This window comes from Curtobacterium sp. MCBA15_013 (genome assembly GCF_001865095.1).
Classification (GTDB): domain Bacteria; phylum Actinomycetota; class Actinomycetes; order Actinomycetales; family Microbacteriaceae; genus Curtobacterium.
Map to the genome: position 1 here is coordinate 138714 of NZ_MJGQ01000008.1, position 57468 is coordinate 196181.

Genomic DNA, 57468 nt, shown 5'->3' on the forward strand with positions numbered 1-57468 from the left:
CCGAGGAGCTCTTCACGCGTGGCGTCGGGGTGCTCGAGCGCCCACTTGGCGCCCGCAGCGACCTCGCGCAGGTTGTGCGGCGGGATGTTCGTCGCCATGCCGACCGCGATGCCGACGGACCCGTTGACCAGCAGGTTCGGGAAGCGTGCCGGCAGGATCGCGGGCTCCTGCGTGCGACCGTCGTAGTTGTCCTGGAAGTCGACGGTGTCCTCGTCGATGTCCCGGACCATCTCCATGGCGAGCGGCGCCATCTTGGTCTCGGTGTACCGCGGGGCAGCGGCGCCGTCGTTGCCCGGGGAACCGAAGTTGCCCTGGCCGAGCGCGAGCGGGTACCGGAGCGACCACGGCTGCACCAGGCGGACGAGGGCGTCGTAGATCGCGCTGTCACCGTGCGGGTGGAACTGCCCCATGACGTCGCCGACGACGCGCGAGCACTTCGAGAAGGCCCGGTCGGGACGGTAGCCGCCGTCGAACATCGCGTAGATCACGCGGCGGTGCACCGGCTTCAGTCCGTCACGGACCTCGGGCAGGGCACGACCGACGATGACGCTCATCGCGTAGTCGAGGTACGAGCGCTGCATCTCGAGCTGCAGGTCGACCTGCGAGATGCGGTCACCGGAGACGACGATGTCCCCGCTGTCGCCGTGGACGATCTCGGGCTGCTCGTCGGCGCCGTTCTCGTTGTCGTCAGCCATGTGGCTTCGTTCCCTTTCTGGACAGCCTGGAGGCTGTGGTTCCGTCAGTCGCGCCGGGCGCGACCACAGGTGGTCAGGACTGGTCCGCGCGGCTCACGCCGCGCCTCCAGGCCAGGATCAGATGTCCAAGAACCGGACGTCCTTCGCGTTCTGCTGGATGAACTGGCGACGGGACTCGACGTCCTCACCCATCAGCGTCGCGAAGACGCTGTCCACCGCGGCGGCGTCCTCGAGCGTGACCTGCAGGAGCGTCCGGGTGTCCGGGTTCATCGTGGTGTCCCACAGCTCCTTGTAGTCCATCTCGCCGAGACCCTTGTAGCGCTGGATCCCGTTGTCCTTCGGGATGCGCTTGCCGGCGGCGAGGCCGGCCTGCATCAGGGCGTCGCGCTCCCGGTCGCTGAACACGTACTCGTGCGCCGAGTTCGACCACTTCAGGCGGTAGAGCGGCGGCTGCGCGAGGTACACGTAGCCGCGCTCGATGAGCGGCCGCATGTAGCGGAACAGCAGGGTGAGGAGCAGGGTCGTGATGTGCTGGCCGTCGACGTCGGCATCGGCCATCAGCACGATCTTGTGGTACCGGGCCTTGTCCGGGTCGAAGTCCTCGCCGATGCCGGCGCCGAACGCCGTGATCATCGACTGGATCTCCTGGTTGGCCAGGGCACGGTCGAGGCGGGCCTTCTCGACGTTGAGGATCTTGCCGCGCAGCGGCAGGATCGCCTGCGTCATCGGGTTGCGACCCTGCACGGCGGAACCACCGGCCGAGTCACCCTCGACCATGAAGATCTCGGAGACCGTCGGGTCCTTCGACTGGCAGTCCTTGAGCTTGCCGGGCATGCCGCCCGACTCGAGGAGGCCCTTGCGACGGGTGGTCTCGCGCGCCTTGCGTGCGGCGAGACGGGCCTGCGAGGCCTGGATCGCCTTGCGCACGACGTCGCGGGCCTGCGTCGGGTTGCTCTCGAACCAGTGGGTGAGCTCGGTGCCGACGACGCGCTGGACGAAGCCCTTCGCCTCGGTGTTGCCGAGCTTGGTCTTCGTCTGCCCCTCGAACTGCGGTTCGCCGAGCTTCACGGAGATGACGGCCGTCAGCCCTTCACGGATGTCGTCACCCGTGAGGTTGTCGTCCTTCTCCTTGATGATCTTCGCCTCGCGCGCGTACTTGTTGACCAGGTACGTCAGCGCCGCGCGGAAGCCCTCTTCGTGGGTGCCGCCCTCGTGCGTGTTGATCGTGTTCGCGAAGGTGTGGACGCTCTCCTGGTAGGAGGTGTTCCACTGCATCGCGACCTCGAGCGCGATCTTGCGCTCCGGGTCCTCGGCCTCGAAGCCGATGACGTCCGGGTGCACCAGGTCGGCCTTCTTCTGGGCGTTGAGGTACTCGACGTAGTCGGCGAGGCCACGCTCGTAGAGGAAGGAGTCGTGCCGTGCCTCTTCACCCTCGGCCGGGGTGCGCTCGTCGGTCAGGGTGATCCGCAGGCCCTTGTTCAGGAAGGCCATCTGCTGGAAGCGCGTGCGCAGGGTCTCGTAGTCGAAGACGACGGTCTCGAAGATGTCGGCGTTCGGCCAGAAGGTGATCGTGGTGCCGTGGCCGTCGTCTTCCTCGTCCTTCGACAGGGGCGCGACCGGGACGCCGTCGGTGTAGCTCTGGCGCCAGACGTGGCCCTGCTGGCGGACCTCGACGTCGAGCTCAGAGCTCAGCGCGTTGACGACCGACGAACCGACGCCGTGCAGACCACCGGACACCGCGTACGCGCCGCCGCCGAACTTGCCGCCGGCGTGCAGGACGGTGAGCACGACCTGGACGGTCGAGACGCCCTCGGCAGCGTGGATCCCGACGGGGATGCCACGGCCGTTGTCGACCACGCGGACGCCGCCGTCTTCGCGGATGGTGACGTTGATCGTGTCGCAGTAGCCCGCGAGCGCTTCGTCGACGGAGTTGTCGACGATCTCCTGCACGAGGTGGTGCAGACCGCGGGGACCCGTCGACCCGATGTACATGCCCGGACGCTTCCGGACGGCTTCGAGTCCCTCGAGCACCTGGATCTGGTCTGCGCCGTACGCTGGATCGCTCTGCGGGGTCGCCTCGCCGGACGAGTTCTGTCGGTCGTCGTCAGATCCGGATGTCATTCGAAGGTGCTCCTGCCTGCGCGCGGAACACCCGCGCACTGCACCTCTCAGTCTACCGCAGGACCCCCTCCTCCGAGGGCGGATTCCGGCCGTGGACGGCCTTTTTTCGTCCTCCCGGACGATTTCGTCGCCCTACCCGTAAGTGTCGCGGGGACCGCGCCCCTGAACCGTCCTGGGACCGCGTTTCCAGGTGGGGGCGTCGGGGCCCGAAACCCGGATCGACTGCACCCCCGCCTCGGGGTGCCGCTCGGCGATGGTCGTCGTGACGGTGCTGCGCATCAGTCGGAGCTGGGTCGCCCAGGCCGTCGAGTCGCACCGGATGACGAGTGCACCGTCGTCGATGGTCACGGGTCGGGAGTGCTTCGCGAGTTCCTCGCCCACCACGGCGGGCCAGTCCACGAACAGCTCGGACCGCGCGAGGGGCTCGGTCCAGCCCAGTTCCTGCGCGAGCGAACCGACGACGTCACCGAGTCCGGCGGGCTCGCGACCGCGACCGTAGGGCACGGAATCGGGGTCGAGTCCCTTCATACGGCGCCGGCGCGCGTCGACGCCGCGCTTCGAGGGGTCGCCGAAGACGGCGCGGAGGTGCCGGTAGACCCGCGAGGGCTCGGTGGGTCTCGACGGTTTCGGCATCAGACGTCGGCCTCCGCCGGGTGGGCTCCCGGGTTCTCGGTCGGACTGGAGGCGCGGCTCGGCTCCGCCTCGTCGGTCACGATCGTGCCCGCTTCGATCCGGACCGTTTGCGCGGCCAGCTGCTCGGGCACGTCACCGAACACCGCCGCGGTGATGAGCACCTGCTCGTAGTCGGCGACCGCCCCGGCCAGGCGTTCCCGGCGCGACTCGTCGAGTTCGGCGAACACGTCGTCGAGGATGATGATCGGATCCCCCAGGCTCGACTCGGCGCGGAGGATCGACGCACTGGCCAGCTGCACGGCGAGCGCGAACGACCACGATTCCCCGTGACTGGCGTAGCCGCGGGCAGGTAACCCGTTCAGCTGGAAGAGGACGTCGTCGCGGTGGGGACCGACGAGCGTCAGGCCGCGGTCGAGCTCGTCGCGTCGACGCCGTTCGAGTGCCGCGCGGAACGCATCGGCAGCCGCGGTGACGGTGACCGGCTCGTCGGGTGTCCCGAGGACGGGATCCGTCGCGGCCGCGTCCTCCGGGTCGCCGCCGCGGACGCTCAGGACGCCGGTAATCGACGCCTCGTGCCGTTCGCCGGCGACGGTCGCGTAGGCCTCGGCCACGAACGGGGCGAGCCGCCGGGTGAGGTGGTCACGGGCGGCGATGATCTCGGCGCCGAACGCCACGAGACGCTCGTCCCAGACGTCGAGCGTCGCGAGCGAACCCGCCTTCGCACCGGTCGCCCGGGCCGACTTCAACAGGGTGTTCCGCTGCCGGAGCGTCCGGTCGTAGTCGGCGAGGACGCCCTGCATGCGCGGGGCGATCTGCCCGAGGAGCTCGTCGAGCATCCGGCGTCGGCCGGCCGGTTCGCCGCGGACCAGCGCGAGGTCCTCGGGAGCGAAGAGGACGCTCGTGCAGTAGCGCGGGAGCTCGCGGGGCTTGATGGCCGAGCGGTTCACCTGCGCCCGGTTCGAGCCGGTGCGGTTGATCTGGACCTCGGCGAGGATGCTGCGGTCCTCGTGCGCGAGCCGCGCGCGGACGATCGCCGCGTCGCAGCCCTGCCGCACGAGTGCCGCGTCCGTCGGGACCCGGTGCGACCCCAGGGTGGAGAGGTAGCCGATCGCCTCGACGAGGTTGGTCTTGCCCTGTCCGTTCCGGCCGACGAACAGGTTCGGCCCGCGTGCGAGGTCGACCTCGGCCTCCCGGTAGTTCCGGAAGTCCGTGAGTTGCAGGTGGTCGACGTGCACGCGGGCCGTGGCCGGGTTGCCCCGGTTGGACTACGCCTTCTTGACGGCGTGGCCGCCGAACTGGTTGCGGAGCGCCGCGACGGCCTTCATCGTCGGGGACTCGCTGCCCTGACGCGAGACGAAGCGGGCGAACATCGCCGCGGAGAGCGCGGGCATCGGCACCGCGAGCTCGATCGCCTCTTCGAGGGTCCAGCGACCCTCGCCCGAGTCGTCGACGTAGCCCTCGAGCTCGTCGAGCTTCGGGTCCTCGTTGATCGCGAGGACGAGGAGGTCGAGCAGCCAGGAGCGGACGACCGTGCCGCGCTGCCATCCGGCGAAGACCGCCGGGACGTCGTGGACGATGTCCTTGGCCTCGAGGAGCTCGTAGCCCTCGCCGTAGGCCTGCATGATCGCGTACTCGATGCCGTTGTGGACCATCTTCGCGTAGTGACCAGCGCCGACGCCGCCGGCGTGCGAGAAGCCCTCTTCGCGCGGGCCCTCGGGACGGAGCGCGTCGAAGACCGGCATGGCGAACTCGACGTCCTCGGGGGCGCCGCCCACCATGAGGCCGTAGCCGTTGTCCTTGCCCCAGACGCCACCGGAGACGCCGGCGTCCATGTAGCGGATGCCCTTCGCGTCGAGCTGCTTGGCGTGCACCTCGTCGTCGAGCCACTTCGAGTTGCCGCCGTCGATCACGAGGTCGCCCTCGCTCAGGACGTTCGACAGGTCGGTGATCACGTCGTCGGTGATCTTGCCGTGCGGGACCATGACCCACACGAGCTTCTTGCCCTCGGGGAGCGCCGCGGCGAGTGCGCCGAGGTCGGCGACGTCCGAGACGGCGGGGTTCGCGTCGTAGCCGGTGACCTCGATGCCTGCGTTGCGGAGACGGGCACGCATGTTGTTGCCCATGCGACCGAGGCCGACAAGACCGATGTGCATGATTTCCTCTTCTGTTCGTCGTCGCGCTGATGCAGGGGTGGCGCGTCAGCGCAGTGTTCGGCTGTTGCGCTTACCGCAGCAGGAGATTGGGCTGCAGCAGGTACCGGTATCCGTCCGCGGCCGGGGCCTCTTGCGAGGTCTGCCCGGTGATGAGCACCGGGCCCGGCTTGTTGGGGTTCTCCGTCTTGGTGAAGGAGATCCGGACGAACTCGGAGTGCACCGCGTTCAACCCGTCCAGGAGGAAGGCGGGCTTCAGCGAGACCACCGTTTCCTCACCGGTCAGCAACGCACTGATCGACTCTGACGCCTGCGCTTGTTCGGAACCGATCGCTTCGAGCGTGAGCCCGTCGACCGTGAAGGAGAACCGGAGGGCGGCTTCGCGCTCCAGGACGAGGGAGACCCGTCGGACCGCCTCGACCAGTTCCGCGGTGTTGATCACCGCGTGGTCCTGGACGGTCTCGGGGAAGAGCCGGCGGACCGGCGGGTAGTTGCCCTTGATGAGCAGCGACGTGACGGTCTTGTCGTCCGCGTGGAACGCGATGAGCTCGCGGTCGGACGAGCCGCTGATCGACACCGAGACGGTGGATGCCGAGCCGAACGTGCGGCCCACCTCTTGCAGGGTGCGGGCCGGGACGAGCGCGTGCAGCGGGTCGGACCCGACGCGGCCGGAGTCCCACGCGATGGTGCGGACGGCGACGCGGTAGCGGTCCGTGGCGATGAGCGACAGGTCGTTGTCGCCGACCTCGAGCTGGACGCCGGTGATCACGGGGGTGACGTCGTCGCGGCTGGCGGCGACGGCGACCTGGGACACGGCTTCGGAGAAGGCGTCGCCGGGGATGACGCCGGTCTGCTCGCCGATCTCGGGGAGCGTCGGGTACTCCTCGACCGGCATGGACAGCAGCGTGAAGTGCGCCGAACCGCAGGTGACCGAGATCTTCGAGTCCTCGGTGGTGAAGGTGACCGGGGCGTTCGGCAGGCGGCTCGCGATGTCGTTGAGGAGCCGGCCGGAGACGAGCACCGTGCCGGGGTCGTCGATCTGCGCGGCGATGGACGTCTGCGCCGAGACCTCGTAGTCGAACGACGAGAGCGTGAGTCGATCGCCGTCGGCGTGGATGAGGACGCCCGAGAGGATCGGGAGGGTCGTGCGCTGTGGGAGGAGCTTCACCGCGAAGGAGACGGCTTCGGAGAAGACGTCCCGGTTGACCTCGAACTTCACAGCTGGAACCCCTGTCGATCGGTTGGACTGTCCGGCCGCCCCATTGTGGCACAGCCCGGCGAGGCCCGGATTTCTTGTCATCCCGCCGTCCACAAGGTTGGCCCGCTGAGATCAATCGTTAACCAGGAGTAATGGTGTTAACGCCTGTGCACACTGTGGATAACCCTGTTAACACCGCTTGTCCACAGGGAACTACACACGTGTGAGTTGTGAGTGGTGTGTGGGCGGCGTCTGGATGAATGAATCTCATCTATCCACATCCATCCCCAGTCTCCACAGGTGGCCCCTCCGCTGTGAACAACCGACCGGCGTGTCCTCCACAGTTATCCACAGGCTTTCCACACTGTGTGAAGTCCGGCGCATGGAACCGTCTCAGATGGTGGATGCGCGCGGAAGCAGGCCGATCTGACGGTCGTCAGCCGCGCCTCCAGGGCCGTACCAGATGTGCGCAGCGCGACGCAACGCGACGTGCGTCAGCGGTAGCGACGGTCCTGCTTGATGCGGCTGGTTAGCTCGGTGACCTGGTTGTAGATCGAGCGACGCTCCTTCATGAGCTCCGCGATCTTCTTGTTGGCGTACATGACCGTGGTGTGGTCCCGGTTGCCGAAGAGCTGTCCGATCTTCGGCAGCGACAGGCTCGTCATCTCACGGCAGAGGTACATCGCGATCTGCCGTGCCGTGGCGATCGCCTGCGAGCGGGAGGACCCGTAGAGGTCGTCGACGGAGAGCTTGAAGTACTCCGCGGTGTGGTTGATGATGTCCGTCGGCGCGATCACGTTGTCGTCGTCGAGCGTGATGAGGTCCTTGAGGACCGTCTGCACCAGGGCCATGTCGACGGCCGTCCGGTTCAGGCTCGCGAACGCCGTGACGCGGATCAGGGTGCCCTCGAGCTCCCGGATGTTGCTCGACACCTTCGACGCGATGAACTCGAGGATGTCGTCGGGCACCTGCAGGTGGTCGGACTGCGCCTTCTTGCGGAGGATCGCGATGCGGGTCTCGAGGTCCGGCGCCTGGACGTCGGTGATGAGGCCCCACTCGAAGCGGGAGCGCATCCGGTCCTCGAACCCGGTCAGGTGCTTCGGCGCGACGTCCGACGTGATGACGACCTGCTTGTTGTGGTCGTGCAGCGTGTTGAAGGTGTGGAAGAACGCCTCTTGCGTGGAGTCCTTGCCCTGCAGGAACTGGATGTCGTCGATCAGCAGGATGTCGATGTCGCGGTACCGCTGCTGGAACTGGTTCGACCGGTTGTTCGCGATCGAGTTAATGAAGTCGTTCGTGAACTCCTCGCTGGACACGTACCGCACCCGGATCCCCGGGTAGAGGCTCTCGGCGTAGTGGCCGATCGCGTGCAGGAGGTGGGTCTTGCCGAGGCCCGAGTCGCCGTAGATGAAGAGCGGGTTGTAGGCCTTCGCCGGCGCCTCGGCCACCGCGACCGCCGCCGCGTGGGCGAAGCGGTTCGACGAGCCGATGACGAAGTTGTCGAAGTTGTACTTGGGGTTGAGCCGGGACTCGGGGCGACCGCTGGTCCCCGGGGAGTCGATCTGGCTCGGGACGAACGGCGCCTCGATGTACTGGCGGGGGGCCGCACTCTGCTCGACGGCTTCCTGCACCGGCTCGGCGTACTCGGGGACGTTGCTCGTGACCTGCGTGTCGACCCGCGGCTCGGACGCCATGTCCGGGTTCACCGTGATGGCGAAGTTCGCGACGGTGTCGTCACCGATGCGGGAGACGGCCTCGGTGATCGGGATGCGGATCCGCTGCTCGAGCATGCCGCGGGTGAGGTCGTTCGGCACCTCGAGGTAGAGGGTGCCGGCGAGCACGCCCTTCGGCTCGACCAGGTTGAGGAAGCCGTGCAGCTGCGGGGTGATGCGGTCGTCCTCCGAGAGGAGTCCGAGGACGGATGACCAGAGGTCCTCGACGGGGTCGGCCGGCATCGTCATGTCGCGCTCGTCTCCTGATGTCGTGTCGTGCTCGTCGCTGGTGCTCGTCTGCACTGGGTGTCCACCGCCGCCGGACGGACCGGCGCAGCGTCGACCGCCGGATCGTTCCTGGCGGGTCGTCGTGAGTCCGGGTGGCATCGTCGACGTCCCGGACACGTGTCGTCCCGCATGGTGGTCCACAGGGTTGTCCACAGTCTTGTCCACGACCGGCGCGAGCCGCACGACGAGGGGAATCCCCCGTCGTACCGGGCCGCTGGCCGGTCGATCACCCCACTGTAAAGGACTCGAGCGCGTCGTACCGAACGCACGTTTTCCCCAATGTGGATAATGAACGTGCGCACCGCTCCCGCGGTCGGGTCGACGACGGCGTTTGACCTGCTCGCCCCTGTCACGTACCGTTAACCAGTTGACTGCGGCCGTTCGGTCGCGCCCATCTGCGTCGTTCGGCACCGAGCGACTACACATACGTGACGGCTCGCCGCGAGCAGCCGTGTGGAGAACATCATGAGCAAGCGCACCTTCCAGCCGAACAACCGCCGCCGCGCCAAGAAGCACGGCTTCCGCGCCCGCATGCGCACCCGTGCCGGCCGCGCCATCCTGGCCGCACGTCGCGCCAAGGGCCGCACCGAGCTCAGCGCCTGATCAGGCTCCCCGCCTGATCTCGTCCTCCGGTACCGACTCGTGTTGGCCCGCGCCAACCGGATCGTCCGAGGTGACGACTACCGGTCCGTCGTGCGTCGTGGTCGCAGAAGCGCCACGGCGCACGCCGTCGTATCGGTGGTTCGTCGCACCTCGGACGACCCGTCGAGCGGTACCGGTCCGACCCGGTTCGGGTTCATCGTCGCGAAGACGGTGGGCAACGCCGTGACCCGGAACCTGGTCAGGCGTCGCCTCAAGGCGATCGCGCACGGACTGCTCGCCGACATCCCCGTCGGCTACGACGTGGTGGTCCGCGCACTGCCAGCCGCTGCGCAGGCCGGATGGCCTACCCTGCTCGAAGACGTCTCGCGCTCCTGTGCGCGTGGTGTGGAGAAGGCAGCATGAACCGCAACCTGTGGACCCGGCTCGCCTGGGCCGTCGCGTTGCTCCCGCGCAACGTGTGCGTCATCGTGCTGCGCGCCTACCGTGCCGTGATCTCACCGCTCTACGGCAACGTCTGTCGGTACCACCCCTCGTGCTCCCGGTACGCGCTCGAGGCGATCCAGCAGTACGGCGTCGTCCGCGGATCCGCCATGGGTGCATGGCGCATCGCACGGTGCAACCCCTGGGCAGCCGGGGGCATCGACGACGTCCGTGCACGGCGTCGCCCCTACGACGTCAACCGGTTCGGGTTCGTGCTCGCACCGACCCAGCCGCAGCCGCAGCCCACGGGTGGTTCCACCCTGCCGGTCCTGCTCCCCCAGCGCACTCGAAAGGCGTGACAGTCCCCATGGACCTCGGATTCATCGGAACGATCCTCTGGCCGCTCAAGTGGGTGGTCTCGGCCATCCTCGTGGGCTTCCACTGGATCTTCGAGAGCATCGGCATGGACCCCGGAGCCGGCATCACCTGGGTGCTCTCCATCATCTTCCTGACCTTCGTGGTGCGCGCCGCGCTCATCCCGATCTTCGTGCGCCAGATCAAGTCGCAGCGCCGCATGCTCGAGGTGGCGCCGCAGCTCAAGAAGATCCAAGAGAAGTACAAGGGCAAGAAGGACCAGTTCTCGCGTGAGGCCATGAGCCGCGAGACCATGGCGCTGTACAAGGAGACCGGGACGAACCCGCTGAGCTCCTGCCTGCCGCTGCTGATCCAGATGCCGATCTTCTTCTCGCTGTACTCGGTGCTGCACGAGGCGCAGATCAACAAGACGGGCATCGGCCTGCTCACGAACGACCTCGCCGCGTCGTTCGGCAACGCATCGCTCTTCGGCGCTCCCCTGCACGAGACGTTCACGAACGCCTCCGGCTGGGAGGTCCGGGTCATCGCCGGCGTCATGATCGTCGTGATGACCGCCTCGCAGTTCATCACCCAGCTGCAGCTCGTCGCGAAGAACATGTCGCCGGAGACCAAGGAGTCTCCGATGTACCGCCAGCAGAAGATGATGCTGTACATCCTCCCGCTGGTCTTCGTCATCTCCGGTCTGTCGTTCCCCCTCGGCGTCATGTTCTACTGGCTCGCCTCGAACGTCTGGACGATGGCGCAGCAGTACTTCGTCATCCGCAGCATGCCGACCCCCGGCTCCGAGGCTGCACTCGCTCGTGAGGCACGTCTCGCGAAGAAGGCGCAGCGTCGCGGTGCCGCCACCCCGGTCCTCGCCGAGGCCGGTGCCGGTGCCGGTGCCGCCGAGATCGAGGCCGTCCGCGTGACGACCCAGCGGCAGCAGCCGGTCGGCAAGAACCGTGCCAAGAAGAACGGGAAGAAGTAAGTGACCGAGCAGGACACCGCGGACGCCGTGGACACCACCGTCGACACCTCGACCGCGACCGTCGACGACGACGCCCGCGACGAAGCCGACATCGCGGCGGACTACATCGAGGAACTCCTCGACATCTGCGACCTCGACGGTGACATCGAGATCGAGGAGCGTGCGGGCCGCGTGTACCTGTCCGTCACGGACGAGGGCGACGCGCTCCGCGTGCTGTCGAAGCCGGACACCGTCTCGGCCCTGCAGGAGCTCACGCGCATCGCCGTCCAGGCCGAGACCGGCGAGTTCAGCAGGCTGATCCTCGACGTCGGCGGCTCGCGCGATGCTCGTGCGTCCGAACTGCAGCGCCTCGTCGACACCGCCATCGAGCGCATCGAGGCGGGTTCGACCACGGCTGCACTCCCCGCGATGTCGTCGTACGAGCGCAAGCTGGTCCACGACCTGGTTGCCGAGAAGGGCTTCCACTCGGAGTCCGAGGGTGAGGGTCGGGACCGCCACACGGTCGTCACCCGATGACCGAGACCGCGCCTCCCGTCCTCGAGACGGAGCCGGCGGCTGCTGCGACGCTCTTCGGCGATCGCATCGACCTGGCGCGTTCCTTCACGAACGAGCTTGCTCGACGCGGTGAGGAGCTCGGCCTGATCGGCCCGCTCGAACTGCCGCGCTTGTGGACGCGACACATCCTCAATTCTGCGGTGCTCGCTCCACTCCTGGAGGAACGGGGCCGGGTCGCGGACGTCGGTTCCGGTGCTGGACTCCCCGGCTTGGTGCTCGCGATCGCCCGGCCGGACGTGCACCTCACGCTCATCGAACCGATGGAACGGCGAGTGGATTGGCTGACGTCGGAGGCCTCGCGCCTCGGCCTCGACAACGTCGAGGTCGTCCGTGCCCGTGCTGAGGACGTCGCCGACGACATCGTGGTCGACCAGGTGACTGCGCGAGCGGTCAGCGCGTTGTCGAAGCTGATCCCCCTGACCGTGCCCCTGGTTCGATCCGGTGGCCAGCTCATCCTCATGAAGGGCGCCCGCGTCGAGGACGAGATGGAGAAGGCTCGGAAGGTCATCCTCCGGAAGCGTCTCGCCGATGTCGAGGTGCTCGAGCTCGGAGTCGGTGTGGTCGAGGAGACCACGCGCGTCTTCCGGGCTACAGTTGACTGACGCCGCGGCTCGGGCCGGTTCGACCGGCCACCAGTGGCTCCGCGTTCCACGTGAAACACCGAACCGGGGAAGAGGCACTCGTTGAGTTCATCGACCGATTACGACGCGTCGACACCGCTCGCCCGTGAGATCGCTGATCTGAACCGTCGTCGCCGTGCGATCGCGACGCAGCAGTTCCCGCTGCCGCCGAAGACGCGCGTCTTCACGGTGTCGAACCAGAAGGGTGGCGTCGGCAAGACCACCACCACGGTCAACCTCGCCGCTGCGTTGGCGCACGGCGGAGCCCGCGTGCTGGTGATCGACCTCGACCCGCAGGGCAACGCGTCCACGGCGCTCGGTGTCGACCACCAGGCCGAGGTCCCGAGCATCTACGACGTGATCGTCGACGAGGCACCGATCGCCGACACGGTCCAGCGCTCCCCCGAGTCGGACACGCTCTGGTGCGTACCGGCCACGATCCACCTCGCCGGCGCCGAGATCGAACTGGTGTCGCTCGTCGCCCGCGAACAGCGCCTGCGGACCGCGCTGGACCAGTACCTCGAGTCGCTGGACGAGCCGTACCACTACGTCTTCATCGACTGCCCCCCGTCGCTCGGGCTGCTCACGATCAACGCCTTCGTCGCAGCGCGCGAAGTCCTGATCCCGATCCAGTGCGAGTACTACGCGCTCGAAGGGTTGAGTCAGCTGCTCCGGAACATCGAGCTCATCGAGCGGCACCTGAACCCGAACCTCGCCGTGTCGACCATCCTCCTGACGATGTACGACAGCCGGACGAACCTCTCCAACCAGGTCGCAGCAGACGTGCGGGAGCACTTCGGCGAGCAGGTGCTCGAGGCCGTGATCCCCCGATCCGTCCGCGTCAGCGAAGCCCCGAGCTACGGGCAGAGCGTCGTTGCGTACGACGTCAACTCAACCGGCTCGCTCTCCTACCTGGAGGCGGCAGCCGAGATCGCAGCACGAGGAGCGCAGCACTGATGGCACCGAAGCGAACTGGACTCGGACGGGGCATCGGAGCCCTCATCCCGACGGCGTCGGAGCAGCAAGACCGCCCTGTCGACGTGTTCTTCCCGACCGGTGGATCGCCGGCGTCCGCGCCGCTCGTCGACGGTGGGACCGCAGAGGAGCTCGTCGCGGTTCCCGGCGCGCGTCTGGCGAACCTGAACCCCCTCGACGTCGTGCCGAACGCGCAGCAGCCGCGCAAGGAGTTCCGCGAAGAGGAACTGCAGGAACTCGTCCACTCGATCCGCGAGATCGGTGTCCTGCAGCCGATCGTCGTGCGCCCGATCGCCGGCGCCGCTGGGACGGAGCCGCAGTACGAGCTGATCATGGGTGAGCGCCGACTTCGCGCCACCAAGGAGCTCGGGCTGAGCACCATTCCGGCCATCGTCAAGGACACTCCCGACGATGCGATGCTCCGTGATGCCCTGCTCGAGAATCTCCATCGCGCGAACCTCAACCCGCTCGAAGAGGCTTCGGCGTACCAGCAGCTCCTTGCGGACTTCGGGATCACGCAGGAACAGCTCGCCCAGCGGATCGGCCGTTCGCGTCCGCAGATCACCAACACGATCCGTCTCCTGCGACTCCCCTCCCCCGTCCAGCGGCGTGTGGCAGCTGGTGTGCTCTCGGCCGGACACGCACGTGCGATCCTCGCTGCGCCCGACGCCGAGGCCATGGAGTACCTCGCAGAGAAGATCGTCAACGAGGACCTGTCCGTCCGGGCCGCCGAGTCGATCGCGCAGCAGCTCGCGGCGAAGACGCCGGTGAAGCCCAAGGCGGAGCCGTCCAAGCGGCAGGTGCACTTCAACGACCTGGCGGAGCGGCTCGGGGATCGGTTGAACACGCGGGTCAAGATCGCTGTCGGGGCGCGGAAGAGCTCGGTGACGATCGACTTCGCGAACGGGGATGACCTCAACCGGATCCTCGGGGAGCTCGGTATCGAGGACGTCGCGGGCTGACGTTCCGCCGTCGCCTGGCGCGGAGGTCTCTGTGCGGCGCTGTGCGGCCGCCTGCCGGCTCGACGGCGTCGCCGGGTCCGTGGGTCTGACGGCAGGTCTACTGGGCCCTGAGTGAGCCTGCTGTGGCCTCTCGGGTATCCCGTTGTTCGGGGGCCTGATCGTACAGCAGCGTTTCACGTGGAACATCGAGTCGAAGCGCCGAGGGTGGCTCGTTCGGCCAGCAGGCGCCGTTCTCTCCGATCGTGGCACCGTGCCCGCCCCCGCCGGAGCCGTCGTACCGAGCGATCTCGCCCCTGCACGGAGCAACCAGATGCGGCCAGGCGTCGAAGTCAGTGGCTCGCGTGTTCCCGCCGTGACGGTCATCCGGGCCGCGCATTCGCGGTGGGGTGATCGAGCGGTTTCGGCGCGTCTCGAATCCCGCCTCGAGCCCGGCTGCACGTTCGCACGCGCGTGGGTGGCGGGAGACGTTGAGGCGGAATGTAGGAAGACCCGCACGATACGAGGAGGAGTTGGCCCCCGGGGTTCCTTCGCGGCAACGGCGCGATCCGTGATGGGCGGGGCGCTCGGGCCGGGCCGCTCCCCCGTTGGTCGATGAGCTGCGAATGATCTCCTCGGCGCTTGGCACGGAGCCCTCGGTCTGCGAGCCGCTGCGAAGAGCTCCTGCTCGAGTGCGATGAGATGGGCGCGGGCCAGCTGAAGGCTCCGTCTCCCTCATGCGTGACGGCCGCACGCAGGGATCCCGCACCCGTCCCTGCATGCATGGAAGTGAGGGCTGTGGCTCCGGGCCGACTCGCTCTGTGTGCGGCCCTCCGGCGGCGAGTGTGGACCGCGGACAGGTCGAGGCCGGCGTCTTGCGCGCGGGCTTGGGGGAATGTTCCACGTGGAACGGGTGGATCAGGCTGGAGGTTTCACGTGGAACACGGCACGAAGCTTGCACAGCCCGACGGCAGCGAACACGGGCTTCAGCAGGCTCATCTCTCCGAACCGGTAGTCATCGGCAGCAACGAGCCGCTCAACGAGCTCCGGTCGCTGACACCCGAGGTAGATGCGCGCCTTCTCAGCGTGCAACCCGTTCGATGCGAAGGCGACCCATTCCGCCGACTCAATCCACGGGAATGCGTTCCGGACGTTCTCCCACGTCGAACGACTCTCCGACTCGATCGATACCGGGCCATCCCACCCGATGCAGTTCTCGATGTAGTCGCGGAGGAGCACGGCCTCCGCGACCGTCCCAAGCACCGCTCCCCCACTGCAGAGGATCTGAGCGGAAGCGCCGGCAGCGCGAGCCGAGCGTGCTGTGCGGACAGCGATCCGGGCCCGCCATCGATTCACGACGTTGACGCGATGGCTCCGATTGCCGAACCCCAGGACGACGACGAGCCCAGTGGAGCCCTTCGTTGGTCGTGGAAGCCGTCCTGCCCGAAGAGCGGCCCGCCAGTGCACGGCTTCGCCCACGGCCAGTGTCCCGAGGCCCACGGCCGCCAGGACGGCGGCGAGGGATGTTCCACGTGGAACGTGTCGGCATCCCACGATCGCAGCGTCAGGCCCGGTGGTCGCGAATCGCCTGCTCCGCGAGCTCGGCGTAGGTCCACCCCAGGTCGAAGCCCGACGCGGAGAGGGCCTGCGGCACGAGAGAGGTCTCGGTGAGCCCGGGGAGGACGTTCGCCTCGAGGAACCAGGGCGTCCCAGCGGCGTCAACGATGAGGTCGATGCGCGAGATGTGTCGCAGACCGAGGGCCTCGTGGGCTGCCACGGCGGCGGCGGACGCAGCAGCCGCGAACTCCTCGGACAGGCGTGCCGGCGTGTAGAAGGTGGTCTCGCCGGCGTTGTACCGCGCCTCGAACCCGTAGATGCCGTTGCGGGGGACGATCTCGACGGCGGAGAGCGCCACCGGACCGTCGCCGGTGTCGATGATGCCGACCGCGACCTCGGTCCCACGGATGAGCTGCTCGACCACGACATCGTCGCAGTACGTGTACGCGGTGACCATCGCGCGCGGCAGGTCGTTCACGTCGTCGACGAGGGTGACGCCCTGGGCGCTCCCACCTCGGGCAGGCTTGACGGCGAGTGGGACCGGGTGCTCGACAGCGATGCTCTCGAGGACGCCGACCGCGCCGAGCTCCCGGAAGACGTCGTGCGAGAGCGTGACCGAGCGCGGGGTCCGGACGCCCGCCCGCGCGACCAGCGCCGACGCGGTGGGCTTGTCCCATGCCAGCCGGGCCGACGTCGAACGTGAGCCGACGAACGGGATGTCCAGCGCCTCCAGGATGCCCCGCAGGGCGCCGTCCTCACCGGAGGCGCCGTGCAGAGCCGGCCACACGACGTCCGGGCGGCTCTCCCGCAGGGTCGGGAGCAACGATGCGTCTGCGTCGCGGAGGTCTACCTGCCAGCCGTACCCGGTCAGCGAGTCGGCCACCCGGCGTCCGGACCGCAGGGAGACGTCACGCTCGTGCGAGATCCCTCCCGCGACGACGACGACGTGACGGCGGGTGAGCTCGGCCATGCGGATGGACCTCCGGTACTGCGGGTGGAACGGTGAAAAGTGCTGATCAGGAGATGTTCGGCGGCGGAGCGCTCACCGACGATGCCGGTCGGACGACAGCGTTGGGCCGCGTCGCGGACCCGAAGGTCTCGACCAGCTCGAGCTCGTCGTTGACGACGTTCGCGAGCCGCTTCACGCCGACGCGGATCTGCTCCGGCGTCGGGTAGCAGAACGACAGGCGGATGTGACCGCCGCCGCGTCCGTCGGCGTAGAAGGCCGTCCCCGGGGTGTAGGCGACGAGCTCCTTGACTGCCCGCGGCAGCATCCCCTTGGAGTCGAGCGACTCGGGCAGGGTCAGCCACACGAAGAAGCCACCGTTCGGCTTCGTCCAGGACAGGTCCGGCAGGAACTCCCCCAGCGCGGACAGCATGGCGTCACGACGCTCGGCGTAGAGGCCCCGGAAGGTGTCGACCTGACCCTTCCAGTCCGCGGCGTCGAGGTAGGCGTTCACCACGTACTGGCCGAAGGAGTTCGGCGCGAGGACGGCCGACTCGTTGGCGAGGACGAGCTTCTCGCGGATGGCGTGGGGTGCGAGGGCCCAGCCGACGCGGAAGCCCGGCGCGAGCGTCTTGGAGAACGAGCCGAGGTAGACCACGCCCTCCTCGTCGATCGATCGGATCGCCTGCGGCGCCGGCTCGTCGAACCAGAGGAGGCCGTACGGGTTGTCCTCGAGCACGAGGATGTTGTTCGAACGGCAGATGTCGAGGATCTCGATGCGACGCTCGCGGCTGAGGGTCACACCGGCGGGGTTGTGGAAGTTCGGGATCGTGTAGAGGAACTTGATCCGCTTGCCCTGGGTCCGCAGGTTCGCGATCGCTTCGCGCAGCGCTTCGGGGACGAGACCGTTCTCGTCGGTGGAGACGTGCACGGTCTCGGCCTGGTACGACCGGAAGACCCCGATCGCGCCGACGTAGGACGGCGATTCGGCGAGCACGACGTCACCCGGGTCGATGAAGAGTCGGGTGACGAGGTCCAGCGCGTGCTGCGACCCGGTGGTGACGACGACGTCCTCGGCACTGGCACGGATGCCCTCGAGGCTCATCACGTCGACGATGTGCTCGCGCAGGGACCGCAGGCCCTGTCCCCCGCCGTACTGGAGCGCCATGGCGGCGTCCTCGGCCATCACACGGTCGAGGGAGCCCGTGACGAGCTCACGCGGCAGCGCGGAGACGTACGGCATGCCGCCGGCGAGCGAGACCACCTCGGGCCGCGACGCGACGGCGAACAGGGCTCGGACCTCGGAGGCGCTCAGCCCGGCGGTGCGCTGGGCGTAGGAGTCGTACCAGGGGTCGAGGCTGTTGCCGTTCGTCATCTTGGCTCCGTTCCAGCGGGACCTGCCCGCCACTCACATTCCCGCCACACTACGACATCGACCCCGGGAACCCGGGCCCCACGACAGAGCCGATCCTGAACCGGTGGCCCGGAACCGCGAGCGGCCCCGCACCCGGTGGGGTGCGGGGCCGCTCGGTGGGGCAGGTGCCTACGCGAGGAACTCTGCGAGGTCGGCCTCGAGCGCCGGCTTCGGCTTCGCGCCGATGACGGTCTTGACGACCTCGCCGCCCTTGAAGACCTTCATCGCCGGGATCGACGTGATCTGGTAGTTCATGGCCGACTGGGGGTTGTCGTCCACGTTGAGCTTCACGATCTCGATCTTGCCGGCGTGCTCTTCGGCGATCTGGTCGAGGATCGGCGAGACCGCGCGACACGGGCCGCACCACTCGGCCCAGAAGTCGACGAGGATCGTCTTGTCGGACTTGAGGACCTCGTCCGAGAAGGTGGCGTCGGTGACTGCCTTGGCGTTGGACATGTGTGCTCCTTCGAGAAGTCGATCAGTGGGTGCAACGCCCGGGGCGCTGCGGTATTCCGTGGATCAGGCGTGGGCGGCTTCGACGTCGACCGTGACGGGCGACTCGGGGGTCACGCCCTCGGCCGGGCCGGTCAGCGCGTCGTCGAGCTCGGCGAGGTACTTCTCCGCGTCGAGCGCCGCGACGGTGCCGGAGCCGGCGGCCGTGATCGCCTGGCGGTAGGTCGGGTCGATGACGTCACCGGCGGCGAACACGCCGGGCAGGTTCGTCTTCGAGGAGCGACCCTGGACCGCGATCGTGCCCTCGGGGGCGATGTCGATCTGGCCGTGGATCAGGTGCGTGCGCGGGTCGTTGCCGATCGCGATGAAGAGGCCGTCGAGGGCCAGTTCGCTCTCGGTGCCGTCCACCGTGTCGCGCAGCGTGACGCCGGTCACCGCGGAGTCACCCGTGATGCCGGTGACCTCCTTGTTCCACGCGAACTCGATCTTCGGGTCGTTCATCGCCCGGTCCTGCATGATCTTCGACGCGCGCAGGGTGTCCTTGCGGTGGATGACCGTCACCTTGTCGGCGAAGCGGGTGAGGAACGTGGCCTCTTCCATCGCAGAGTCGCCACCGCCGACGACGGCGATGTTCTTCTGGCGGAAGAAGAAGCCGTCGCAGGTCGCGCACCAGCTGACGCCGTGGCCGGACAGCCGCTCTTCGTCGGCGAGGCCGAGGTGGCGGTACGCCGAGCCGGTCGCGTAGATGACTGCGAGGGCCTCGTACGTCTCGCCGGAGCCGACCGTGACCTTCTTGACGTCACCGGTGAGGTCGACCGACACGGCGTCGTCGTACAGGACCTCGGCGCCGAACTTCTCGGCCTGTTCCTGCATCTTGATCATGAGGTCCGGGCCTTGGATCCCCTCGGGGAAGCCCGGGAAGTTCTCGACCTCGGTCGTCTTCGTGAGCTCGCCGCCGGTCTCGACGCTGGAGGCGACGATCAGGGGCTTGAGCTCCGCGCGTGCCGCGTAGATGCCGGCGGTGAACCCGGCCGGGCCGGAACCGATGATGATGAGCTGGCGCATGCCTCGCTGCCCTTCCGTAGATAGCTGACCGGGTCAACACATGCTACCGGCGTGGCATTCCGCATCACCCGGGAGCGCGTCAGCGACCGAGCCGCTTCCGCAGGATGTCGACGGCGCCCCTGATCTCGCCGTTCTTCGCGACGACGAGCGCCCCGAAGTAGACGAGCACCATCACGGCGCCGGTGAGGGCGATGGTGATCAGTGCGCCGGAGACGTCGGACATCGCGAACCCGTCGGCCGAGAAGCCGCCGAAGAAGTTGACGACGACGAGCCCCACGACGCCGGAGATGAGCGCGGCGATGACGAACTGCACGTGCGACCGCGTGACGATCGGCCCCTCGATGCCGTTCAGACGCTTGCGGACGAGGACGAGCGCGATGATCGTCTGCACGGTGCCCGCGACGGTCGTGCACACCGCGATCGAGACGCCGATCACGTTGCCGGGGAAGGTCGCGACGGCGAGGGCGCCGATGACGAACAGCACCGACTGGACGCACTGCATCAGGAACGGCGTGCGGTGGTCGTGCAGGGCCCAGAACACCCGCTGGATGATGAAGAGCATGCTGAACAGCACGAGACCCGGCATGTAGGCCCACAGGACCTCGGCCATCGCCTGGGTGTGGTCGAACCGGTTCTCCCAGATCCGGGCGAACGGCATCGCGAGCACGATGAGCGCGACGCTCGCGAACACGGTGAACAGGCCGACGATCCGCAGCGAGAGCGAGAGGTTCCGGCGCACTGCTCCGAGGTCGCCGCGTTCGGCGTCGTGGCTCATCCGCGTGAAGTACGCCGTCGCGATGGAGACCGCGATGATCGAGTGCGGGAGCATGAACAGCAGCCACGTCGTGCCGAGGGTGGCGATGCCGGCGCCCCCGGCGAGCGACGCGACGCGGGACTGCACGATGCCGGCGAGCTGCGTCACGAGGATCATCGCGAAGAGCCACCCGGCGGCCGTCCCGGTGGAGCGCAGCCCCACGCCGCGCCAGCGGAAGTCCGGTCGGAAGGTCAGTCCGGCACGCCGCCAGAAGAACGGCAGGAAGGCGGCCTGCGCGAACACGCCCAGCGACGCGCTGCCGGCGAGGACGGCGATCTTGATCGCCGTCCACCCCTCGGTGGAGGAGTTGACGTCGCGACCGCCGAACAGCGCGATGAAGACGATCAGTCCAGCGATCGCGATGACGTTGTTGAGCAGCGGCGCCCAGGTGAAGGGCCCGAACACCTGCTTCGCGTTGAGGACCTCGCCGAGGAGCGAGTACATCGCGTAGAAGAGGATCTGCGGCAGGCACCAGAACGCGAAGGCGACGGCCAGGTCCGTCTGCGCGTCGGTGAAGCCCTTGCTGTCGCCGGACGCCTGCTGGCTGTACACGGAGACGAGGAACGGTGCGAGGAGCGTCGCGACGATCGCGATGACGACGAACACCGACCCGCCGAGCGTCACGATCTTGTTGACGTAGGCCACGCCGCCGTCGGTGTGCTGCTTCATCGAGCGGACGATCTGCGGGATGAGCACGGCGGACAGCAGGCCGCCGGCGATGAGCGCGTAGATGTTGTTCGGCAGCTGGTTCGAGATGCCGAAGGCGTTCGCGGCGTCGGAGCCGGTGTTGCCGATCGCGAAGGCGAGGACGAAGGTCTTCGCGAAGCCGAGGATGCGCGACAGCATGGTGCCGGCGGCGAGCATCGCGCTGGCACGGCCGAGACTGCGCTCGGCGGCCGGCTCCGCGTCGACGGACGGCTCGGGCTGGGTGGCGCTGATGGTCGGCTCCTCGGGGTCGGCTGTCGGTGCGTCGCGCACCGCGGTGTCGGACTGGAGGAACGGTGCCCGCCGGTCGTGCGGCGATGCGGCGGGCACGGGGTCCCCACCGACCACCGGCTGGACCTCGAGCAGCCGGTTCGGGTCCTCGTCGTCGTCCTCGTCGACGTCGCCGTTCCGGCGACGGCGACGCTTCCGGATGCTCCGGAAGATGCCGAACCCGAAGATCGCGACGAGCGCCACCGCCGCGGCCGCGGTGATCACGGTCTCCCACTGCGCCTGGACGTTCAGCTCGACGGTGGCCGGGGTCGCGATCTTCACCCCGGTCGGACTCGTGAGGGAGAGGGTCAGGTTGACCTTGCCGTTCGCGACCGACTGGACCGGCACCGTCGTGCGGGTGGAGGAGTCCGGCTGGATCTTCACCTCGATGTCGTTCCGCACCACCCGCAGCGCGGAGTTGGACGGCTGCACGGACAACAGCACCGTGACCGGGAAGTCGGAGCGGTTCCGGATCGAGATCGGCAGCGAGGAGCGGTCGCCGAGCAGGGTGAGGCTGCTCGAGTCGGGGATGCTGATCTGCGAGGTCTTGCCCGCCCAGTTCGCGACCTGGGCGTCGACGGCGGTCGCGAGCCCGTCCGTGTCGGTGCGCCAGGCGTTCGAGGCCAGGGCGAGCAGCCGGAGTCGGGCGGGCGCGGTCAGGTCGGTCGGGGTGTCCAGCGCGGACGCGAACCCGGCGAGGTCCTGTTCGCCGTCCACCAGTCGCTGCAGCTGGTCGATGCGGGCGTCGCCGTTCGTCCCGGCGGACAGCGTGAGGGAGCCGGCCGTCGCGGAGGCCGCGGTGGAGAGGTCCGCCGGGGCGACCCAGGCGGTGTCCTCGAGTGCGTCGAGGGCCTGGCTCAGCCGCGCGGAGTTCGTCGGCCAGTCGCGACCGAGGGTGAGCAGGATCGGTGCCTCGGCCGTGCCCGCCCGGGCGGAGGTCGCGAGCGTCGCGGTGAGCTCGGACATGGCCGTCGACCACTCCTGCTGGCTCGACGCGGTCGCCGCGGTGCGGAGCAGGGCGGACATCGACTGGTCGGACACGAGGACGTGTTGCCCGGCGATCTGCTCGGACGCGGCGATCGTCGTGTCCGCGTCGGCCGACGTGTTGCCGCTCGACACGATCGTCGTCTTCGAGCCGGCCTTCGCGAGCGCCGGCAGGTCCGCCGCGGTGACGGTGCCGTCGGACGGCCAGGCGATCCCGTCCATCGAGTAGGGGAAGTCGAGCAGGGAATCGGTGGTGGGCAGCGTCGCGGGTGCCTCGTCGTCCGTCCCTGGGTCCGCGGTGGCGTCGTCGGTCGGTGACGTCGAGGCGGAGGGGTCGGCCGTCGGGCTCTGCGGATCCGACGTCGGGGTCGGGGTCGGGGTGGACGCGCCGGGGAAGTTCTGCTGCTTGATCTCCTGGTCGAGGGAGATCGGCGAGAGGACCCCGTCGGCTCCCGCCTGCCGGAGGCCGGTGACGTCGGCGTCGGCGTACGGGAGCGCGAAGGTCTCGTTGCGGAGTGACTCGAGCCGGTCCAGCCACGCGGTCGCCGACGACGGAGCGTTCTCACCGAGGATCCGGATGGACGCGATGATCCGCGGGTCGATCGCGACGGCGACGTTGTGGTCCTCGGCGGCGTCGAGCTGCTGGGTGAGCGTGCCGTCGACGGCGGTCGCTGAGGCCAGGACGCCGGCCGTCAGGACGCCCTGGTTCGTCGCCGGGACGGTGATGGGCATCGCGACCGAGACGCTCACCGGCGTCTGGTCCGTCTCGGGGTACCAGGTGATCGCGGACCGCGCCACGGCGTAGGTGTCACCGGCCGTGTACTCGGCGGCGATGCGTCGCGCGCCGAACGACGAGTACCCGCCGAGGGCGACGTTGCCCGAGACGATCTTCACCGAGCCGAGCGTGACGGATCGGTGTGCAGGGACCGCCGGGACGTCCACGGAGTCCATCGGGGCGCCGAGGTAACCGGTCGTGCTGGTGTCGGCGAGCCAGTCGGAGAGGACGTCGCGCGTGCTCACGGAGCGGAAGATGTCGAGCTCCGCGGTGCCGGCGGGGACGTCCGCGTCGGTGTCGTTCGTGACCGTGACGGAGAGCTCGAGGTCCTCGTCGCGCTGGACGATCCCGCGGTTCGCCGGCGCGATCGTGATCGTCGTCCGGCCCTGCTCGGCAGCCGCCGGGTGTGCGGCGTGCGTCGTGGTCGTGGAGGCCGTCGTGGCGAGTGCACCGTCGGCCGCAGCGGGCGCGACGACGAGGCCGAGCGCGACGAGGGCCGACGCGGCGGCGGCGAGCGTGGTGCGGAAGATCTGCATGCGGGAGGGGCCACGGGGTCGGTTCGGGCCGTCCACGAGTGTATGAGGCCCGACCATGAACGCTCCCGTGCGCGCGCACGTTGTGGAGAACTCAGGCCTGCGATCTGGGAGGATGAGGACCGTCATGCAGTCCGTTGCCCAGGCCGTCGAGCGACTCGACGCACTCGCCGCCACCGAGCCCGTCGCCATCCTCGCTCGGGCCTTCGCCGACGCCGGACACGAACTGGCCCTCGTCGGTGGGCCCGTCCGCGACGCCTTCCTCGGGCGTGCGGTCACCGACCTCGACTTCACCACCGACGCCCGTCCGGACGACATCCTGCGGATCGTCGGACCGATCGCGAGCAACACCTGGGACGTCGGTCGGCAGTTCGGCACCATCGCCGCGCGGGTGGCCGGCGAGCAGGTCGAGATCACCACGTACCGCAGCGACGTCTACGACGGCGAGACCCGCAAGCCCGAGGTCGCGTTCGGCGACACCATCGAGGACGACCTGCTCCGCCGCGACTTCACCGTCAACGCGATGGCGCTCCGTCTGCCCGCGCGGGAGCTCGTCGACGTGCACGGCGGCGTCGAGGACCTCCTCGCCGAGCGCCTGCACACGCCTCAGGCCGCCCGGGTCTCCTTCCGCGACGACCCCCTGCGGATGATGCGCGCCGCCCGGTTCACCGCGCAGCTCGGCTTCACGGTCTCGGACGAGGTGCGCGAGGCCATGACGGACCTGGTCGACTCGATCGACATCGTCTCCGCCGAGCGGGTCCGCGACGAACTGGTCAAGCTCCTGAACACGGACGAACCGGTGGACGGCGTGCGACTGCTCGTCGACACCGGGCTCGCCGAGCGCTTCCTCCCCGAACTGCCGGCGATGCGGCTCGAGATCGACGAGCACCACCACCACAAGGACGTCTACGAGCACTCCCTCACGGTCCTGACGCAGGCGATCGGCTACGAGGCCGAGCGGCACCCCGGCGAGGCCCCCGACACGGTGCTCCGACTCGCCGCGCTCCTGCACGACATCGGGAAGCCGGCGACCCGCAAGCTCGAGCCCGGCGGCGCCGTGAGCTTCCACCACCACGACCTCGTCGGCTCGAAGCTCGCGAAGAAGCGGCTCCGTGCCCTGCGCTTCGACAACGACACCATCGCCGCCGTCAGCCGCCTGATCGAGCTGCACCTCCGCTTCTTCGGCTACACGGACGGCGCGTGGACCGACTCCGCCGTCCGTCGCTACGTCCGGGACGCCGGCGACCAGCTCGAACGCCTGCACGAGCTCACCCGCTCCGACGTCACCACCCGGAACCGCCGCAAGGCCGACCGGCTCGCCTTCGCGTACGACGACCTCGAGGACCGGATCCGGGAACTCTCCGAGCAGGAGAAGCTCGACTCGATCCGTCCCGACCTCTCCGGCGACGACATCATGCGCATCCTCGACATCCCGCCGGGGCGTGCCGTGGGCGAGGCCTACCGCTTCCTCCTCGAGGTGCGGATGGACGAGGGCCCCCTCGGGTCCGACGATGCCGAAGCGCGCCTGCGGGACTGGTGGGCCGCCCGCGACGCGACCGCCTGACGGACGCGATCGGTTCTGCACCGCCGGTGGCGCGCCTCCAGGCCGTCCGCTAAGCTTGCCGGGTTGTCCGCACGCACTTTGCGTGGCGGGACACATGCATCAAACCCTCCTGCCCCGAGAACTGCTCGGGGCCGCTGAGACCAGAGGAGGTGGGTTCCGCATGCACCAGTACGAACTGATGGCGATCCTCGACCCCGAGATCGACGAGCGCACCGTCGCTCCCAGCCTGGACAAGTTCCTCGCTGTGATCCGCAACGACGGTGGCACCGTCGACAACGTGGACGTCTGGGGCCGTCGTCGTCTCGCCTACGAGATCGCGAAGAAGTCCGAGGGCATCTACGCCGTCGTGGACTTCACGTCCACCCCCGAGGCCGCCAAGGAGCTGGACCGTCAGCTCGGCCTCTCCGAGGCCGTGCTCCGCACGAAGGTCCTCCGCGCCGAAGAGGGCATCGCGCAGGTCGCCGCCCAGAAGCAGCGCGACGAGGCCCGCGCGGCCCGCAAGGCCGCCAACGCAACCGCGACCGCGAGCGCCGAGTAACCCGTGGCCGGCGAAACCGTCATCACGGTGGTGGGCAACCTCACCGCGGACCCGGAGCTGCGGTACACGCAGAACGGGCTCGCCGTGGCGAACTTCACCATCGCGTCGACTCCTCGCACGTTCGACCGTCAGGCGAACGAGTGGAAGGACGGCGACGCGCTGTTCCTCCGTGCGAGCGTCTGGCGCGAGTTCGCCGAGCACGTGGCGGGCTCGCTGACGAAGGGCTCGCGCGTCATCGCGCAGGGTCGTCTCCGTCAGCGCTCGTACCAGGACCGTGAGGGCCAGCAGCGCACGAGCATCGAGCTCGAGGTCGACGAGATCGGCCCGTCGCTCCGCTACGCGACCGCGCAGATCACCCGTGCTGCGGGTGGCTCCGGCGGCGGTCGTGGCCAGGTCGGTGGCGGCAACGCCCCGGCGGGCAACGGCGGCAACGGCGGCGGCTGGAACAACAACGGCGGCGGTCAGTCGGACGCGCCCTGGTCAACCCAGGGTGGCCAGCAGGGCGGCAACGCACAGTCGAACGACGTGTGGAGCACCCCGGGCGGCACGTACGACGACGAGACCCCGTTCTGATCCTCCGCGGTTCAACGGACACAACTTCCACTTCTTAAGGACAAACAATGGCTGGAAAGAGCACCGGCGATCGCCGGAAGCCTCGCGGTAAGGGCGGCAAGAACGCCGCTCCCGCGAAGTCGATCAAGGTCGGCGTCATCGACTACAAGGACGTCGCGACCCTTCGCAAGTTCATCTCGGAGCGTGGCAAGATCCGCGCCCGTCGCATCACCGGCGTCTCCGTCCAGGAGCAGCGCCTCATCGCCCGTGCCGTGAAGAACGCCCGTGAGATGGCGCTCCTCCCCTACGCCGGCTCCGGCCGCTGATCGGAGGTCGACACATGTCGAAGCTCATCCTCACCCACGAGGTCTCCGGCCTCGGTTCCGCCGGTGACGTCGTCGACGTCAAGAACGGCTACGCCCGCAACTACCTGATCCCGCAGGGCTTCGCTGTCGCGTGGTCCAAGGGCGGCGAGAAGCAGGTCGAGTCGATCCGTGCGGCACGTGCCGCTCGCGAGCTCGCCACCATCGAAGAGGCACAGGACCTCAAGATGAAGCTCGAGAACGCGACCATCAAGCTGACCGTCAAGGCCGGCAAGGACGGTCGTCTGTTCGGCTCCGTCCGTCCGGGCGACGTCGCTGACGCCGTCCAGGCGCAGGGCGTCGGCTCGCTCGACAAGCGCAAGGTCGAGGTCCCCGCGACCATCAAGACCGTCGGTGACCACGAGGCCACCGTGCGTCTGCGCGAGGACATCACTGCCGTGATCTCGCTCCAGGTCGTCGCCGCCAAGTAACACTGGCTGCGGTCTTCCGCTCACGACGGGCGGGTCTCCTCCGGGAGGCCCGCCCGTCGTCGCGTTCCGGGGTCGTCGGTGGCGGTTCCGACCCAGGAGGCGCGGCTCGTCCCGCGCTGACCGGTTACTTCTCAGACAGGCTCGCGCTTGCTGGGAACGGCTTGGGAAAGTTGTCCTCAGGTTTCCGTTTGTCAACTGTTTTTACACAGGCGAAACGGTCGGATCGGTAACCTTCAATGCGTACTTGAACCCCACTTCTCCACACATGGTGTGGAACACGAAACCCCAGGTCAAGCGGTCGAAAGTGTGTTCCCCGGGCCACTTGTCCACACCGCTGTCCACAGTTGTCCACACAGCATCCCGGCGTGTTCCGCAGGCTCTCCACAGAGTTATCCACAGGGCTGTTTGCTGGGGATAACTCTGTCCCCGTAGCTTGGCCCAGCGACTCGGCGATGTCGGTCGCCCGGGGTAGAACAGGGACGGTCGGTTCGTGACGGCCGCCGTCGGGCGGACCCGTCGCAGCCACTGGACGAGCCGCCACTGAACAAAGAGGAGCAAGTGTGTCGATCGCGCATCTCGAACCCGCGCCGCAGGACTACGCGGATCGTGGTGGCGCGGAACGCACTCCCCCGCACGACATGCTCGCCGAGCAGTCGACGATCGGCGGCATGCTCCTGTCGAAGGACGCCGTGGCCGACGTCATCGAGACCGCACGTGGCGTGGACTTCTACATCCCCAAGCACGAGGTCATCTTCGACGCGATCCTGTCCCTGTACTCGCACGGTGAACCGACCGACGTCATCGCCGTCACCGACGAGCTGACGAAGACCGGCCTGCTGTCCCGCGCCGGCGGCGCCGAGTACCTGCACAGCGTGACGAGCATGGTGCCCACCGCAGCGAACGCCGGGTACTACGCGGCGATCGTGGCAGAGAAGGCCGTGCTGCGCCGCCTGGTCGACGCGGGCACCCGCATCGTGCAGATGGGCTACGCGTCCGAGGGTGAGGTCACCGACCTCGTCAACAGCGCCCAGGCCGAGGTCTACAACGTCGCCGGTGGTGTCCAGACCGAGGACTACGTCCCCCTCACCGACGCCATCTCCGCCGCCCTCGACGAGATCGAGGCCGCGAAGGGGCGCGACGGGCAGATGACCGGTGTCCCGACCGGGTTCGCCCAGCTCGACGGCCTCACGAACGGCTTCCACCCCGGGCAGCTCATCATCATCGCCGCCCGACCAGCCCTCGGGAAGTCGACGCTCGCGCTCGACCTCTGCCGCGCGGCGGCGATCAAGCACAACGAGACCGCCGCCTTCTTCTCGCTCGAGATGGGTCGCGCCGAGATCGCGATGCGTCTGCTCTCCGCCGAGTCCAGTGTGCCGCTGCAGAACATGCGCAAGGGCACCGTCGACTCCCGCGACTGGACGACGATCGCGCAGACCCGTGGGCGCATCAACGACGCCCCGTTCTTCATCGACGACTCCCCCAACATGACGCTCGTGGAGATCCGGGCGAAGTGCCGGCGCCTCAAGCAGCAGCACAACCTCCGCATGGTCGTCATCGACTACCTGCAGCTCATGACCTCGGGCAAGAAGGTCGAGTCCCGCCAGCAAGAGGTCTCCGAGTTCTCGCGTGCGCTGAAGCTCATGGCGAAGGAGCTCCAGGTCCCCGTCGTCGCGCTGTCGCAGCTGAACCGTGGTCCCGAGCAGCGTGCCGACAAGAAGCCCCAGATCTCCGACCTGCGTGAGTCCGGGTCGATCGAGCAGGACGCCGACATGGTCATCCTGCTGCACCGCGAGTCGGCGTACGAGAAGGACAACCCGCGGCAGGGTGAGGCGGACCTCATCGTGGCGAAGCACCGCAACGGGCCGACGGACACGATCACGGTGGCGTTCCACGGGATGTTCTCGAGGTTCGTGGACATGCCGCAGTAGGCGCGCTTCTCGTTGTGGGTTCCAAGCGAAAGTGTCCGATTCCAGACTTTTGTGTCCACTGATCAGCACCACGTCCTAGAGCAACAGGTCGTCCCGGTCCTCACTGACGATGTCCGGTGCCAACAGCCGCGATCTTGACCCCTGGCCGCCGCAAGGGCGTTGTCGGTAGTGCGAGAATCTCGCGACAGGTGGTCGTTACCGAACTAGCTGAGACCATCACGGTGGCATCTTGGGGCATGTTCTCGTGGACCGCGGAGGGTTGTCCCCTCCCGCCGTTGTCGTCCGCCAACCAACCTGTCCAACTGCCACACAACGTGTCCTGAAATACGGAGTTGGACAGGTTGTTTGGCAGCGCGGACAGCCACGTCGACTAGTGCCAGGCTCAGCCCTCGTGCGCCGGGAGGCGTCCGTATAGCGCGCGTGAACTGAGATAGCCCGCGTACCACCTATGTGAGACAGGGTTAACTGCGGAGCAGGGCCGTAGGAGTCCGAAGCCCCCGCAGGCATCTCGTGGCTCAATGGCGAACCGCCGAAGGGACGCTGCGTTCAGCGTCCATTCACGCCTAGCGGTGACTTGGCTCTGGCGGTCTAGTAGACGTCGCTCGCCTGCTCGGGCGTGAGATGACGGATGTCGGCGAAGAGCTGAGTCGCAAGGCCTGCTCGGCCGCGGAGCGCGACACTCAGGTCTGGTGCGCGGCTATGTCGGGGCCAACTTCTAAACTTGAGCAGACGTGCAGCTTCTTCTACGCGCTGTGCCAAGAGGGAGGGTGGCGGATGGCGATTGGGTACAGGGCCGTACTGCGCCTAACGAGGGGTCAGAGCGCGGTCGCGGCGGCGGAGGAGCAGGTACGCACCTGGCTGAAGGGCAAGGTCGGCAAGCGACCTGCCCAGCAGGCCCGTGTCGACTGGGACGGCCCCGGGCACTACGCCATCGGCCGAGGTCTCGAGCTGCTTGTCGTGCACGCCGATCACGACGAGCAGACGCCCCGCAGGTTGTACAGGATCATCGAAGCGAACCCGTCTGGCCGGTGGATCGTGTCCGTGTACGCGGGCACCCTCGTGTCGAAGCGCGGCGGCGAGCAGACCATCGTCGTCGAGGTCGACCTCTCCGGGGCCGACCGGGAGGCAGCACTAGCGAAGGTGGCGCCACCGAAGATCGTGCGCACGCTGCTGGACACGTACGACGCCAGCGACGGGTCCGTGCAACTTACCGGAACACCAAATGTTGTTCGCTCCGCTCAGATCGAGGATCTGCTTGCTGCGATTGCCGACCCGAATCGCACGGCATCAGTTGTCGTCGCGCTCTCGCCCGCACGTGATCTTGATGACGCATGGCGGAAAGTCGTCGGGAGCCTCACCCGGCAAAGCGTGGGCGTTACAGCGGCGTACGTCGTGTATCACGATGCCGCCGAAGCATTCGCCGAAGCGCTGCCGGTAAGCCACCGCTTCCACCCCGGCCAGATTCGCACGTTCCTTCCTGACGTTGAATTCGACAGTCCCAGTGACGCCATTCGCCACCGATGGTTGGCACTGCCCACTCTGACCCGTTCGTTGCAGCGAGGCCGGGTTGCAGAGCCGCTGCAACGTCGCCATGGAGAAGACGCTCGCCGCCGCTTCGTCGAGGCCCAGCTGCCTGCGGACGTGCAGCGCATGATCGAGCTGTTGCGACGCAGCGAGACCGGCATCGAGCGCGCGGCTCGGGTGCAGGCAATCGTTGCCAAGGCTCGAGCAGTCACCCCGCTCCCGGCGCAGCAGCCAGTTGCGACCGAATCGGCGAGTGATATAGCTCAGAGTGCTCCCGAGGCACCCGCAGCCTCGTCGCCATGGCGTGAACGCATCACGGCGATGCTTCGCCGTTGGCTAGGACGCGATCCCGCGCTGCCGAAGGAGCTGGACGACCTTGATACGTTCATTGAGGCCAAAGTCGCTGAAGTGCAGGTCGCAACCGACCAGCTAGCGGAAGCAGCGGGCTCCGTTGAGAACTTGCAAGCGGAAGTGGTGCGGCTACGCCGCGAACGCGAGGACATGGAACTCGAGTGGGCCGTCGCGCTCGAGGCGCGCCAAAACGCCGATCGAGATAACACGGTGTTGCGCCGCCGTCTCGCTGCAAGCCGGCAACCTGGCGATGCCTACGTCGAGCCGGACACCGAAGACTGGGCTGCGCCAAGCACCGTCGAGGAACTGGTTCGTCGGCTCACTGCGGGCGACGATGAACACCACGTGACGGCTCGGGTTGTCTTTACCGGCGACGACGACGGGGCGATCGAGATCGACCGCCGCTACCCATCCGGGGTTTACGCCACCGCGTTCTGGTTGCACGTCCGCGTCCTCCATGACTACGCCGAAGCCCGGCTCAACGGCTTCAACGGGGGTCTGCACATGTATCTCGGTGCAGATGCCGTCGCTGGCACCAAGTGCCCGCCCGGACAGCACGCCGCAAAGGAAAGCCAGACCGTGCTCAATAACACGAGGTGGTCGGCAGAGCGCGTGTTCTCCGTCCCCACAACCGTTCGTGAGGGCGCCACGGTCCTCATGGAAGCGCATTTCAAGCCGACTTGGCGCGACACCTTCGCACCGCGCTTGTACTACTACGACGACGTTGCAGGGACCGGGAAGGTCTATATCGGCTACATCGGCCGGCACCTGACGAACACCCAGACCTGAGCACCTCGAGCTCACATTCGGCGCGCCGCTTCGACGCGAGTGCGAGCCCAGTGTGGTTCGACCTAGCAGGACGTACGCGCGACCGACGTACTGCTGCCCGATAGCGGATCGCCTACTGGGATGGGCCTCCCGTTCCTTCCCCTTGCACGTGTTGCGGCCTGCGGAGCGTTCTGGGAAGCTGGTCGGCTTTGCTCATTCACTAGGGGGTTGCCGTGTCCACTCATGACCAGATCGAGACCAACCGGGCGAACTGGGACGAACGAGTTTCAGATCACCTCGTCGCCTACAAGGCGGCTGAGTTCGCCGACGACCCCTCCGCCAACCGGGTCATGTTCGAAGCCAAGGTCATGGCTCCCCACCTCCCCGATGGGTCTCTCACCGGGCTCGACGTCGTGCACCTTCAATGCCACATCGGGGTTGACTCGATCAGCCTCGCCAGGCTTGGGGCACGAGTCGTCGGCACCGACTTCTCCGGTGACGCGATCGCAGCAGCCACCTCGCTTGCTGCTCGGGCCGGCGTCGATGCGTCCTTCGTCCAAACATCCAACGAAGACGCCCCCGATCAGCTCGGCCGGCAATTCGATGTTGTCTACACAACCGTCGGCGTCCTCGCGTGGCTCCCGGACCTCACCACGTGGGCGCGCGCCGTCGAACGGCTCCTGAAACCGGGCGGGCTGTTCTTCCTCTACGAAGCACACCCCATGGTCATGACCCTCCAATACGACCGACAAGACACCGCCCTCGTCGTCACCGAGCCGTACTTCGGAGCGGGCGAAGCCCAACGATTCGACTCCGGGACCACGTACGCGAGCGACACCCTTCTCACGAACCGAACCACGTACGAGTGGCCCCACTCCCTGGACGAAATCTTCACCTCGATTTTGGCTGCGGGGCTTCAAATCGAAGCCTTCCACGAATACACCGCCATGCCATGGGAGCCCATTCCGAATCTCGTCAAGACGCCGGCTGGTTACGCGCTTGCTGACGGCAACGAACGCGTGCCAATGATGTTCTCTATCGCTGCGCGGAAGCATCACCACCCGTCTCGTTAGCCGATCGTCCAGCGGTGCCTGGCGAACTCAGCCTCCTCGTGGGAGCTTGGGACGATGCAGCACAACGACGTGACGCTCACCTGGCGTTCGATAATCAGTGACGACGAGCTAGCAGGCCTCACCGCGGCTCAGGGAGGGTCACCCGAACCCGGCTGGTGGGACCGGATAAGTCCGCACTCCCTGGGCTGGGTCGCGGGCAGAGCCCCCGGTGGTGAGCTGGTCGGCTTCGTCAACGTCGCCTGGGATGGTGCAGACCATGCGTTTCTCATCGACGCCAAGACGCATCCGACATACCAACATCGGGGCCTTGGAACAGCGGTGGTCCGCTACGCCGTCGACGCGGTCCGATCCGCCGGCTGCGAGTGGTTGTTCGTCGACTACGGCGAGGACATGGTGCCCTTCTACGAGGGGGCCTGCGGCTTCCGACCCACCCACGCCGGCCTCGTGCGTCTGCGCTGATCCCGCGTCTCGATAGCCCATGGACTTTCGAGGCTCAGATCCTTCGTCCAACAACCGGCCGGGCAACAGCTGATCGTTCGTATCCGTCACAGCGGTCGTGCCAGCGCGGCGAGCTGGAGTGCTTGCACGGAACGGAGGTGTTGTTCCGAGCGGTGGCGGCCGTTGGCGGGAGACGGATGTGGTGCTGCGATGACCGGAAGGAGTCGGGGGTGCTCGTCCAGGGTGAGGTGTCGCATGATGCCGTCGAGGGCGACGGCCCCGTACGTGACGATCGCAGTGAGCGCGGGGAGGGCCGCGAGCAGTGCGGCGAGGGCATGCCGCCCCTCGTCGATGTCCGCGAGCCGCACGCGGCCGGGGACTTCCCATGGGATGAGATTCCAGCGGAGGTACTCGTTGCGTGCGAGTCCGGACTCGATGCGGGCTGCGCGGAACGCGGCCGCGGTCGGGCCCGGGTTGTCCTCGCTGCAGATCGCTGCGTGCGCTGCGGCGATGGTCTGGGGGCCGGGCGACTGCATCAGGACCAGGACGCGGCTGGATGTACCGCCGGATCGTGGGTCGAAGCTCGGGACGAACCGTCGCGAGCCGTCCGGTGCGGTGCGCCATGTCTCGGCGAGAGCGTTCAGCGATCGAACGTCCGCGAGCTCCTCGGCGGTGCTCACGCCGGCTGTGGCGGTGCCAGGAGGGTGCCACGGATGACGGATCCGTGGAAGGTGCGGACGGCAACGGTGATCCACGCGACGACGAGGCCGACGTAGTAGACAACTGCGAGGACGGCGACGACGGTCAGTCCTGAGTGCAGGGCGAGCCCGTTCAGGCCGGTGACGCAGGTCCCGACGGGGAACGTGAAGGACCACCAGGTCAGGCTGAACGGCAAGTGTTCGCGGGCAGTGCGGATGGTGATCGCGAGGGCGATGACGGTCCACAGCAGCGCGAAGCCGAGCATCGCGAACCCGTACACCAGCGCCACGACCAGCAGGGCATGCGCGGTACTCGCATCGACAACGGTGGGGGCGTTCGATGCGAGGAGGTTCACCGCGGTGATCGACTGTCCGACCGGCCCGAGGACGATCCACAGAGTCGGGACCATGCCCGCGGCACCGACCTTGTGCTGCGCGAGACGGTTCCAGATCAGCGTGATCACGACCAGCGACGTGATGAGGCTGAGGCCGAAGAAGCCGTAGCAGGACCACAGCAGCGTCTCCCGCGCCTGCCCGGCGGGGGCGTACGGCAGCAGGAGCGCACCGGTGGAGGCAGACACCATCGGCGGGACGATCGGCATCAACCAACCGCCGAACGCGGAGTCGGGCTTGTTCTCGTGGCGGGTGAACGCCAGGTACGGCACGAGCACTGCCGTGAGCAGTCCTCCGATGGTGCCGATGGTCCACAGGACCCAGTCGACGGTGACGGCGGCGGGCAGGCCGACCCAGTCCTTGCCGAGCAGGAGTGTCCCGGCGCCGACGGTGAGGAACGCCATCGGCGGTGCCCCGTAGAAGTGCGAGATCACCGGGTTGAGCTGGTGCCCGGCTGCAGTGCTCCGGTAGCGCATCCAGTGCAGCACCGTCGCGATCGTGAGGGCGACGAGGAGCACCGCGGCGATCGCCCACACGACCGTCGCCGCGAGGCGCAGCCCGGGGAACTGCAGCGGCAGTGACGCAGCTGCGACAGCGACGATCCCCGTGCCCATGATCGACGCGAACCAGTTCGGTGTGAGATTCGACACGATCAGGCCTGGCCGCTCCAGGTCACGGAACAACGCCGTCTGCGGCCGTTGGGGCAGCTGGCTACCGTTCGCGGGTGCAGGGTCCGTGCGGAGCGTTGTCATGGGCCAAGCCTGCGCGAATCCTGCCCCTGGCGGTACCCGGAACCTCTTGGCAGGGCACAATCAATGATTGTGGCACTACGGCGACTCACGGACCGAACCCTCGACCTCGACACACTCGACGTGCTCGCACGCGTCGCCGAGACCGGCTCCCTCTCCGCTGCCGCTGGAGCGCTCGGCGTCACGCAACAGGCAGTGTCTGCTCGGATCCGGGTCGCCGAGCGCATGGTCGGTCACTTGTTGGTGCACCGCTCGACCACGGGGTCGGTGCTGACCGAGACCGGCCGGCTCGTCGTCGGGCTGGCCGGACCGGTCCTCGACGCGTCTCGCCACCTCGAGGCAGGAGTGGCTGCGCTGCGGACTCCCACGGGTTCGCTCGTCGTCGCAGCGTCACAGACGATCGCGGAGCTGCTGCTGCCGGGCTGGCTGCTCGAATTCCGCCGCCGCGAACCCGACGTGCGGGTGCGCCTGATCGCGGGCAACTCCGCCGCGGTGACGGACCTCGTGCAGTCGGGTGGCGCGAACCTCGGGTTCACGGAGACCCCGGTGACGGCGGCAGGTGTGTCCGCGCAGGTGATCGCGGACGATGAGCTCGCGGTCGTCGTTGCGCCGGAACATCCCTGGGCTCGGTCGACCGGGATCACTGCGGAGGTCCTGGCGGCGACGGCTCTGCTCCTGCGGGAAGAAGGTTCCGGAACTCGCGCGACCCTCGCCGCATGGCTCAGGGAGGCCGGTTTGAGCATGTCGGTTCCGGCCGCGGTGCTGGAGACCACGAGCATCATCCGGGCGAACGCGCAGGCTGGAATTGCACCGGCGGTGATGAGCCTTCGCACGGTCGCCGCCGACATCAACGACGGGTCGCTGGTGCGGGTCCCGCTCGCTGGGCCGCCACTTGCCCGGCCGTTGCGGGCGATCTGGTCGGGAGAGCCTCAGCCAGCTGGTTCTGCTTTCCTGCGCGTCGCCCACGAGGTGACCGGTCGGGGTCAGCGCAGCCCGTAGGGCAGCTCCGGATTGTTCTCCGCGATCTCGGTGAGCCGGTTGTACTTGGCGACGCGTTCTCCGCGGGCGGGTGCGCCGGACTTGATCTGTCCGGTTCCGGTGCCGACGACGAGGTCCGCGATGAACGTGTCGGTGGTCTCGCCGGACCGGTGCGACACCATGCTCCGCATCCCGAGCGAGCGTGCGACGCCGATCGCGTCCAGGGTCTGGGAGACGGTGCCGATCTGGTTCGGCTTGATGAGCGCCGCGTTCGAGAGCCCGTCCTTCCCACCGTCGCGGATGCGCTGCGGATCGGTGACGTAGAGATCATCGCCGACGATCTGGAGCATGTCGCCGAGCGCGAACGACATCGCCTTCCAGCCGCCGTGGTCATCTTCGGAGAAGCCGTCTTCGATGCTCCGGATCGGATACCGGCTGATGAGGTCGCGGTAGTAGTCGACCATGCCTGCGCGGTCGAGCCGGCGGTCCACGACCCGGTAGCTACCGTCACCGAGCGCGAACTCGTTCGCCGCCGGGTCGAGTGCGATCGCGACGGTGTCCACGCCGGGCTCGTAACCGGCGGTACTGATCGCGGCGACGAGGAGGTCGAGGGCCTCCTCGGGCGCGGCGATCGACGGGGCGAAGCCGCCTTCGTCCCCGAGACCGAGACTGCCGAACCGTTCCCGGACCAGTGCCGCCAGCGCGTGGTAGACGTCCGATCCGATCCGAACCGCGTCGGTCATGGTCTCGGCGTTCACCGGGGCGATCATGAACTCCTGGAAGTCGAGCGCGTTCGCTGCGTGCGCTCCGCCGTTGAGCACGTTGAAGTGCGGGACGGGCAGGCGGGGCGTGCTGCCGGTGACGTCTGCGATCCAACGCCAGAGCGGCAGCTCCGCTGCGGCGGCGAGAGCGCGTGCCATCGCGATCGAGGTCGCGACGACACTGTTCGCGCCGAGCCGGCGGTGGTTCGGGGTGCCGTCGAGGGCAGCGAGGGCGGCGTCGGCCTGCCCGATCGAGGTCCACGACTGGCCGGTGATCATCGGTGCGACGTCCGTCGTGATGAGGTGCAGTGCCTGGCTCACGTCGCGGCCGCCGTAGCTGCTGCCGCCGTCGCGAAGCTCGACAGCCTCATGCGCGCCAGTGGATGCGCCTGCGGGGGCGTCACCGGTGACGACGGTGCCGTCCTCGAGCTCGAGACGCACCTGGATCGTCGGGTAGCCGCGGGAGTCGAGGATCCGGGAGCCGTGCAGGCTGCTGATGGTGACGGGGCGGCTGGTGTGGGTCACGTACTCGCCCTGATGGTGGGTGGTGTGGTGGACGTTGCTGATGTAGTCGTTCACGGCGGTTGTCGCCTTTCGGGTTGGTCGTGCGGGTGTGGGCCGCGGGGAGGCGGAGGGACGACCTCCTGGCGATCACTGGGCGCCAGTTGCCTCCCCACGGCGGTTCAGGGCGCGCACTGGATGGTGTCGGGTGCGCGGGTGCCGGTCAGGGGTGCGGGGTGAACCGTTCCTGTGCGGCGCGGATGATGGCTTCGGCGTCGACACGGTTCGCCCACCCGTTGGTGGTGACGTGCTTGCCGTGCTCGATCTCCTTGTAGTGGGCGAAGAAGTGCTCGATCTCCGCCAGGACCGGCTCGGCGACGTCGGAGATGTCCTGGACGTGGTCGAAGCGGACGTCTCCGGCGGGGACGGTGAGGATCTTGTCATCGCCGCCGTTCTCGTCGACCATGCGGAGCATCCCGACCGGGCGGACGTCGATGACGACGCCGGGGAACGTGGGCCGGGGCAGCAGCACGAGCGCGTCGAGGGGGTCGCCGTCATCGCCGAGAGTGTCGTCGATCGAGCCGTAGTCCTGCGGGAACACCATGCTGGTGAACACCGCCCGGTCCAGGCGGATCCGTCCGGTGGCGTGGTCGACCTCGTACTTGTTGCCGCTGCCGCGGGGGATCTCGATCGTGATGTCGAAGTGCATGAGCTGTTCTTCTCCCAGTCGGATGGTCAAGTGAGGGTGCCGAGGGTGACGCCCCCGGCGGCTGCGGCGACGGAGACGACGAGCATCCCGAGCCCGTTCACGGCAGCCGCGGTGGTGCGGCCAGTGCGTGCGAGGCGGACGGTCTCGAAGCTGGCGGTGCTGAACGTGGTGTAGCCACCCATGAGCCCTGTTCCGAGCACCGCGACGGGGGTGGCGCCGAGGTGACCGGCGGCGCCGGTGATCAAGCCCAGCAGGAACGAGCCGGTGATGTTGATCGTCAGCGTCCCGACCGGGAGCCGGAACTGCCGACCCCGGTTGATCGCACCATCCACGAAGAACCGTGCGGCCGCGCCGACACCGCCAGCGACAGCGACGCTGAGGAAGGCCAGGGCGCTCATGATGTGGCCCCGTTCGGTCGGACCAAACCCGCGATCGCGAGGCCGCTACCGGTGGCGAACGCGCCGGCGAGGACCGTCAGGAGCCCGTACCCGGTGCCGGCCAACCCGCGGCCAGCGAGGAACAACACCGCGGTGCTGGTCGCGAGGGTGCTGTAGGTGGTGAACCCGCCGAGGACACCGGTTCCCAGAAGCAGGCGCAGTGTCCGGCGGCGACCCTCGTCAGGTCCGCGATGCGCGAGGTGTTCCAGCAGCACACCGAGGAGGAGCGCGCCGGCGATGTTGATCCAGAAGATCGCCCAGGACACTCCGTGCTGAGCGGAGAACGCGGTGCTGAGTCCGTCGCGTGCGGCGGTACCGATGGCGCCGCCGAGTGCGACGACACCGAGGTACCGCCACCGCAGATGCACTGGCCGGTCGATACGCTCCGGGTCATTGGCGTCGATGTCCGGGTCGGGAGGGAGCTGCCCATCGGGCAGGTCCGTGTCCGTTCGGGAGGTCATGTTCCACCTTCCGCAGCGACCGCTGCCGCTGCTGCTCGTGCTGCCGGATGCAGGTACTCCCCACCCCGCGGACAGAACCCACCGTCGCCGTCGAACCGGTAGATCAGGGGTTCGCCCGTGGGGAGGTTCAGGTCCGCGAGCTCACCGTCAGTCAGGCCGTCCATGCAGGCACACAGTGCCCGCAGTGAGTTGCCGTGCGCGACGACGAGCACTGTCTGCCCGTCGCGGAGTGCCGGGGTGATGCGGTCCGACAGGACGGGTCGGACCCGGCGGATGACGTCGGAGAGTGTCTCGGTTCGACGAACTGCCGCCCACGGCAGTCCACGAAGCGCCGGCGTCCGCCGGAGCGCCAGCCACGCGCGGATCGACATGCGTGGCGGCCGACCCGTGCGGGTCCGACGAACAGCGACGGACTGCTCCGCCCCCAACGCCGCTTGCGCATTCTGCTTGGACATGCCGGTGAGGGCGCCGTAGTTCCGCTCGTTCAACCGCCACGTCGACTCGATCGGCGCATCACGTCCGACGACGTCGGTGACGAGCTCCGCCGTGTGGAGCGCCCGCTCGAGCGTCGACGTGAGCACGAGGTCCGGTCGGATGCCGGCATGCAGAAGGAGCAACCCAGCCCGATTCGCTTCGGCGCTGCCCTGTTCGGTCAGCGCGACGTCTCGCAAGCCGGTGAAGGTACCGGCAGCGTTCGCAGTGCTCTGTCCGTGGCGGAGCAGAACAAGCTGGCCGGTCACGGGGTGTCCCACGGCAGTGGGGCATCGAACCCGACCGGATCAACGGGCACTACGAGCACTGAACGGTGCTGCTGATGGGTCAGCCGTGCCGCGACCGACCCCGTGAAGAACTCCGCGATTCGACCCGCTCCCGTCCTGGCCCCGACGACCAGCATCGCCGCGTCGCGGTCTTCGGCCACCTGCGACAGTGCCCGGCTCGGGTCCCCGACCCCCGGGACGAACGTGACGTCGACGCCGTAGGTCGTTGCGGCAGCACGTACTGCCGCCTTGTCACTGTCCGACAAGCCCTGCGGTGTCGTGTCAGCGGTGTCAGGGTCGATCGGTTCCACCATCACCGACCCGTCCGAGCGCGTACCGGCATCGATGAGCGATGCATCCACGCTGACGCACACCAGCGTCGTACCGAAGCGCCGCGCGATGGACGCCGCAACCTCGATCACCCCCGGCGCGAGGCCGGGTAGGACACCGACAACGACCGGTCCGGTACCGATTGGTGCTGTCATGACACTCCCTACCTCAGGCGCGCAGAAACGCGACCAGCTGAGATAGGGACTGTTGTCGACAACTGTCGAGGTTGGGTCCGGCAAGCCCCACTACCGGGTCCGAAGACACCACCAGTATGCACCCGAACGCCCAAGTCACGCGAGCCGTCTCGCGCACCCGTGACGTCCCGACACCGAAGGAAGCGATTCCGACGACACGGATCGAAGCTGCCCACACCCTTCCGCAGGACATTCATCCGTCTCGACGGCCGATCGGCTATCGAGACAGACTCGGAACGGTCGGGAGGACCGTTGAGCGTGGCCTTCCCTGCGTAGTTCAGATCGCCCGGTCGTAGTCGGCTGTTGGGTACCGGATGAAGCCGAGGGAGTCATACAGTCCTCGTGCCGGCGCGTGGAACTCGCCGCCGCCTGTCCCGGTGTGCACGACGGTCACTCCGAGCTGTTGGAGACTGGCGAGGACGAGTTCGGAGGGTGAGTGCGAAAATCGCGATATGGACGTCCTCGCTTTGGTCATCTCGGTGCTGTCACTGCTTGTCGCGCTTGTCGGGACCTACCTGACCAACAAGCGATCGAAGGAAGCACTCGCAGCGTCACAGCGCGCCGCTGTCGATGGGCGATGGTCAGCAACGCAGGAAGCGGTTCAGCGGCTGATCGGATTCGACCCCTCGGCGGAACCTATCAAGGACCGTCTCGCGGATCTACGGATCGCGATGATCGCGCTGGTCGATGACCTTCCCGAGTGGCCGGAGTTGGACCGTTGGCTCGAGGCCGAGCGCATTCTCGGCGCGACGTACGGGCGCGTGGTGATGGAGACTCAGGACGCGACTGACGACATCGAACAGCAGGTGCAGAACCTCGAACCGCTGATGACTTGGGCTCAAGCGCTCAGTTCAAACCTGCGGCACTTGAGATCCAAGGGGCACGACGCTGCGGCGCTACGAGCCTTGGCCGCCAATGACTCTGATCTGATCCGGCAACTCCACGAGAAGTACGGATGGGAGCAGCCCCCGACGTCGAACCCCCGGATTCGCCCTCTCGGCGAATGAGGCGTGGCCTCTCGGGTGCACCGCGCAGACCGATGCGCTCGTCGACGAGTGCGTGCCGGTCAGCCATCGGACCGGTGCGCTTCGCGAATATGGCGGAGGCCCGCGGAGAGCGCATCGTCTTCGGACCGCTTGCCACGCAGCACCTCGCGGATGAGTTCCACTAGAACTTCATCCCGAAGCTCCAGGTTGTTATCGAGACCCGAAGCGCCGACCGCCCGTCGGAACGCCCTGTCGCACCGCATCGCACTAGAAGCCCGAGCTGTCGCATCGAAGTGCGCGGTATCGCCGCGGTCGACAGCTCCCTGCAGGTCAACACCCCACGGCGCGGTCTCCACCTGGTAGCCGCGATCGGGTGGTGCATCGGGATCGACAAGGCAAGCACCGACATCGATCAGGACCGTGACGAACGCCACTGCCTCATCCCCGCTCATCCGTCCCTCGGCAACCCACCGGGCGAGCTGTCGCGCGTATGGGTCGATGACCGTGATCCCCTCCGCACCGAGGGCTGCGTCCGCCAGCGCAGCAGCTCCTGTTACCGACGGACGATCAGCGGTTTGAGGACGGTTGTGGTCGATGAATTCGGACGCGTAATCCATACCTTCGGAGGGCCGTATGTCGCCAGACCGGATCGCACGCAGCAGAGCTCTCAGGATCGGATCCGAAACGCGCTCTAGCGAGAGCTGAAGAACGTAATCTCGTCCACGGACGCTGTCTGCCTCATGGCCAGACGAGCTGTCGGCAGGTTGGTCAGTCATCTTGGGCACCCTCTCTTGTGGGGGGGGGGCTCCCGCGGCCGCGCCTAGATGGAGCGAGTCCCGGTTCACCTGGCTCCGGCCCGTTAGCCGGATCATCCGAGTCGGAACGAACCGGCAGCACGAGCGAGACGCACCACATCTTCCGTTCGGCCAAGCCGCAGTGCCGTGGCGGGGCTGACGCCCTCGAGTTCTTCGGCCGGTGCGTTCAGCCATACGGCATCACCCCATGGGTCAACCTGTCCCGGATCGAGCTCAGCGAGCACATCACGCAGCCGGGGCAGGGGCTGCGCGACCTGCCCGAACTGGAAGGCAGGAAAGAGCGCGTAGCCGTCCGAAGAGACCACCTCAAGCACGTCGCCGGTTCGCACCAGAGCATCGAGCATGTCGCTGCTCATGTGGAGCTTTTCGAGGAGCCCAGTGGTGTCGTAGAACGGCCCTACTCGTCCGTCCAGAGTGTCCGCGCTGTCTCCTTGGCCAGCATGAGCCTGGTCCCTCTGCTCGAGGGCGCACTGAAGTGCATCTGGTGGGGGCAGGGCTCCGATGGCGAGTTCCTGGTTCTCGAGCCGCACCGCTACCTCGCTGATCTCCTTCAGGCGCGCCAGGTGGGCGGCCTCGTTGCAACTCGGTTCAGTGCTCGCCACGGTCGTTCCCAGCATCGGCTGCGGTCCTCGTTCGGCTCAACGACGCCGTCCTTCGGTCTGACCGGGCGTCCGCTTGCACTCGAGCCCTCCGCCTTGGCGTGGGCGGGGCGTTGACGGGTACTTGTCGGTTTCTCCTCGTATACGAGGAGAAGTGACAACATTGGGAGTACGCGACGGTCGGGCCTGTCGGTGACCGAAGGGAGCTGGGTACGATGGCTAGAGAGCATGGCGAACAGCGGTCTTCGTTGACCGCGGTGTGCGCGACTGCCAGGTCGCACGCCATGCTCCTCAAGCTGACATCGTGCATGCCCTGTCCGAGCGAGACTCGCGTCGGATCATTCCACGTGCCCGCGCGCCGTGCAAGCGCCGTTCCGACGCCCGCACTGGATGTTGGAGCGCAGCCGTGAGTGGATCGACCCCTGGCAGCCGGATCGGCCGTCCCCCGAAGTCTGTGAAGGACCAGGCGCAAGCCGACGCCCTTCTCCGCGCTATGGAGCGGGCCGAAAGGCTCTTCCGCGAGACCAATGAGGAGCGCGTTCGCCTCGCTCTTAGAGCGTACGAAACGGGGCTCACCATGGAAGCCATCGCGGAAGCGCTCGGTGTGAGCGATCGGACGGTCAGCAACTGGGTCCGGGCAGCGTCGGTAGAGTCTTCTTCCCACGAGCAGTAGCCTCCGCCACGGTCTTGTTTTCCGCAATGCTTGCGGTTTAGTCTGCGGCCATGACCACCCCGCTGTCCAGTCCCCCCTCCCCGCTCCGCGCTGGGCTGGGCCGAAATGCGCCGGTCGGGATCGCGCCTCGCAACAAGAAACCCATGTCGTGGCCTGCGCTCTCCATCCGCGATCTGCGACGAGAGCCGTGGGCGCAGGTCCGATTGCAACGCGACCGACCAGTCAGCCGTCCGCTATCCCAGCTGCGGGCCGAGGACCTCAGCGGTGTGTACCCAGCCCGGGAGGGCGCCAACTACAAGGGACGGCTTCCCACCTCGGGCGCGTATTGGTCCTCGACCATGAGCGACCTCGTCTTCTACGAGTCTCGACTTGAGCGTGAGACTCTCATCGTTGCGGATTTCGACGCCGATGTCGTGGAGATCATCGCGCAGCCGTTTCGGATGCGAGCGGTCGTCGATGGGAAAGCGCGCATGCACACCCCTGACTACGCGCTGCTTCGATCCGGTGGGCTCATCGAGATCGTCAACTGCAAGCCACGGGCCTACCTGTCAGATCCGAAGGTCATCGCGCTACACGCGTGGGTGGGTGCGGCGCTTGGGCAGGCCGGCATCCGCCACAGGGTTGCTTCGGAGTTGCCTGCCGCGCGGCGAGCGAACCTCGAGTCTTTGGCGCACCTGCGGAATCCGCGCTGGAGCAGCGGGCTGCCGCTGGATGTCGTGGCTGCAGCGGCTGCCGACCCAATCTCAATCGGCGACCTGACATATCTTCTACGGCGCGAGGTAGCCGGCCCCACGGTAAAGCTCACGCTTCGTGCGCTGCTGTGGCATGGCGTCCTCGAAACGGACCTGGACGAGCTGCTTTCCTCGAAGTCAGTTGTACAGGTCCGAAGTGCCTGACTACCTGGGGCTGTACCTATCGCGCGGCAGCAAGGTTGTCTTCCAGGAGAAGTCTTGGCGGATCGACAAGTACGACGGAGATCACGTCATCATCGCCCGACCCGACACGGACCCGGTCCGGATCGAAACCGGCTCCTTAATCCATGCGCAACCGCAGCAGCACCGGCTCGACCTGGCGTCAATGATGCACTACACGCAGTCGTTCACCACCTTCGAGTTGTTGATGACAAGTGCAAAGGAGAAGGCAGAGCGGAAGGCTGGACACGTCCGCGAGCTGCAGACCGGCTATCAATCTGGCAACGAACATGAGGCTCTTCCCGGCGAACCTCGGCCGGAGTTCGACCCTCGCGTCGTGAGGACGATTGGCAAGCGGCGGGCTGCGAAGGCACGCCAGTTGAACGTGTCGATAAGGACCCTGCACCGGTGGGAAAAACGGTATCGGCGCGGCGGTGTCGTGGCGTTGACCCACCGGACACAGTTGGCGCCGCGGGTGTCCTTCCCTGGCGTTGATCCGCGCTGGACGGCCTCGTTTCGGGCCGTCGTCACAAAGGCGCTCACTGAGACGACTCCGCCGACCAAGGTCCTGATCGAGGCAGCGACGCTCAACGCGCCCGACGCGAAACCGCCGGGCCGTGCAACCGCCTATGCGATGTTCAAGGAGTTCAAAGAAGGCACGGGACTCGACCTGATTTCGAAGACGAGAGCGAGCATCAACGCGCGCACGGGCAAGCGGCTGCCGTTGCGGACGGTTAGCTACCCGGGTGAAATCATCCAGTTGGACACCACCACTCTCGATGTCTTCTGCGTCGATCCGGAGGGCGGCAAGCCGTACCGACCAGAACTTACGGTGGCGATCGACCAGTACACGCGCTGCATCCTCGCGATGGTCATCGCGCGTAAAACTTCCGCTGAGCACATCGCAACGTTGATGGCTGAAGTCATTCAGCCTCGCCCTCTGAACCCGGACTGGCCGGGGAACCCGACCTGGCCATATCACGGGGTGCCGTACTCGGTGCAGTACACCTCGCACACAGAGGATGAGGAGCTCATCGGTCCAGCCGTCACGCCCGAGACGATCGTCGTCGACAACGGCAAGGTGTACACGGGATGGGACATGAAAGGCATCGCCGGACTGATCGGGTTCAGCGTGGAGGCCACCCGCCCAGGCAGCGGCTTCTCCAAAGGCCAGGTGGAACGCTTCTTCGGGACCATGGCGCGCGCAGCCCTCGCACGTCTCCTGGGGTACACGGGCGGCCACGTATCCTCAACACTCGGCGATCCCGCAGCCCAGGCGCACTACACGCCAGGGGAGATTTTGGAGTACCTGCGGCAGTGGGTGGCGACCGACTACCACCTCACCAAGCAGCAGGATCTGTACGCTCCGGGGACCGAGTTCGGCAACCATTCTCCGTTCGAGATGTACACGATCGGGATGGAGACGCAGGGCGTCCTTCGCGCCCCGGTTGATGTTGATCTGCGGTACCGCATCCTCCCCATCGAGCCGCGCAAGGTCACTCACGGACCGCTGCGGATCCGCAACCGGAAGTACAACTCTCCGATCCTGCAGGAGTTCGAGGGACGCAAAAGCACCTTCCCCGACGGAAGGTGGCCAATCCATTGGGATGCCAACGACCGGACCACGGTATGGCTCGAAGACGACGACCACCGGTTTCACGCAATCCCTTGGACAGAGAAGACGAAGACAGCCTTCCCCATGACTGACGAGGTCGTCAGGGTTGTCGACCTTCTCCGCAGCGAATCGGACCACCGCGCGGATCTTCAGGCGGCTGCGCGGGCCGACCTGAGTCAGCACAACCGCTACCTCGAGAACCACGCACCGACGCCGACGATGCCTTCAAAACCCCTGGAGCAGGACGTGGTCGCGGCGGCCGAGGAGTTCTTACAGACCGCTGCGCGGGACGCAGTATCGGCGGCGCAAGAAGGCGTCGAGCGTGGGGCGGCTCGGCCGCTTCCTGCGGGGCTGGGCTACGGGTTGGGTTTCAGAACGCGGGGAGCCGATGACGAGCGATGACCTGTACGTGCCACCTGCGCGGAACCGGGTGACGGTCCATAGCGGGTGGTCAGAACAAGCCCATCTCGCGCGACGCGTGCCGCGCCGTTTCACCGACGTCGCGTACCGTGCGGCTGGTCCGCGAGAACGGGCGAACTGGGATCTTGAGCGGGCCGACTGGCACGCCAGTCTGCCATTCGTGCGCACCACCCAAGCAGAATCCGTTCTTGCGGAGATGGACGAACTCATCAGTTCGAACCGGCAGTCTGTTGATGAGGCGAAGCCTGCAATCCTCCTGAACGGCTTGGCCGGCTACGGCAAGAGCGCACTGATAAAGGAGTGCCTGTACGACCTGCATCGGCGGCGTTCGCTGGCGCGCATGGCGGTGAGAGCGCGGGGCAGCCGCCCCATCGATGTTGTGCACATCTCTGCGCGCGCGGCGACTAGCGAGCGCAGCATCGCGGAACGCCTCCGCGACTTCCTGGAACTGCCACGTTCAGGACGGTCCGCGGGCGAAATCACGGCAAGTGTGCTCGACGCGCTGTTCGAGTGTGATGTGCAAGTCGTCGCGATCGACGAACTTCACTTCGTCGGCCAGACCGCCGCTGTCGGGCGACGTCTCAGCAACTACATAAAAGACCTGATCAACAGCTCCCCTTGCACATTCATTTTCGCGGGCAACAACGTTCTCGACAGCGAGATTTTCACGAGCGACCGGGGCAGACCCGACGCCGCCGGCGAACAGTTCCTCAGCCTCGTCGGGATCCGCGACATCGAGCCCTTCACCATTGTCGAGCGAGACGACGTCTGGATGCGCACCCTCATCGCGATCGAAGAGTCTCTCCGTCTCACGAAGCTGCAGCAAGGAGACCTGTTCTGGAACTGCGCGGACATCATGTGGGGAAAGACGGGCGGGCGATGGCGGAGCGTGACGCGAACCGTGAACCTCGCCTGCGCTCGCGCCATCGCGACCGGCACTGAACGGATCACCCCCGAACTCATCGCGTCGATCCCGGTCGACGCTCTGGCCGCGGAACACGCCGCGAAGTACATGCCAACCCTTGGCGACGGCACCTGGACGTCCCTTCCTAGAGACGTCGACCTGTGACACTGCACCTACCGATCGTCGTCTGGCCAGAAGACGGCGAATCATTCCAAAGCTGGATCCGCCGGTACTGCTGCCGCCTGCGCGTATCGCCGTCGGTTCTGTACAAGGCCTTCGGGCTTACTTCCAGGGAAACATCGCTTGTGGCAACGTCGCACGGCTTCGGTCTGCCAGCCGCGATCACCTTGAAGCTTACGATCGCCACGGGAATCCCGGGAGAAGTGTTGCGAGACACCACCTTCGATCGTTACGAGCGGGTCCCCAGTCTTGAGTTCGATCAGGTCCACCGGGTTCGCCGCCTCCGCGGCTGGATCAAGGGCACCCATACGCGCTTCTGTATGCAGTGCCTCGCGGAAAGCGGTGGAGTTTTTCAGTTGAAGTGGCAACTCGGTTGGACCTTCGCCTGCGTCCAACACAGCGCCACGCTCACCGACTGGTGCTGGTCGTGCAAAGGACCCGTTTCGGTTGCTCCGCCGCGGCTGCAGAAATCCCCGCGGCCCTTCGTCTGCTATCGGCATCTGAATCAGAAGAAAGATGCCCCTCGCGTGCTCTGCAAGGCCGATATCACCGCGGGTACGTTCGAGCCGCTCACGAGGCAGAACCCCATCATCGACGCTCAGATCTTCGTTGACGCCTTGTTCGAGCAGCATAATTCCCCAGAGGCGGCCGCCAACATTTCGGACCTACGAGCGACATGCGTTGGGCTGCTCGACATCAGGGACCGGTCTGCGCTCGAGCGGGGCGCCGGACTCCCTCCCGGAAGCCTTGCCGGCTTAGAGCCGGAGACCTCCCGCACGGGAGCCGTCGTTCCGGGGGACGCGTTGTTCTTCGGGGCCCTCGTCACCGCGGCGAAGGCGCTCATGATCGGTGACGACGCCGAGATCTACTCCGAGCTCCGGGAGTTGCTCTACGGCGGCGGCGCCCACAGCTCGCCACTGCGCGTGAGGGCCTGGTGGAAGGACGGCCCGTCCGAGCTCATCGAGAACTTCGGCGGATCGGACTTCACGAAGCGACGTGCCGCGCACGCGATGAACCGTGATCTGACGGCCCGGCAACGCATCAGCTTTGGGACCGCGCTGCCACCGTCGGGTGTCGTCACGAATTCCGACGCCGAGCTGCCGGAGTCGCTCTGGGACGAATGGCTCTTCGCCCTCGACCCCGGCGGCAGGCACACCCCCGACGCGATCCGCCGTACCCTCAACATGACGCTCCGGTCCTACGGACAGGCCCGCACACCGCGCCGAGCGCAACCCGCACAAGGGCGCCCCTCAGTTCGCGGCGGCGGGATCGGCATGGTCGGGCAAGTGCTGATCACGAACGAGGACGGCGAGGGTGACTTCATCGAGGCGATCGCGCGTCTTATTGAGTACGCCGGGACCCATCCCCCGCAGCTGGACTATCGGTCCCGTCGCCGGCTCATCGATCCGACGAATCAAAATTTCCTCCCGAAACTGCACTGGGAGGCTCTTGCGCACAGCGTTGGTGCGTCTGCCGCACTGACGCGGCAGTACGAGATGGCTCGCGCGTTCATGTTCGAGCGGGTGACAGGCTCGGACTACCCGAGGCGCCTCATCGCCGACCTGCACGACGGCAAGCGGACACGACCAGTGATGTCGAACTTCATCCTCCTACTCACCAGCGAGGTCCTGGCACAGATGGACCGGTATCTCGCGGCAGTACTCGAGGCATCAGGACACCCAGCGCCGGTCCGCGAAATGCCTCCCGTGACCCTCTTACCGGGAAGGCTCCGCCTTCGCGGCACCATTGACGACGTTGATCTGACCCAGCTGCACGCCGCAGTGCTCGACGGCCAACGATCGCTGAAAAGTTTGGCGAGCGTCGCGCGCATCCGGCCACGCGATGTTGCACTGGTCCTCGCTTCGCATCCACCACGCGCACAAATATCAGAAGGTCCGTCGGTGGACTGGCAACAGATCCGCACAGATCTCTGACACCTAGGACACGGGCGTCACCCCCCACGTCATTGGCCTCCTCTAGCAAGGTACCGACGACCGCGCCATATCGAGGGGTGGGGTGAGCGCTTGCCGGGCGGGGTGCGGCCAGTACGACGCGTCGAGGCCAGCCGCGGGAACGTGGCAGCCGACCCAGCGATTTCCGCCGGCACGCCACAAGTTTGGCTCCGCGGCAGCAGATCGATGATGCCAATGTCGCGGACCTCGGAGCCGTCAGAGGACGACCGGTCCATCGCCTCGAACTGCCATGGGGGGCGGTCGACTCCGCGGCCCGCGCGATCGCGGAGAGTCCGACCACACGCGCTCCGAGTATGTGTCAAGATTCTCGAGCACCGTCCGAGGGGCGGTGCCCACTTTGCGAGGGGGCCAGATGGGTGATGCAACGACTTCGCTGTGGTCCGACGAGCCGACAACGACGGACCTTCTGTCGTTCCGCGCAATCGCAGACACCATCTCCGACGTGATCTTCGACGACAGCCTCGACCCCGTCGCGTTGGGACTGTCGGGGCGTTGGGGCAGCGGCAAGACGTCGATCCTGAATCTCGTTGATCAGGCAGTCACCTCACGCGCATCCGGCGAGGGTGATGTCGTTGTTGTGCGGGCTGACCCTTGGCGCTACGACCCCGACGTCGGGCCGAAGGAGAGCTTGATCGCGGAGGTCCTCAGCGTCCTACAAGGCGCGATTCGCACCGACGATCCGGTCGGGAGCACGGTCATGGCTTCCATGAAGCGTCTCGCGAAGAAGGTCAATTGGTCCAAAGCGGTCAAGCTTGCCGCGCAGACCGCGATCACGATGCAGATCCCGTCGTTCGAGGCGGTGACGGGGTTGATCAGCGATGAGCCGGAATCGCTGGACAGCACTCGCGGCATGGATCAGTTCAGGGAGGAGTTCAGCCAACTCCTCAACGACCCCGCGCTCTCACACGTTGCCCGCATCGTCGTTCTCGTTGACGATCTTGACCGATGCCTTCCGGACACTGTCGTCGAGACCTTAGAAGCGATTCGATTGTTCTTATCGGTGTCCGGGATGTCGTTCGTCATTGCAGCCGACGAGCAGCGCGTCGCCGACGCCATCGGACGCCATCTGGGTCTTCCCCTCTTGACTGGCGAGGGTGAGAGTGAAGCGAACCTTTATCTCCACAAAATCGTGCACACCACGGTTCCTGTCCCCGCGTTGAGCCGATACGACACCTGGTCGTACCTCACGCTGCTTCTAGCCAAAGACGCCGTCGAGCCGAGAGACTTCGATGGTCTTGTCCGTCAGTCGGATGCAATCCGCATGACTTCCGGCTCGAAGGAGCAGTTGGAGTTCCCGAACGGTATCCCGGGCGCTGAAATCGCGGCGCTAGCGACGCGTTTGACCCCGATTTTGTACGAGAAGTTCCAGGGAAATCCTCGGCGCATCAAACGATTTATGAACGACGTTCGCGTTCGGCAGTCGGTCGCCACACGCCGTGGCATCAGCCTCGACGAAGCCACCGTCGCCAAGCTGATGGTGCTTGAGCGTACAAACGAAGCAGGATTCTCAATGGTCCTTGAGTGGCTCGGAAACGGGACGCTTCGTGTGGAGCTCGAACAACTCGACGAGAAGGCGCGGGGTGAATTTGAAGCTGAAGAGTCGGATGGATCCGGCGACATGGTGCGTTGGGCTCGGCTGGACCCGCCGCTCAACGTGAGTGAAGTGCAAGAGTACCTCACCCTTGCTGCCGCGTTCCGGGGCGAGACCGTATTGGACCGGACGCTCCCGCAGTCGATTCGGGATTTGGCCGATCGAATCGCATCTGGTTCGGACTCCGATTACTCCCTAGTAACGGATGCCGACTTCACCGGGCTGAGCCTGGACGAGTCGCAACAACTGTTGCGCTACCTCGGGCGGCGGCTTCAGCAAGATCCTCGCAAGCAGTTCAATATTGTGGACTCGGTTCGGCGGCTGGTCAACGTTCGGCATGAGTTGACCGGGGAAGCAGTTACGACGCTCAGACTGCTTCCCGGTTCTGAAGTCGACAGCGGAACCGTCTTGCTACTTGAGCGAACGGGCGCGCTCGCGAACGTTGTGGACTCGTGGTCGGAGTCTGCCACCGCGACAACGCTTCGAGCCATCGGCTCGATGGAGCGATAGTGGGCACCAGCGGCGCGTTCACGGGAAGTAACGACCCAAATGCAAAGGACCTCCGCCACCAGATCACAGATTGGTTAGACAGTCCCGAACAAGACATCTCCGGGGCCAGTGCGGTGAGCGCTGCAGCGGCACTCGGCCTGTGGGGAGACGGCGCGGCAACAGCATTCACTGCTCGCGGCTCCGCAGCCGCCATCCGCGTGGGAGCAGCAGGAGCGACGAGCTCCGGAGTGCGTCGTTCAGCTCAGCGAGTAGCCAGCTCAGCGGGACGCGCAGGCGCAATCGCTTCCGCCTATCGACGCGGAGACCGGGCCGCGCTCGAAGATGTCGGGCTCGACCTTGACGAACTTCGAGCTCTCGATGATCCTCGCGAAGTTGGCCGCCGCATCTTGGACGTGGTCCTTCCGGAACGCGACGACTCCCTTGCCGGCAACGAAGAACGGTGGATTCTCGCCAAGCTCATGTCGTTCATGTTCGAGCAGCGTCCCGATGGCTCGACGCCTTCCGCTGAGGAGATCGTGCGCAAGACCATCGAGCTGATGGTCTACAAGGGTGCGATCACGGAATGCGGCGACACTATAAGGAAGGCGCCCGACGGTCAGCGACGAGCAAACATCGACAACGAACTCAAGCGGATGGCTGCTGCCGTCGCCCGGAGGGCGGAGTTCTCCGTAGCCGCGCCTACCCGATCTGAAATCAGTGCCGCCGTTGCGGCGGGCATCCGTCGCGCCGCGTTCATCGTTGGAGCCTCATCATGACCAGCATCGCGTTGCAACTGGATCACCACAAGACGCCTGACGCCGATCTCGTGCTCCCGTGGTTCGGGGACGCTGCAGACGCGTTCAAGACGAGGTTGACTCCGGACCTCCACGCTCTTGGCACACCTCTCCTGCTGAACGCGGACTTCGTGCGCATTGCAGTGGCGGTATGGGGAGCGGATCGGCTCGTCCTTCGGACCCCCGGCGGTACCGGCTGGGGCGAACGGGCTCTCGATGTGCGAGTGCCGGTCAGCGAGCCGGCGGCGTGGAGCTCTGTCGCTACCGATTTGGAACGTGCACTGAACTTCCTAACTGGTGATCGATGGACGGTCCAGTTCGAGGATTGCGAGCCGACGGCTGTCGAGATGGACCTCGTAACCTCCGACGCCGCGCGCGTTGTGCTTGTTAGCGGCGGCGCTGACTCCGCGTGCGGAGCGCTACTCGCTTCAGATGAACCTTTCACCGTTGTTTCGCATACGAGTAATCCAGCGACATCACTAGCACAGGATGAGCTGTACCCGAGGATCAGGACGCTCGCGGGACCGAACCTCATCGCAACTCACCAGGTGAGCTTTCAGCCGAGAATGAAGGCCGTCGGCGTAACCCGGACGGAACCATCAAACCGCTCTCGATCTCTCCTCTTCCTCGCTATGGGACTTGCAGTCGGATCACGCGAGTCCGTGCCACTGTGGATCCCCGAGAATGGGTTTGCCTCCCTCAATCCGCCCCTGGCGGGCGAACGTCTCGGGGCTTTGTCTACTCGCACGACGCAGCCATGGTTCTTGTCTGAGATTGCACGGATCCTTGACACTGTCGGCGGTCACGCGCAGATTGAAAACCCGTTCCAGTTGAGCACGAAGGGTGAAATGTTCCGCGTTGTAAAATCACGCCTCGGGGCCGATGGCGCGTCGGTGTTCCTTTCGGCGACCAACTCGTGCTCGCGTACCGGACAGAACTTCATCGGCGAGCAGCCCGGTACGCACTGCGGACTCTGCTTTGGTTGTCTTGTCCGGCGGGCATCTTTCGTAGCGGCCGATGTCGATGACCGGACTCGCTATCTCAGCAACGATCCGGCACAGCGTCGCTGGGCCAAAACGAAGTCGTCCTGGAACGCGCTTGTCGATTTTGTCAGCATCGGTGTCGACGATGCTGACCTGATGCTGATGCCGCTCCCGGAGGGATTCACTCAAGCCCAAGCCGGTGACTTGTGCGATCGCGGCGTGCAAGAGCTAAAGATGCTTGTCGAATGACACCGCCACTACCTCCACTGGACGTGCATGCGCACATCGAAGTCGAGATCGCGGCGGAGGTTCTCGAATCGCTGGGCGCGGTAGTTTTTGCTGCCACACGCTCGATCGCCGAGTTTAGGGCCTCCGCCAATCGCCGTGATGCCGTCACGGTGTGGGGCCTCGGAGTGCATCCAGGGCGGCAGAAGAGTCTTCAAGCGTTCGACTTGAACGACTTTGCGGAGGCCGCGGCTCACGCCGCAGTCATATCCGAGATCGGTTTAGACAGCCGAGCACGCGTCGACCGGCGGCTTCAACTTGAAGTCTTCGAGGAAATTGCCGCAGTAACTGTCGACCAGCCTCGATTTGTCAGTGTGCATTCGTCGGGTGCGACCAGCTTGGTGCTCGACGTCCTCGAAGAGCATGACGCGCCGGGGCGAGTGTTGCATTGGTGGCGCGGGAGCAGGGCCGAGACCGATCGTGCTCTCGAACTCGGTTGCTACTTCTCAGTGAATGTCGCAAATGAGCTCGATCTCTCGAACGTTCCGCTCGAACGCCTTCTCACCGAAACCGATCATCCTTCAGGAAATCGGAACGCATCGACACCGAGGCAGCCAGGCGCTGTATCCGATGTTGAGCGTGCCATCGCGCGTGCCCACGGCATCACCGCAGAGGCTGCGAGAAGTGCCGTCTGGGTGAACGCCGGGCGCGTCTTCCACGAGACCAAGTCGGTCGCGCTGCTTCCAGCCGTCGTACGGCGCATGATTCTGGCGGCAAGTAACTAAACGGAGACGGCGCGTCTGTCCGGCATGCGTGTTGCGGTCATCTCATCTAGACCTGATCAGTGGATGCTTGCCCGCTGCAGAGCTGGCACGTTCCGGCCAGCCGTGGTCCGTGCCGAGACGATCCGAAGCCTCCTACGTTCAGACAATCTGGGCTTGGAACGGGACGTGACACGACCCTTGGAAAACCACGAAAATCTAAAATCGACTGCGACATTCAGCTTTGGAAGTCACACTCGTCTCAGAGTGGTCGAATCGTCCGTCCGTCCGCTGCGCTGTTAGCGCCGCCCCAGCGCGAGCGGAGCTCCGGCTTCTCGATCACACCGACGGCGCGAGGTGCGCAGGGCCCTCCGGACGCGCTCGACGCCGTGTACGCGCCGCTCGGGTGCCGTGGAGGACGACGAGGCCGAAGCCGACGGCAGCCCAGCAGCCGAGGACCAGGACCGAGGGCCACACGGAGCTGCCGTCGAAGTAGCCGGCGGACTGGAGGGCGCGGACGGCGGCCCCTTGGGGAAGGACGTCGGAGAGGATCTGCGCCCACTTCGGCAGGAGGTCGAAGCCGATCGATGCGCCGCTGGTCGCGTTTCCGGCGACGGTGAGGGTCAGCACTGCGATACCGATGCCGATCGGCCCGAGCCACGTGACCAGGGCCTTCGTACCGAACGCGCTCGCCGCGGACAGCAGCACGAGGATGCCGGCGAGCAGCGGGAACGAGATGTTGACGGCGCCGTAGACCGGGCCGGCCAGGACTGCCGCGGCGATGCCGATCAGCACCGCGAATCCGGCCAGGGCGAGGAGGCGGTGCCGGAGTCGCACGCGCGCGGCGTTGCCGCTCAGCGATTGCGCGAGGACGAACGACGAGAGCGTGACGCCGAAGACGACGTAGAAGCTGACCAGACCGCGGCTGTCGTACCGGACCAGGGGGACGATGTCCTCCTCGGTCACCCGCAGGTGGGCGGTCGTCGCGAAGCCCTGTGCCAGTTCACGAACCGCTCCGGACTCGCTGAGGCCCGCTGCGCTCGCGTACTCGACGCGCATCGTTCCGGGTTCGTCCGCGGAGAGGACTGCCACCGCTGCACCATCCCGGACGAGGCTGCGGCCCGCACGAAGAGCGGGCACCTCAGTGACGGCGACTCGATCGCCGAGACCCGTCGCGACGTCGTGCTGCAAGGTCGCCCCCACGACGGCGACGGGGATGCGGTCGGGCTCGGGGTCGCGCTGCAGGCCGACGTACACCGCGACGAACGCCATACCGATCACGAGCGCTGTGACGAGGGGCGCGATCCACGCCCGGTGCACCGTTCCGGTCGTGCCAGCATCCGAGTGATGTCCGCTCATGGTGTCCTTCGCGTAGAGTGGTTTGAATGCCAAACCAAAGTGATCGTACCGAGAACGGTTCGGAAATCAAACTGCACGTCGATGCGCTGAGTGTCGCGCTCGATGCCGTCAGTGACCGGTGGTCGCTCCACATCGTGCGCGCGCTGGCGCTCGGGTCGCATCGGTACACCGAGCTCGTCCGAGCACTCGGAACGCCACGCGATGTCCTCGCTGGCAGGCTCCGTCGGCTCACCGAGGAAGGCATCGTGCGCGCCGTCTCGGAGACGCCCGGAGGTCGCCCGCGTGGGTACGAACTGACCGACAAGGGCCACGACCTCGGGCAGGTCATCCTCGTCCTGAAGCGCTGGGGCGATCGGTACGGCGCCGAGGACCTGCCGCGTCGGACGATCGTGCACGTACCGTGCGGGCAGCCGTTCGTCGCGGAGGTGCGCTGCGAGCAGTGTGGTCGCGAGGTGGCCACTGGCGAGCTGCAGTCGCCGAAGGAGGCCTGATTCCTCCCCTTCCGAGGAAGCAGGCGAATATTCCGGACAAGTGTCTGGAAAGTCGTATGCTGGCCTGGTGCAGCGCAGCCTCCCCACCCGAGCGATCGATCCCCGGCCCGCCCGGACCCGTGCAGCGATCATCGCCGCGACCGAACACCTCGTCGCCGCGGATCGCACCGCCGAGGTGTCCGTCAACGCGATCGTGCGCACTGCAGGTGTGAGCCGCAGCGCCTTCTACGCCCAGTTCTCCGACCTTGATGAACTCGCGGTCGCGATGCTCGTCGACGCGTTCCGGGAGATCGGCCTCGACGACCTCCGTGCACGCGCCGAGGACGTGGCCGGCGACGGGGCCGGCTCCGCCGGGGACGCGCGACGACGTCTGGCAGCCGCGTCGAACCGGCGCCTCGTCGAGCACATCGCGGCGCGGTACCCCTTCTACCGGGCGTCCCTCGACTGGCGGCTGTCCGGACGTGTGCACGAGACCGTCGTGTCGGCCTACGCAGACCAGGTCGCAGCGACGATGCGAGTCCTCGACGACCGGGTGCCCGCGGGGGTGGACTCCGACGACATGGCCAGGTTCATCGCCGGCGGAGCGATCGCCCTGCTGACGGCGTGGCTCCGTGACGATGCACCGGAGCAGCAGGACCGGATCGTGGAGCGCCTGCTCGCGGTGATGCCGGACTGGCTGGTCGGCTCCGACTGATCCGGAGGACTTCTCCGCCACCCGAGCGGAGCTCGCGCGTCCCGCACGCGCAGACGTCGAAGAAGACGAGAGGAACACCATGAGCAGGACCTACGTGGTCACCGGGGCGGCATCCGGCATCGGCAAGGCCACCGCAGAACGACTGCGAGCCGACGGGCACGACGTGATCGGCGTCGACATCAAGGACGCCGACGTCGTCGCCGACCTCAGCACCGCCGAGGGACGCACGACCCTCGTCCACGATGTCGAGCAGCGGTCCGGCGGCCGTGTCGACGGTGTCGTGGCGGTCGCCGGCCTGGTCGCGGCCAGCCCGGTCACCGTCGGGGTGAACTACTTCGGCGCGATCGCGACGCTCGAAGGGCTCCGGCCCCTCCTCGCCGGGTCGGACGCACCGCGTGCGGTCGTCGTCGCGTCGCTCGCAGCGCTCGAGGAGGTCGACGACGGCCTGTACCAGCGCCTCCTGGCCGGTGACGAGCCGGGCGCTCGCGCTGAGGCGGAGCGCATCGGGACCGCGACGAACGCCGCGGGGTCGAGCGCGATCTACTCCACCACGAAGAAGGCGATTGCCCAGTGGGTGCGCCGCCACGCGAAGGACCCCGAGTGGGCCGGAGCGGGCATCGCCCTGAACGCGATCGCTCCCGGGGTCATCGAGACGCCGATGACCGCCGCCGCGCTGCAGACGGCCGAGGGACGAGCTGCCCTCGACGCCGGAGCACCGTCCCCGTTGAACGGACCGGCGGC

55 protein-coding genes (2 of these 55 running past the window's edge) are annotated in these 57468 nt (G+C 67.0%); 31 read left to right on the top strand and 24 right to left on the bottom strand.

Annotation, left to right across the window (positions count from 1 at the left end; all coding sequences use genetic code 11):
- From gyrA to dnaA, 7 genes are all read right to left on the bottom strand, one after another.
- Positions 1-695: the 5' portion of a DNA gyrase subunit A gene (gyrA, locus tag BIV01_RS06510; protein ID WP_070417463.1), read on the bottom strand. Its footprint begins 1954 nt before the window's first position; only the first 695 of its 2649 coding nucleotides appear in the window; its start codon is at positions 693-695; the stop codon falls past the left edge of the window.
- 117 nt (positions 696-812) lie between these two features.
- The gene (gene gyrB, locus BIV01_RS06515; RefSeq protein ID WP_070417464.1) at positions 813-2816 is read right to left on the bottom strand and encodes a DNA topoisomerase (ATP-hydrolyzing) subunit B; all 2004 of its coding nucleotides are present in this window, start codon (positions 2814-2816) and stop codon (positions 813-815) included.
- A 132-nt stretch (positions 2817-2948) separates the two neighbouring features.
- A complete protein-coding gene (locus tag BIV01_RS06520; RefSeq protein WP_070417465.1) occupies positions 2949-3449 on the bottom strand; it encodes a DUF721 domain-containing protein in 501 nt (166 codons plus the stop codon).
- A complete protein-coding gene (recF, locus tag BIV01_RS06525) occupies positions 3449-4684 on the bottom strand; it encodes a DNA replication/repair protein RecF (protein ID WP_071302290.1) in 1236 nt (411 codons plus the stop codon). The genes BIV01_RS06520 and recF overlap by 1 nt, the downstream gene beginning before the upstream one ends.
- A 30-nt stretch (positions 4685-4714) precedes the next feature.
- On the bottom strand, positions 4715-5602 hold the full coding sequence (gene gnd, locus BIV01_RS06530) for a phosphogluconate dehydrogenase (NAD(+)-dependent, decarboxylating) (protein ID WP_099051919.1): 888 nt from the start codon (positions 5600-5602) through the stop codon (positions 4715-4717).
- Positions 5603-5672: 70 nt separating this feature from the next.
- Positions 5673-6818, bottom strand: a complete 1146-nt coding sequence (dnaN, locus tag BIV01_RS06535; RefSeq protein ID WP_070417468.1) for a DNA polymerase III subunit beta — start codon at positions 6816-6818, stop codon at positions 5673-5675.
- 473 nt (positions 6819-7291) lie between these two features.
- Positions 7292-8758: a chromosomal replication initiator protein DnaA gene (gene dnaA / locus BIV01_RS06540; RefSeq protein ID WP_070419317.1), complete on the bottom strand. Its 1467-nt coding sequence runs from the start codon at positions 8756-8758 to the stop codon at positions 7292-7294.
- A 504-nt stretch (positions 8759-9262) separates the two neighbouring features.
- Between dnaA and rpmH the strand changes: the two genes are divergently transcribed.
- The 8 genes from rpmH to BIV01_RS06580 all read left to right on the top strand — a co-directional run bounded on the left by rpmH (position 9263) and on the right by BIV01_RS06580 (position 14274).
- The gene (rpmH, locus tag BIV01_RS06545) at positions 9263-9400 is read left to right on the top strand and encodes a 50S ribosomal protein L34 (protein WP_058724833.1); all 138 of its coding nucleotides are present in this window, start codon (positions 9263-9265) and stop codon (positions 9398-9400) included.
- Positions 9401-9439: 39 nt separating this feature from the next.
- On the top strand, positions 9440-9802 hold the full coding sequence (gene rnpA, locus BIV01_RS06550) for a ribonuclease P protein component (RefSeq protein ID WP_070417469.1): 363 nt from the start codon (positions 9440-9442) through the stop codon (positions 9800-9802).
- Positions 9799-10179 carry a membrane protein insertion efficiency factor YidD gene (gene yidD / locus BIV01_RS06555; protein WP_071294227.1) on the top strand — a complete coding sequence of 127 codons (381 nt, stop codon included), beginning with the start codon at positions 9799-9801 and terminating at the stop codon, positions 10177-10179. The genes rnpA and yidD overlap by 4 nt, the downstream gene beginning before the upstream one ends.
- 8 nt (positions 10180-10187) lie before the next feature.
- The gene (gene yidC, locus BIV01_RS06560) at positions 10188-11162 is read left to right on the top strand and encodes a membrane protein insertase YidC (protein ID WP_070417471.1); all 975 of its coding nucleotides are present in this window, start codon (positions 10188-10190) and stop codon (positions 11160-11162) included.
- Positions 11163-11678, top strand: a complete 516-nt coding sequence (locus BIV01_RS06565) for a Jag family protein (protein WP_175473651.1) — start codon at positions 11163-11165, stop codon at positions 11676-11678.
- A complete protein-coding gene (gene rsmG, locus BIV01_RS06570) occupies positions 11675-12319 on the top strand; it encodes a 16S rRNA (guanine(527)-N(7))-methyltransferase RsmG (RefSeq protein WP_071302291.1) in 645 nt (214 codons plus the stop codon). Before BIV01_RS06565 ends, rsmG begins: the two co-directional genes overlap by 4 nt.
- Before the next feature lie 81 nt (positions 12320-12400).
- Entirely contained in the window at positions 12401-13294 is an 894-nt protein-coding gene (locus BIV01_RS06575; RefSeq protein ID WP_071302292.1) for a ParA family protein, read from the top strand.
- The gene (locus tag BIV01_RS06580) at positions 13294-14274 is read left to right on the top strand and encodes a ParB/RepB/Spo0J family partition protein (RefSeq protein WP_071302293.1); all 981 of its coding nucleotides are present in this window, start codon (positions 13294-13296) and stop codon (positions 14272-14274) included. Before BIV01_RS06575 ends, BIV01_RS06580 begins: the two co-directional genes overlap by 1 nt.
- Before the next feature lie 894 nt (positions 14275-15168).
- Here BIV01_RS06580 and BIV01_RS06585 read toward each other — a convergent pair.
- The 6 genes from BIV01_RS06585 to BIV01_RS20190 form a co-directional block, all read right to left on the bottom strand.
- Entirely contained in the window at positions 15169-15804 is a 636-nt protein-coding gene (locus BIV01_RS06585) for an ElyC/SanA/YdcF family protein (protein WP_254791786.1), read from the bottom strand.
- 10 nt (positions 15805-15814) lie between these two features.
- Positions 15815-16777: a D-alanine--D-alanine ligase family protein gene (locus BIV01_RS06590; protein WP_071302294.1), complete on the bottom strand. Its 963-nt coding sequence runs from the start codon at positions 16775-16777 to the stop codon at positions 15815-15817.
- Between the two features lie 46 nt (positions 16778-16823).
- Positions 16824-18128, bottom strand: coding sequence for an aminotransferase-like domain-containing protein (locus BIV01_RS06595; RefSeq protein ID WP_071302295.1), 1305 nt, complete (start codon positions 18126-18128; stop codon positions 16824-16826).
- Between the two features lie 168 nt (positions 18129-18296).
- On the bottom strand, positions 18297-18623 hold the full coding sequence (gene trxA / locus BIV01_RS06600) for a thioredoxin (protein WP_017887828.1): 327 nt from the start codon (positions 18621-18623) through the stop codon (positions 18297-18299).
- 63 nt (positions 18624-18686) lie between these two features.
- A complete protein-coding gene (trxB, locus tag BIV01_RS06605) occupies positions 18687-19685 on the bottom strand; it encodes a thioredoxin-disulfide reductase (protein ID WP_070417477.1) in 999 nt (332 codons plus the stop codon).
- A gap of 79 nt (positions 19686-19764) precedes the next feature.
- Positions 19765-23769: a DUF6049 family protein gene (locus BIV01_RS20190; protein WP_254791787.1), complete on the bottom strand. Its 4005-nt coding sequence runs from the start codon at positions 23767-23769 to the stop codon at positions 19765-19767.
- A gap of 124 nt (positions 23770-23893) precedes the next feature.
- On the opposite strand from BIV01_RS20190, the gene BIV01_RS06615 reads away from it, so the two are divergent.
- The 9 genes from BIV01_RS06615 to BIV01_RS06655 all read left to right on the top strand — a co-directional run bounded on the left by BIV01_RS06615 (position 23894) and on the right by BIV01_RS06655 (position 33316).
- The gene (locus BIV01_RS06615) at positions 23894-25330 is read left to right on the top strand and encodes a CCA tRNA nucleotidyltransferase (protein WP_071294221.1); all 1437 of its coding nucleotides are present in this window, start codon (positions 23894-23896) and stop codon (positions 25328-25330) included.
- A 160-nt stretch (positions 25331-25490) separates the two neighbouring features.
- A complete protein-coding gene (gene rpsF, locus BIV01_RS06620; RefSeq protein ID WP_070417479.1) occupies positions 25491-25868 on the top strand; it encodes a 30S ribosomal protein S6 in 378 nt (125 codons plus the stop codon).
- Positions 25869-25871: 3 nt separating this feature from the next.
- Positions 25872-26441 carry a single-stranded DNA-binding protein gene (locus BIV01_RS06625; RefSeq protein ID WP_071294220.1) on the top strand — a complete coding sequence of 190 codons (570 nt, stop codon included), beginning with the start codon at positions 25872-25874 and terminating at the stop codon, positions 26439-26441.
- 47 nt (positions 26442-26488) lie between these two features.
- Positions 26489-26746 (top strand): 30S ribosomal protein S18, encoded by a 258-nt coding sequence (rpsR, locus tag BIV01_RS06630; protein WP_017887834.1) that lies wholly within the window; start codon positions 26489-26491, stop codon positions 26744-26746.
- A 14-nt stretch (positions 26747-26760) separates the two neighbouring features.
- Entirely contained in the window at positions 26761-27213 is a 453-nt protein-coding gene (gene rplI / locus BIV01_RS06635; RefSeq protein WP_069712629.1) for a 50S ribosomal protein L9, read from the top strand.
- 560 nt (positions 27214-27773) lie between these two features.
- Complete coding sequence (dnaB, locus tag BIV01_RS06640) at positions 27774-29141, top strand: replicative DNA helicase (protein WP_070417481.1); 1368 nt, start codon at positions 27774-27776, stop codon at positions 29139-29141.
- A gap of 621 nt (positions 29142-29762) precedes the next feature.
- Positions 29763-31805 carry a hypothetical protein gene (locus BIV01_RS06645; protein ID WP_071302296.1) on the top strand — a complete coding sequence of 681 codons (2043 nt, stop codon included), beginning with the start codon at positions 29763-29765 and terminating at the stop codon, positions 31803-31805.
- Between the two features lie 212 nt (positions 31806-32017).
- Complete coding sequence (locus BIV01_RS06650; protein ID WP_071302297.1) at positions 32018-32857, top strand: class I SAM-dependent methyltransferase; 840 nt, start codon at positions 32018-32020, stop codon at positions 32855-32857.
- Positions 32858-32911: 54 nt separating this feature from the next.
- A complete protein-coding gene (locus BIV01_RS06655) occupies positions 32912-33316 on the top strand; it encodes a GNAT family N-acetyltransferase (protein ID WP_071302298.1) in 405 nt (134 codons plus the stop codon).
- An 86-nt stretch (positions 33317-33402) separates the two neighbouring features.
- On the opposite strand, the gene BIV01_RS06660 is transcribed toward BIV01_RS06655, so the two are convergent.
- Both BIV01_RS06660 and BIV01_RS06665 read right to left on the bottom strand, forming a co-directional pair.
- Positions 33403-33831: a uracil-DNA glycosylase family protein gene (locus BIV01_RS06660; protein WP_254791788.1), complete on the bottom strand. Its 429-nt coding sequence runs from the start codon at positions 33829-33831 to the stop codon at positions 33403-33405.
- A 140-nt stretch (positions 33832-33971) separates the two neighbouring features.
- Entirely contained in the window at positions 33972-35036 is a 1065-nt protein-coding gene (locus BIV01_RS06665; protein ID WP_254791789.1) for a TDT family transporter, read from the bottom strand.
- Positions 35037-35201: 165 nt separating this feature from the next.
- Here BIV01_RS06665 and BIV01_RS06670 point away from each other — a divergent pair, with 165 nt between their 5' ends.
- Positions 35202-36134 (top strand): LysR family transcriptional regulator, encoded by a 933-nt coding sequence (locus BIV01_RS06670; RefSeq protein WP_208385475.1) that lies wholly within the window; start codon positions 35202-35204, stop codon positions 36132-36134.
- Here the strand turns inward: BIV01_RS06670 and eno are convergent.
- The 6 genes from eno to BIV01_RS06700 all read right to left on the bottom strand — a co-directional run bounded on the left by eno (position 36119) and on the right by BIV01_RS06700 (position 40225).
- Entirely contained in the window at positions 36119-37453 is a 1335-nt protein-coding gene (eno, locus tag BIV01_RS06675) for a phosphopyruvate hydratase (protein ID WP_083413811.1), read from the bottom strand. The two genes, BIV01_RS06670 and eno, sit on opposite strands and share 16 nt — an antisense overlap.
- Positions 37454-37598: 145 nt before the next feature.
- A complete protein-coding gene (locus tag BIV01_RS06680) occupies positions 37599-38084 on the bottom strand; it encodes an inorganic diphosphatase (protein WP_055960822.1) in 486 nt (161 codons plus the stop codon).
- Positions 38085-38110: 26 nt separating this feature from the next.
- On the bottom strand, positions 38111-38482 hold the full coding sequence (locus BIV01_RS06685) for a fluoride efflux transporter FluC (protein WP_055960823.1): 372 nt from the start codon (positions 38480-38482) through the stop codon (positions 38111-38113).
- Positions 38479-38982 (bottom strand): CrcB family protein, encoded by a 504-nt coding sequence (locus tag BIV01_RS06690; protein WP_441294374.1) that lies wholly within the window; start codon positions 38980-38982, stop codon positions 38479-38481. Before BIV01_RS06690 ends, BIV01_RS06685 begins: the two co-directional genes overlap by 4 nt.
- On the bottom strand, positions 38979-39734 hold the full coding sequence (locus BIV01_RS06695) for a 2,3-bisphosphoglycerate-dependent phosphoglycerate mutase (protein WP_175473652.1): 756 nt from the start codon (positions 39732-39734) through the stop codon (positions 38979-38981). Before BIV01_RS06695 ends, BIV01_RS06690 begins: the two co-directional genes overlap by 4 nt.
- Positions 39719-40225, bottom strand: a complete 507-nt coding sequence (locus BIV01_RS06700) for a universal stress protein (RefSeq protein ID WP_071302302.1) — start codon at positions 40223-40225, stop codon at positions 39719-39721. Before BIV01_RS06700 ends, BIV01_RS06695 begins: the two co-directional genes overlap by 16 nt.
- Before the next feature lie 491 nt (positions 40226-40716).
- Between BIV01_RS06700 and BIV01_RS06705 the strand changes: the two genes are divergently transcribed.
- Positions 40717-41271 carry a hypothetical protein gene (locus BIV01_RS06705; RefSeq protein WP_071302303.1) on the top strand — a complete coding sequence of 185 codons (555 nt, stop codon included), beginning with the start codon at positions 40717-40719 and terminating at the stop codon, positions 41269-41271.
- A gap of 59 nt (positions 41272-41330) precedes the next feature.
- Here the strand turns inward: BIV01_RS06705 and BIV01_RS06710 are convergent, their stop codons facing one another.
- Together BIV01_RS06710 and BIV01_RS06715 are read right to left on the bottom strand one after the other, a co-directional pair.
- Positions 41331-42026, bottom strand: a complete 696-nt coding sequence (locus BIV01_RS06710) for a hypothetical protein (protein WP_139199241.1) — start codon at positions 42024-42026, stop codon at positions 41331-41333.
- A gap of 92 nt (positions 42027-42118) precedes the next feature.
- Positions 42119-42682 (bottom strand): hypothetical protein, encoded by a 564-nt coding sequence (locus tag BIV01_RS06715; RefSeq protein WP_071302305.1) that lies wholly within the window; start codon positions 42680-42682, stop codon positions 42119-42121.
- A 436-nt stretch (positions 42683-43118) separates the two neighbouring features.
- Between BIV01_RS06715 and BIV01_RS20415 the strand changes: the two genes are divergently transcribed.
- The 9 genes from BIV01_RS20415 to BIV01_RS18910 all read left to right on the top strand — a co-directional run bounded on the left by BIV01_RS20415 (position 43119) and on the right by BIV01_RS18910 (position 54207).
- Positions 43119-43337: a helix-turn-helix domain-containing protein gene (locus BIV01_RS20415; RefSeq protein ID WP_071302306.1), complete on the top strand. Its 219-nt coding sequence runs from the start codon at positions 43119-43121 to the stop codon at positions 43335-43337.
- Between the two features lie 143 nt (positions 43338-43480).
- On the top strand, positions 43481-44233 hold the full coding sequence (locus tag BIV01_RS06725) for a TnsA-like heteromeric transposase endonuclease subunit (protein ID WP_254791793.1): 753 nt from the start codon (positions 43481-43483) through the stop codon (positions 44231-44233).
- Positions 44226-46265, top strand: a complete 2040-nt coding sequence (locus tag BIV01_RS06730; RefSeq protein ID WP_071302308.1) for a Mu transposase C-terminal domain-containing protein — start codon at positions 44226-44228, stop codon at positions 46263-46265. The genes BIV01_RS06725 and BIV01_RS06730 overlap by 8 nt, the downstream gene beginning before the upstream one ends.
- Complete coding sequence (locus BIV01_RS06735) at positions 46252-47352, top strand: TniB family NTP-binding protein (RefSeq protein ID WP_139199243.1); 1101 nt, start codon at positions 46252-46254, stop codon at positions 47350-47352. The genes BIV01_RS06730 and BIV01_RS06735 overlap by 14 nt, the downstream gene beginning before the upstream one ends.
- A complete protein-coding gene (locus BIV01_RS06740) occupies positions 47349-49301 on the top strand; it encodes a TniQ family protein (RefSeq protein WP_083413819.1) in 1953 nt (650 codons plus the stop codon). Before BIV01_RS06735 ends, BIV01_RS06740 begins: the two co-directional genes overlap by 4 nt.
- A 391-nt stretch (positions 49302-49692) precedes the next feature.
- Positions 49693-51441 carry a KAP family P-loop NTPase fold protein gene (locus BIV01_RS06745; RefSeq protein ID WP_071302311.1) on the top strand — a complete coding sequence of 583 codons (1749 nt, stop codon included), beginning with the start codon at positions 49693-49695 and terminating at the stop codon, positions 51439-51441.
- Positions 51441-52196 carry a hypothetical protein gene (locus BIV01_RS19305; protein WP_139199244.1) on the top strand — a complete coding sequence of 252 codons (756 nt, stop codon included), beginning with the start codon at positions 51441-51443 and terminating at the stop codon, positions 52194-52196. Before BIV01_RS06745 ends, BIV01_RS19305 begins: the two co-directional genes overlap by 1 nt.
- Positions 52193-53446 (top strand): hypothetical protein, encoded by a 1254-nt coding sequence (locus BIV01_RS19310; RefSeq protein ID WP_139199245.1) that lies wholly within the window; start codon positions 52193-52195, stop codon positions 53444-53446. The genes BIV01_RS19305 and BIV01_RS19310 overlap by 4 nt, the downstream gene beginning before the upstream one ends.
- Positions 53443-54207 carry a TatD family hydrolase gene (locus tag BIV01_RS18910; RefSeq protein WP_083413823.1) on the top strand — a complete coding sequence of 255 codons (765 nt, stop codon included), beginning with the start codon at positions 53443-53445 and terminating at the stop codon, positions 54205-54207. The genes BIV01_RS19310 and BIV01_RS18910 overlap by 4 nt, the downstream gene beginning before the upstream one ends.
- A 315-nt stretch (positions 54208-54522) precedes the next feature.
- Here the strand turns inward: BIV01_RS18910 and BIV01_RS06755 are convergent, their stop codons facing one another.
- On the bottom strand, positions 54523-55575 hold the full coding sequence (locus BIV01_RS06755) for a hypothetical protein (protein WP_139199246.1): 1053 nt from the start codon (positions 55573-55575) through the stop codon (positions 54523-54525).
- On the opposite strand from BIV01_RS06755, the gene BIV01_RS06760 reads away from it, so the two are divergent.
- From BIV01_RS06760 to BIV01_RS06770, 3 genes are all read left to right on the top strand, one after another.
- A complete protein-coding gene (locus BIV01_RS06760; protein WP_083413824.1) occupies positions 55569-56033 on the top strand; it encodes a winged helix-turn-helix transcriptional regulator in 465 nt (154 codons plus the stop codon). The genes BIV01_RS06755 and BIV01_RS06760 overlap by 7 nt on opposite strands.
- Positions 56034-56100: 67 nt before the next feature.
- The gene (locus tag BIV01_RS06765; RefSeq protein WP_071302315.1) at positions 56101-56727 is read left to right on the top strand and encodes a TetR/AcrR family transcriptional regulator; all 627 of its coding nucleotides are present in this window, start codon (positions 56101-56103) and stop codon (positions 56725-56727) included.
- Positions 56728-56806: 79 nt separating this feature from the next.
- Positions 56807-57468 carry the 5' portion of an SDR family oxidoreductase gene (locus BIV01_RS06770; protein ID WP_071302316.1) on the top strand. 124 nt of this gene lie beyond the right edge of the window, so 662 of the gene's 786 nt are visible here — the first part of the coding sequence; it begins with the start codon at positions 56807-56809; its stop codon lies beyond the right edge, outside the window.

Bases quoted from the DNA above. Each gene is read 5' to 3' on its own strand.
- gyrB (WP_070417464.1), bottom strand. From the start codon at position 2,816: ATGACATCCGGATCTGACGACGACCGACAGAACTCGTCCGGCGAGGCG.
- BIV01_RS06520 (WP_070417465.1), bottom strand. From the start codon at position 3,449: ATGCCGAAACCGTCGAGACCCACCGAGCCCTCGCGGGTCTACCGGCAC.
- gnd (WP_099051919.1), bottom strand. From the start codon at position 5,602: ATGCACATCGGTCTTGTCGGCCTCGGTCGCATGGGCAACAACATGCGT.
- dnaA (WP_070419317.1), bottom strand. From the start codon at position 8,758: ATGACGATGCCGGCCGACCCCGTCGAGGACCTCTGGTCATCCGTCCTC.
- rpmH (WP_058724833.1), top strand. From the start codon at position 9,263: ATGAGCAAGCGCACCTTCCAGCCGAACAACCGCCGCCGCGCCAAGAAG.
- yidD (WP_071294227.1), top strand. From the start codon at position 9,799: ATGAACCGCAACCTGTGGACCCGGCTCGCCTGGGCCGTCGCGTTGCTC.
- yidC (WP_070417471.1), top strand. From the start codon at position 10,188: ATGGACCTCGGATTCATCGGAACGATCCTCTGGCCGCTCAAGTGGGTG.
- rsmG (WP_071302291.1), top strand. From the start codon at position 11,675: ATGACCGAGACCGCGCCTCCCGTCCTCGAGACGGAGCCGGCGGCTGCT.
- BIV01_RS06580 (WP_071302293.1), top strand. From the start codon at position 13,294: ATGGCACCGAAGCGAACTGGACTCGGACGGGGCATCGGAGCCCTCATC.
- BIV01_RS06590 (WP_071302294.1), bottom strand. From the start codon at position 16,777: ATGGCCGAGCTCACCCGCCGTCACGTCGTCGTCGTCGCGGGAGGGATC.
- BIV01_RS06595 (WP_071302295.1), bottom strand. From the start codon at position 18,128: ATGACGAACGGCAACAGCCTCGACCCCTGGTACGACTCCTACGCCCAG.
- trxA (WP_017887828.1), bottom strand. From the start codon at position 18,623: ATGTCCAACGCCAAGGCAGTCACCGACGCCACCTTCTCGGACGAGGTC.
- trxB (WP_070417477.1), bottom strand. From the start codon at position 19,685: ATGCGCCAGCTCATCATCATCGGTTCCGGCCCGGCCGGGTTCACCGCC.
- BIV01_RS20190 (WP_254791787.1), bottom strand. From the start codon at position 23,769: ATGCAGATCTTCCGCACCACGCTCGCCGCCGCCGCGTCGGCCCTCGTC.
- BIV01_RS06615 (WP_071294221.1), top strand. From the start codon at position 23,894: ATGCAGTCCGTTGCCCAGGCCGTCGAGCGACTCGACGCACTCGCCGCC.
- rpsF (WP_070417479.1), top strand. From the start codon at position 25,491: ATGCACCAGTACGAACTGATGGCGATCCTCGACCCCGAGATCGACGAG.
- rpsR (WP_017887834.1), top strand. From the start codon at position 26,489: ATGGCTGGAAAGAGCACCGGCGATCGCCGGAAGCCTCGCGGTAAGGGC.
- rplI (WP_069712629.1), top strand. From the start codon at position 26,761: ATGTCGAAGCTCATCCTCACCCACGAGGTCTCCGGCCTCGGTTCCGCC.
- BIV01_RS06645 (WP_071302296.1), top strand. From the start codon at position 29,763: ATGACGGATGTCGGCGAAGAGCTGAGTCGCAAGGCCTGCTCGGCCGCG.
- BIV01_RS06655 (WP_071302298.1), top strand. From the start codon at position 32,912: ATGCAGCACAACGACGTGACGCTCACCTGGCGTTCGATAATCAGTGAC.
- BIV01_RS06660 (WP_254791788.1), bottom strand. From the start codon at position 33,831: ATGCAGTCGCCCGGCCCCCAGACCATCGCCGCAGCGCACGCAGCGATC.
- BIV01_RS06670 (WP_208385475.1), top strand. From the start codon at position 35,202: ATGATTGTGGCACTACGGCGACTCACGGACCGAACCCTCGACCTCGAC.
- BIV01_RS06680 (WP_055960822.1), bottom strand. From the start codon at position 38,084: ATGCACTTCGACATCACGATCGAGATCCCCCGCGGCAGCGGCAACAAG.
- BIV01_RS06685 (WP_055960823.1), bottom strand. From the start codon at position 38,482: ATGAGCGCCCTGGCCTTCCTCAGCGTCGCTGTCGCTGGCGGTGTCGGC.
- BIV01_RS06690 (WP_441294374.1), bottom strand. From the start codon at position 38,982: ATGACCTCCCGAACGGACACGGACCTGCCCGATGGGCAGCTCCCTCCC.
- BIV01_RS06700 (WP_071302302.1), bottom strand. From the start codon at position 40,225: ATGACAGCACCAATCGGTACCGGACCGGTCGTTGTCGGTGTCCTACCC.
- BIV01_RS06705 (WP_071302303.1), top strand. From the start codon at position 40,717: ATGGACGTCCTCGCTTTGGTCATCTCGGTGCTGTCACTGCTTGTCGCG.
- BIV01_RS06710 (WP_139199241.1), bottom strand. From the start codon at position 42,026: ATGACTGACCAACCTGCCGACAGCTCGTCTGGCCATGAGGCAGACAGC.
- BIV01_RS06715 (WP_071302305.1), bottom strand. From the start codon at position 42,682: ATGCTGGGAACGACCGTGGCGAGCACTGAACCGAGTTGCAACGAGGCC.
- BIV01_RS06725 (WP_254791793.1), top strand. From the start codon at position 43,481: ATGTCGTGGCCTGCGCTCTCCATCCGCGATCTGCGACGAGAGCCGTGG.
- BIV01_RS06735 (WP_139199243.1), top strand. From the start codon at position 46,252: ATGACGAGCGATGACCTGTACGTGCCACCTGCGCGGAACCGGGTGACG.
- BIV01_RS06745 (WP_071302311.1), top strand. From the start codon at position 49,693: ATGGGTGATGCAACGACTTCGCTGTGGTCCGACGAGCCGACAACGACG.
- BIV01_RS19310 (WP_139199245.1), top strand. From the start codon at position 52,193: ATGACCAGCATCGCGTTGCAACTGGATCACCACAAGACGCCTGACGCC.
- BIV01_RS18910 (WP_083413823.1), top strand. From the start codon at position 53,443: ATGACACCGCCACTACCTCCACTGGACGTGCATGCGCACATCGAAGTC.
- BIV01_RS06760 (WP_083413824.1), top strand. From the start codon at position 55,569: ATGCCAAACCAAAGTGATCGTACCGAGAACGGTTCGGAAATCAAACTG.